This window comes from Actinocatenispora rupis, from assembly GCF_016861975.1.
Classification (GTDB): Bacteria; Actinomycetota; Actinomycetes; order Mycobacteriales; family Micromonosporaceae; genus Actinocatenispora; species Actinocatenispora rupis.
The window spans coordinates 1-42,787 of the sequence record NZ_BOMB01000053.1 but is presented as its reverse complement, the minus strand read 5'-3'; the positions used below and the strand labels follow the sequence as shown (position 1 = coordinate 42,787).

Sequence of the window (42,787 nt, the reverse complement as noted above, 5' to 3'; positions counted from 1 at the left end):
GCCGCCGCTAGGGCGTGCCCGCACCGCTTGCCGGCCGGCTGCGCCGGGCCCCTTCGCCGCGTTGTCTTGCGCGAGCGCAGACCACACCGGTGTGCACTCGTACCTCCGCCTTGCGAGACGACGAACGGACTCCGGCTCGCTCGGCCGAACCTGTGAAGACGCGCCCTGGCGGCGCGTCAGAGCCCGCGCCGGTGCCCGTACGGGCAGGTGCCCAGGAAGCCGTACGAGCCCTCGGCGAGCCGCCAGTGGCTCCCGCAGTACGACCGCTCGCAGGTGGGGCACCAGAACGGCGCCCACGCCGGATCCCGGTCGTACAGCGTGGCGGAGAGGTCGACGGTGGCGGCACGGACCGCGTCGGCCAGCGACGGGTCGGACAGCGCCTGCGCGACCTCCGTGCCGGGGCGGAAGCCGTCGACGGTGAGCGTGCCGTCCGGGCCGGGCCCGGGCACCAGGGTGATCATCGCCGCCGCGTTGACACAGCCGTGGTACTCGCAGGCGACAGCGCACCGGGTTCGCGTGGACGGATGGGACACGGCGGCCAGTCTGCCGAAACCACGCAACCCAGTGCTATTCGCAAGATCACTTTGCCGTCCCCTTGACATCACCCGGTGGCAAATAAGGCGACGCGTGGCGTTCCGGTCGTTACCGGGCGCTGCACCGGGTCCGCGCCGGCCCCGGCGAGCGACCGTCGCCGCCCCACGCGCCGCACACCGGCCGTCGCTGGCGAGTACCCGGGTGGGTCAGGGGGTGCCGTCGGTGGACTTGACCGCGGTCAGCAGGCCGTCGGCGATCGGCAGCAGCGCGGGCAGCCACTCGTCCGCGTCCCGGATCGACTTGGTCAGCTCCCGCAGCGTGACGGTCTCGGGGTCACGGGCCGCTGGATCCGGCACCCGGCCGTTGCCGAGCGCGCCGGCCGCGACGACGACGCCACCCGGCCGCAGCAGCCGGTACGCCTCCGCCACGTACTGCGGGTACTCGGAGCGGTCGCCGTCCACGAAGACCAGGTCGTACGCCCGGTCGGCGAGGCGCGGGAGCACGTCGAGGGCGCGGCCGGCGATGAGCCGGGTCTTCGAGGGCGGGAATCCGCCGTCCCGGAACGCCTGTCGCGCCTGTCGCTGATGTTCCGGTTCGAGGTCGATCGTCGTCAGTACGCCGTCGGGACGCATTCCGCGCAGCATCCACACGCTGCTCACCCCGGTACCGGTGCCGACCTCGACGACCGCCCGCGCACCGGTCGCGGCGGCGAGCAGCCGCAGCATCGTGCCGGCGGCGGTACCGACCGGGTGCAGTCCGATCTCCGCCGCACGCGCACGCGCCGCGGCGATGACGTGATCCTCCGCGACGAACGACTCGGCGAACGCGTGGCTCTGTGGTCCCAGGGTGGCCATGGCGTAGAGCCTAGGGAATGATCCCTGCGAGTCGGGGATGCCATGGCGTGTAATCCTGGAATACGGCGGAGGCCGACGCGGTGCGGGTGGCGCTGCGATCGCTGGGGAGAGGTGGACCGAGGGTGACCGACGGCGGCAGGACCAACGGCGCACCCGGCATGGCGGGCCAGGGACCGGGGGGTCCACAGCAGCCGTCCGCGTGGTGGTCGAGTGCCGGCGGGTCCGACCCGTGGCGCAACCCGACCGCCCCCGCCGTACTGATCCAGCAGCCGACCGGCCCGGTGGGCCCACCGCTGGACCCGGTACCCCCGCCGCAGCCCGCGGGTGGTGCGGCGCCCCGCCGGCAGACCGGTCTCGTCCTGACGATCATCGTCGCCCTGCTGGCCGGCGCGCTCGGCGGCGCCCTGGGATACCTGGGGGCCTCGCGCGGCGGTGCCGGCGGCGGCGTACTCGGACCGTCCGCGACGGACAAGCCGAAGGCCGCGGACCGCGCGCCACAGTCGATCTCCGGCGTCGTCAAGCAGGTACTGCCGAGCGTCGTGACGATCCTGATCCACACCGACCAGGTGGAGGGCAACGGTTCCGGCTTCATCATCTCGTCGTCCGGCTACATCCTGACGAACAACCACGTGGCGGCGGCCGGCAAGGGCGGCCAGCTCAAGGTCTCCTTCTCCGACGGCACGACCGCGGACGCCACGGTGAAGGGCACCGACCCGCAGTCCGACCTCGCCGTACTCAAGGTCGACAAGCCGGGGCTGAACCCGATCAAGTTCGGTGACTCGGACCGGATTGCGGTCGGCGACCCCGTGATCGCGATCGGCGCGCCGCTGGGCCTGTCGAACACCGTGACCGCCGGCATCGTGAGCGACATCGACCGACCGGTACTCACCGGCAAGGACGAGGGCAGCGAGTCGTACATGGCGGCCATCCAGACGGACGCCGCGATCAACCCGGGCAACTCGGGCGGGCCGCTACTGGACGGCGCCGGCCGCGTCATCGGCGTGAACTCCGCGATCCTGACCCTCGGGGACGGATCCGGCGGCGAGAGCAGCAAGAGCGGCAACATCGGCCTCGGCTTCTCGATCCCGATCAACCAGGCCAAGCGGATCGCCGACGACATCATCCAGACCGGCAAGGCCCGCCGCACCGTCATCGGCGCCACCCTCGACAGCTCGTACCAGAGCGCGAACGGCGGGGTGCGGATCTCGAAGGTGACGTCGGGCGGACCGGCCGACAAGGCGGGGCTGAAGGCGGGCGACGTCATCACCCGGTTCGACAACCACCTGCTCGCGCAGTCGACCGATCTGATCGCGTTCATCCGGAAGGACGCGCCGGGATCGGTGGCGCCGGTCGAGTACGAGCGGGACGGCGGGAAACACACCACGAACCTCACGCTGGCCGCGACGAGCTCGAACTGACGCTCACGGCCTCTTGCCCGCCGGCGGCGGGTGCGTAAGGTTGGACCGGTTGACCGGTGCCGGAACGCGGTCCACGGGATGAGGAGCTGGAGATGTTCGACAGTCTCGGCTGGCCGGAGATCATGGTCATCGTGCTGATCGGGCTGTTCATCTTCGGTCCGGACAAGCTGCCGAAGCTGATCTCCGACGGCGTGAACATGATCCGGCAGCTCCGCAAGATGGCCACCAACGCCACCAGCGACCTGTCCAAGGAGCTGGGCACCGACATCTCGATCGAGGACCTGCACCCGAAGACGTTCGTGCGCAAGCACATCCTGTCCGAGGACGACCAGAACCTGCTGACCAAGCCGTTCCAGGAGATCTACTCGGACGCCACCAGCGCGGCCGAGTCGTTCGACCTGACCGGCTCGGGAACCAGCTCGTCCGCGACCAGCGAGTCGCCGCGGCAGCGTCCGCGGTTCGACGTCGACGCCACCTGACGGCCGCATTCCACCGACGGCCCGGCGCCGCGCGGTGGTCCGGCGCGGCGCGAGGCCCGGTTCCTGGTACCCGGCTCAGCGGTGCGTACGGCGGAACAGTGCCGCGGTGGTGTCCCGGCGGGCCCACGCGAGCAGCGCGAACACGACCGCGAGTACCAGGGGGAAGATCGCCGAGGCGGGCCCGGCGAGGACGAACGTCTGGGTGGCGGCCGCGCCGATCGTCAGCAGCATCAGCCCGATGGCCGCCAGCCCGGTGAGCCGCGGTACCAGCAGGCCGATGGCGCCGGCGAGCTCCAGCACGCCCACGACGTACCGGAACCACTGGCCGGCGCCGATCTGGGCGAACGTCTCCACCGCGGTCCGCTCGCCGACGAGTTTCGGCGCCGCCGACGCGAACGCGAAGAACGCGGCGAGCAGGATCTGCACCGTCCACAGCACGACGGTGTACGCGCGGCGCCGGGTGGGCGTCGCGCTGGAGGCTGCGGTGGTCCTGGTGTCGGACATGGCGGGGGATCCTTCCGTACGCGATGACGGGGTCACCGGAACAGACGACCCCCCGCCCTCGTACTCATCGGCCGTGGGCGGTGGGCGGCGGATCAGAGGTGGTCCGGCAGGCCGAACAGCGGGAACAGCCGGTCGGTGTCGAGGAAGCTGTTCAGCCCGACGATGCGGTCGCCGGCGATCTCGATGACCTGCAGCGCCCACGGCGCGTGCCCGCCCGCCGGATCCGGCCGGTACTGACCGAACGCGGCCATTCCGTTGGCCTGTACGGGAACCAGCCGGGAGCCGCGGCAGCCGCAGCCGGTGCCGAGCATCCAGGCGGTGATCTCGTCCGGCCCGCGCAGCCACAGCGGGATCGGCGGCATGGACAGCGTCGCGTCCTCACGGAGCAGCGCGGTCAGCGCGGCCAGGTCGTAGCTCTCGAAGGCCGCCACGTACCGCGTGAGGAGGTCGCGCTGCTGGTCGGTGAGCGGCTCGACGGAGGCGGAGTCGTGCTTGGCGGCGAGGGTGGCGCGGGCCCGCTGCAGCGCGCTGTTGACGCTGGCGACGGACGTGTCGAGCAGCTCGGCGACCTCGGCCGCGGACCAGGCCAGCACCTCGCGCAGGATCAGCACGGCGCGCTGCCGGGGCGCCAGGTGCTGGAGCGCCGCGACGAACGCCAGCCGTACCGAATCGCGGTGTGCGGCCAGCTCGGCCGGGTCGCCGGACTCGGGCAGCACCCGGCCGTCCGGCGCGGGACCGATCCAGGCGGTGTCGGGCAGGTTGTCGGGCAGCGGCGACGACGCCGACCAGCCGGACGACAGGTCCATCGGCCGGGCCCGGCGCTGCGCGCCCTTCGCCATGTCGAGGCACACGTTCGTCGCGATGCGGTAGAGCCAGGTGCGCACGGAGGCGCGGCCCTCGAACGCGTCGAAGCCCTTCCAGGCCCGCACCAGCGTCTCCTGCACCGCGTCCTCCGCCTCGAACGCGGAGCCCAACATGCGGTAGCAGTATCCGGTCAACTCGGTCCGGTGCGGCTCCAGCCGCTCCGCCACAACGACGTCTGTCGTCACGGTCCACACCCCCATGGAATCGGAACCCGAGCGTACGACGGGGGTGGGACAGTTCCTACCGGCGTTGGTCACCTGTCCGGCACACGGTCGACGCTCATTTCCCGCGTACCGGACGAAACGGTCCGGCCGTCGGGAGCGGCGGCCGGACCGGGTGGTGCGGTGGCTCAGGCGGGGGACAGGCCGAGCGAACGCCCGGCGAGACTCTCCCGCCGTACGGCGAGCTTGTCGGCGACCGCGGACAGCGCCGCGGCGGCCGGCGAACCGGGGTCGGACAGTACGACGGGCGAACCGGCGTCACCGGCCTCACGTACCCGGGTGTCGAGGGGGATCTGGCCGAGCAGCGGGACGTTCGCGCCGATCGTGGTGGACAGCCGCTCCGCGACCCGGGCACCGCCGCCCGCGCCGAAGACCTCCATCCGCTCGCCGGTCGGCAGCTCCAGCCAGGACATGTTCTCCACGACGCCGACCAGCCGCTGGTGCGTCTGCAGCGAGATCGCGCCGGCCCGCTCGGCGACCTCGGCCGCGGCCAGCTGCGGCGTGGTCACGACGAGGATCTCGGCGGTGGGCAGCAGCTGGGCGATGGAGATCGCCATGTCGCCGGTGCCGGGCGGCAGGTCGAGCAGCAGTACGTCGAGGTCGCCCCAGTACACGTCGGCGAGGAACTGGGTGAGCGCCCGGTGCAGCATCGGGCCGCGCCACACGACGGCGGCGTTGCCGGAGGTGAACATGCCGATGGAGATGACCTTCAGGCCGTGCGCCTGCGGCGGCATGATCATGTCCTCGACCCGGGTGGGCCGGTCGGTCACCCCGAGCATCCGCGGTACGGAGTGGCCGTAGATGTCGGCGTCGACCACGCCGACGGACAGGCCCCGGTCGGCGAGCGCCGCGGCCAGGTTGACCGTGACGCTGGACTTGCCGACGCCACCCTTGCCGGAGGCCACCGCGTACACCCGGGTGCGGGAGCCGGGCTGGGCGAACGGGATGACCGGCTCGCCGCCGGACCCGCCGCGCAGCTTGCTCTGCAGGTCGCGGCGCTGCTCCTCGGACATCACGCCGAAGTCGACGTGCACCGAGCTGACCCCGGCGACCGCGCCGACGGCCTCGGCGATGTCGGACTGGAGTTTGTCCCGCAGCGGACAGCCGGCGACGGTGAGCAGCAGGCCGACCGTGACCGCGCCGTCCGGCGTGATGTCGACCGACTTGACCATGTCGAGGTCGGTGATGGGCCGGCGGATCTCCGGATCCTGTACGCGCGCCAGCGCGGCGCGGATCTGCGGTTCGAGCTCGGCAATCGCAGGGGCGGACATGACACCCATGCTACGAGCCCGCTGGCGTAGCGCCCGCCGCCGCCCACCGTGACCCGCGTCGCCCGCCGTCACGGCCCGGACGACCGGCGGCAGAACCGGGCGTGCGGGCACGTACCGGTCGCCGATTGATGTCAAGGGCTTTCCTGTACTGGATGGTTGGTGCAGGATTCCTTCGTCACGTCAGGACGGAGGCGACGATGTCCGAGATCTCCCGACGATCCCTGCTGCTCGGTGCCACGGCGGGCGCCGCGGTCGCCGCGGTCGGCCCCGGGCTCACCGGCGCGGCGCAGGCCGCACCGCGCGGCGGCGCACCCACCGTCGGCCCCGGCGACCTGCGCTTCACCCCCGGTCGTACGCTCCGGCCCGGGTCCGCCGCACAGGTCGGCCTGCGTACCGAGGTGGTGTCGGCGATGGTGCCGGACACCGCGCGGTACCTGGCGACGACCGCCGAGAACCCCCAGCACCCGATGTACGCGGGGGCCACGGTGATCGCCGCGAAGGACGGCGTGGTCGTCGAGTACGCCGCGGTCGGGGACGCGGTGCGGTACGCGCTGTCCGGCGACTCGGTGGTGGAACTGCCTGCGGCGCAACGGATCCCGGCGCGTACCGACACGATGTGGGACCTGGCGTCGATGTCGAAGCTGTTCACGGCGACGTCCGTCGCGCAGTTCATCGAACGGGGCCGGGTCGAGCTGACCGCGCCGGTCGTCCGCTACCTGCCGGACTTCGCGGCGAACGGCAAGTCCGACATCACCGTGCGGCACCTGCTCACGCACACCAGCGGCCTGATCCCGGACCCGGTGCCGTCGCTGTGGGCCGGCTACACCACGTACGCCGAGCGGGTCGCGGCGATCCTCGCGACCACGCCCTCCGCCCCGCCCGACACCGCCTACGTGTACTCGGATCTCAACTTCCTGACCCTCGGGCTGCTCGTCGAGGCGGTCAGCGGCCAGCGCCTCGACGCGTACGTCCGCGAGCACGTCACCGCGCCGCTCGGCCTCACCGACACCATGTACACGCCGCCGGCCAGCCTGAAACCGCGGATCGCGGCGCAGGAGTACGAGCCGTGGGCCGGGCGGGGGCTCGTCTGGGGCGAGGTGCACGACGAGAACGCGTGGGCGCTCGGCGGGGTCGCCGGACACGCCGGCGTCTTCTCCACCGCCCGCGACATCGCCGTCTTCGCCCAGACGTACCTGAACGGCGGCCGGTACGGGAAGGCGCGCATCCTCGCCGAGGACACCGTACGGCTGATGCTGCACGACCACACCAGCGCGCTGTTCCCCGACGACCCGCACGGACTCGGTTGGGAACTCGGCCTCAACTGGTACATGGGCGCGCTGGCGTCGCCGGTCACGTTCGGCCACACCGGGTACACCGGCACCAGCATCGTCGTCGACCCGCTGGCCGGGTCGTTCGTGGTGCTGCTGACCAACCGGGTGCACCCGAGCCGCGACTGGGGCAGCAACAACATCGCCCGCCGCGCCGTCGCCGACGACCTCGGCCTGGCCGTACCGGTCCGCCCGATCAGCCGGTCCGCCTGGTACACCCGCACCGACCACGCGACCAGCACCCTCACCGCACCGCTGGCCGCGCCCACCCGCACCGCCACCCTCGACTTCGCCCTCTGGTACGACACGGAACCGCGCGCCGACACCGTCGCGCTGTCCGTCTCCGCCGACGGGGACCTGTTCACGTCGCTGCCGTTCCGCCTCTCCGGCGGCGGGTACGACTGGACCACCGACGGCACCGTCACCGGGTACGGCGGGCGCCGGTGGCTTGCCGGACGCGCCGCCCTCCCGGCCGGTACCCGGGCGGTCCGCTGGACGTACCGGACCGACGTGAACTCGCAGGGCCGCGGGGTTTACGTCGACACCGTCCGGGTACGCGACGATCGTGGCGTCGTGTTCGACTCGACCCGTGACGGCGACGAGGCACGGATTTCGGCCATTGGCTGGACGCGGGCCGACGGCTGAGTCAGGATGACGGTCATCCGGCCGCGTGCCCTACCCACCCCTTGGGGCACGCGGCCGTCGACACGTCCGGACCTGTCGAGGGGTGTGGGCCGGTGACGTACCGGATCGTGCAGTGGGAGAGCGGTGCCGCGCTCGACCGCGCGGCACAGCTGACAGCGGTCTACCACGCGGCCTTCGAGCCGTACGGCGAGGACGACGGGACCGCCGAGACGTTCCGCGAACGCTCCCTCCCGAGCCACGCCGGCCGCACCGACTTCCGGTGCGTGGCCGCCGTCGAGGACGACGCGCTCCTCGGCTTCGGGTACGGCTACCAGGGCGCCCGCGGCCAGTACTGGACCGACCGGGTCGCCGGCCTCGCACCCGCCGACGTCGTCGACTCCTGGCTCGGCGGCCACTTCGAGGTCGTCGAACTGGCCGTACTGCCGCCGGAACAGGGCCGCGGCATCGGTACCGCCCTGCACGACGCGCTGCTCACCGACCTGCCGCACCCGGTCGCCCTGCTGTCCACCTGGCAGCACGACACCCCGGCCCGCCGGCTGTACCTGCGGCGCGGCTGGCAACCGCTGGCCGAACTGCCCGACGCGACCCTGATGGGCCTCCGCCTCCCGCTCGCCCCGCTCTGAGCGCCGCTCCGCGCAGGCTCCCGGGCGTTTGCGGGCTGGCGACCCGGCGCGCCCGGTTCGGCCCGCGCGCGCCGGCGCTACTCGCTGGCGGACGGCTGCGGGCTCGCCGGCTCCTCGCTGGCCGGCGGCTCGCTCGGCGTCGGCGACGTACTGTGCGTCGGCGATGGGCTGCCGGCGTGGCTCGGCGCCGGGCTCGACCCGTGGCCCGGCGTACCGGTCGGGTCGGGTGAACCGGTCGGCGTGGGCGAACCGGTGTCCGGCGCGGACCGGTCGGGCGTCGGCACCGTGGTGTCCGTACTGCTCCGGCCGCCGCCATGGTTGTCGAACAACGCCCCCGCCGTACTGCCCGAGTCGCCGTGGCCCCACAGCGACGAGAACGACGTGCCCATCAGCGCCTCGATGCCGGTCAGGACACCGAACGCCAGCACGAACACCAGCACCGTGCTCCCCACGAGCACCAGCGCCCGGCGCGGCACCCGGCGGCGCGTCGGCCCGCCGTACACGGTGCCCGGCGCGGCCCCACGTACCGGCCCGCCGCCGCGCACCACCGTCCGCTCCGAGTCGCCGCCGTATCGGACGGTCCGGTCGCCGTGCACCACGGTCCGGTCGGAGTCGGCGCCGTGCCGGACGGTCCGGTCGGGGTCGCCACGGTGTACCGCGGTCCGGTCGGAGTCGGCGCCGTGCATGACCGTGCGGTCGGAGTCGGAGCCGCGCACGGCGGTGCGGTCGGGGTCGGCATCGTGCGCGACGGTGCGATCGGAACCGGAGCCGGAGCCGTGCACGACCGTGCGGTCGGCGCCGTGTACCGCGGTGCGGTCGGGGTCGGCGGCGCGGCCGGCGGCGGACACCCGGGCGGTACCGGTGGCGGGGGCGGAACGGTCCGGTTGGGTGGGAATCCGCACCGTCGCGACGCCGGTGGTCGGGCCGGTCGGTTCGGCGAGCGCGGCGCGGACGCTGCCGAGCGCCTCGTACGCGTCGCCGGCCGCCGGCCGGGTCGCACCGGCACGCCGCAGTACCTTGATCTGCGCGCCTTTCAGCGTCTCCCGGGTACGCCGGAGCGAGGCGGTGTAGAGCGCGTTGCCGACGGTGGCGACGATGCTGACGACGGCGGTACCGACGATCGTGCCGGCCACGCCGAGCGCGGACGCGGCGACCGCGGCGGAGACCGCGGCGGCGACGGCGGCGATCACCTGCACCCAGTTGAGCTCGATGCGACGCCGCGGCTGGCGATCCTCGGGCCCGTCGGGGAGGGGCCGGGTCTCGTCGGACTGCACCGTCGTCCTTCCGTGCCGTAGAGGGGATTGGCCTCTCCAACATGGCGCCTGGCCGCGCGTTCGTTCAGTGCTTCGGGCGCGATGTGGGCGACGACACCGGTAGCCGGTAAGCCTTGTCACGGCGGCGATTGCGGAGCGCGCCGGCCCGGGTACGAGCGGTCAGGCGACGCTCAACGCGGGTCGGCGGTACGGCCGGTCGCCGGCTCGCTGGCGCGTACCGGATGGTGGCCGTCGCGGCGGTCCATCTCCTCGATCAGCCGGGACAGTTCGGACCGGACGAAGTCGCGGGTGGCGACCTCGCCGAGGGCGATACGCAGCGCGGCGATCTCCCGCGCCAGGTAGTCGGTGTCGGCCTTCTGCGCCGCGGCGCGCCGCCGGTCCTCGTCCATCGTCAACCGGTCGCGGTCGGCCTGCCGGTTCTGCGCCAGCAGGATCAGCGGCGCCGCGTACGACGCCTGGGTCGAGAAGAACAGGTTGAGCAGGATGAACGGGTACGGATCCCAGCGCAGTCCCCACAACCCGATCAGGTTGATCGCGACCCACACGACGACGATGACCGTCATCACCACGATGAACTGTGCGGTGCCCATGAACCGCGCCGCCGCCTCCGCGAACCTGCCGAACGTGTCCGCGTCCCACCGCGGCAGCCGGATCCGTCCCGGTACGCGCGGCTGCTCCAGCCTCGTCCGGGGTGCCCGCCGCTCGGCCCGCTCGCTGCGCAGCCGTTCCCGGCGCGTCGCCGCCGGCTCCGTACTCTCCGGCCTGCGTTCCTGTCGCATGGTGTGCTCCGACCTCCGGCCGTCGCGCGCCGGTGCCGCCTCACCCCGCCGGTCGCGGTCAGGCATGGTCCCGGTCCCGCCAGTCGGCCGGCAGCAGGTGGTCCAGTACGTCGTCGACCGTGACGACCCCGACGAGCCGGTTCATCTCGTCCACCACCGGCATCGCGACCAGGTCGTACGTCGCCATCCGGCGGGTCACGTCGGCGATCGGCATCTGCGGCGGTACCGGATCGAGGTCGCCCACGACGATCCCGCCGACCAGGTCCGACGGCGGCTCCCGGAGCAGCCGCTGGAAGTGCACCATGCCCAGGAACCGCCCGGTCGGGGTCGCCGCCGGCGCGCGGCTGACGAACACCTGGGCCGCGAGTACCGGGGAGAGTTTGGGTTCGCGGATCGCGGCGAGCGCCTCGGCGATCGTCACGTCGGGCAGCAGGATCACCGGGTCCGAGGTCATGATGCTGCCCGCGGTGCCCGGCTCGTAGTCCATCAGGCGGCGGACCGGCGCGGCCTCCTCCGGCTCCATCCGGGCCAGCAGCCGCTCCTTCTCCGGCTCGGGCAGCTCGGCGAGGACGTCGGCGGCGTCGTCCGGGTCCATCGCCTCCAGTACGTCCGCGGCGCGTTCCAGGTCGAGCGAGCCGAGGATCTCGACCTGGTCGTCCTCCGGCAACTCCTCCAGTACGTCGGCGAGCCGCTCGTCGTCGAGCGCGCCGGCGACCTCCAGCCGGCGCCGGCCGGAGAGTTCCTGCAGGGTGTTCGCCAGGTCGGCGGCGCGCATCGTCTCCAGCAGCGCCAGCAGGCTGTCGGTGCCCTGCTCGCCCGCGGCGGTCGCCAGGCCCGACACCTGGTCCCAGTCGACCTGGCGCAGGTGCCCGCGCCGGCCCAGCCGGTTCGCCGCCTCCCGTACGGCGACGCGCCGCAACGACCACTCCCCGGTACGTTCCTGCTCCATGCCCACGTCGACCACGGTCGCCGGCCGCGGGTCGGCGCCCGGCTCGGTCACCGTGACCCGCCGGTCCAGCAGCTCCTCCAGGACGAGTACCTCGCCCGGTTTCTTCTCGAACCGCTTCAGGTTCAGCGTGCCGGTGGACAGCAGCACCGCGTCCGGGTCGATCGAGGTGACCCGGCCGATCGGGATGAAGATGCGCCGGCGTACGCCGATCTCGACGAGCAGGCCGACCACCCGGGGCGGTGTCGTACCCGGACGCATCCGGGTCACCGCGTCGCGCACCCGGCCGACCTGGTCGCCGTTCGGGTCGTACACGGCGAGGCCGGCCAGCCGCGCCACGTACACCCGGCTCATGCCGGCACCGCCCGTCCGGCCGCGGCCGACGTGCCACCCGCCCGGTGTGGAGCCGGCCGGGGCGACACGTGCCGCCGGCGCGTCGCCGTCGTCACGCCGCCAGGGTAGTCGCCGGTACGCGGCAACCGGCGGACTTGCCGTACGTGGCGTGACGGCCGTCGCGTCCACCGTCCGCCCGGTGGCCGCCGCGTACCGGCCGGTCGGGGCCTAGATTCGGACCATGCTGCGGTACGAGATCGTCGACGTGTTCACCGACCGGCCCTTCGCCGGCAACCCGCTCGCCGTCGTGTTCGGCGCCGACGGGCTGGCCGACGCGCAGTTCCAGGCCGTCGCCCGCGAGTTCAACCTGTCCGAGACGGCGTTCGTGCTGCCGCCGGTCGCCGGCGGCGACTACCGGGTGCGGATCTTCACGCCCGCCGCCGAGCTGCCGTTCGCCGGCCACCCGAGCGTCGGCACCGCCACCACCCTCGTACGCCTCGGCCAGCTCGGCGCCGGTGACCTCGTCCAGGAGTGCGGCGCCGGCAACCTGCCCGTCGCCGCCACCGCCTCCGCCGCCCGCCTCACCGGCGGTACGCCGCGGATCGGCGCCGAACTCGACCCGGCGCCGCTGCTCGCCGCCGTCGGCCTCACCGCCGACGACCACACCGGCCCCGCGCCGCGTCTCGCCGGCTGCGGCATCGACTCCGTCCACCTCGCCGTACGCCCGGACGCGCTCGCCCGCGTCGACCTCGACGTGGCCGCCCTGCGCCGGACCGGCCACACGCTGTCCGTCAGCGCCTGGGATCCGGCCGGACGCAGCGCCCGTACCCGGGTCTTCGCCGCCGACCTCGGCGTACCGGAGGACCCGGCGACCGGCTCCGCGGCCCTCGCGTACGGGGTGTTCCTCGTCGCCACCGGACTGCTGCCGGCCACCGGCGACCACCGGTACACGGTGCGCCAGGGCGTCGAGATGGGCCGACCATCCACATTGGACTGTACGGTCACCGCCGCGGACGGCGCCGCCGTCGCCGCCACCGTCTCCGGTCAGGTGGCGCCGGTTGCCGTCGGCGAACTCCAGATCCCGCCCGCCTGACGCATCCATCACCCCACGCCCGGGTACTCACTTCACTTGCGGCGCAAGGAGAGTGTCGCTCACGCGGGCAGGGACGGCGGTCGTGCCCCGTGCCGCCGCCGTGCTGATTCGCTTGCGGTGCAAGGAGAGTGTCGCTCGCGCCGGTAGGGGCGGTGGTCGTGCCCGGAACCACCGCCGTGCCGCTTCGCTTGCAGCGTAAGGGAAGCACCGCGAGCGGGTCTGGACGCCTTGGTTGGGGCGCGGCCCGGTGGTGCCGTCGTGGCCGCTTCGACCGGGGCGCGAGCGATGCACCCCGAACGTGCACGACCGCGCCGCATCGCTTGCGGTACAAGGGAAGCGGTGGGTCAGCGGCGGCGTTTCGGGAGCCGGTGCAGCCGGAACGGCGTCGCCGTACGCCGGGCGGCCGGTGACCCCGGGGCCGGCGCGGCCAGCGAGTCGGCCGGCAGCGGAGTACGCGGGGATCCGGCGGGGGCGAGGCGGCTGACGGTGCAGTCGGCGGCCCAGCGCGCGGCGGTGTCGTCGTCGGCCGGCAGGTTGAGCCGCTTGCCGGCGAGCTGCGGCACGACGCGCTCCCACTCGTCGCCGCCCGGTACGACCCGGGTCACGTCGGCCGGCCAGGTGACGATGCGGCCGCCGCTGTCGCCGCGGGCCGTCACGGTGCACCGGGTCGCGCCGGCGAGGCCCGGCACCGCCTGCTCGCCCGGCCCGGACACCACGTAGAGCGCGTCGTCCAGCCACGCGCACCACACCGTGCACGTACGCCCGGGTGGTTGGTCGGGCAGCTCGCCCAGCCAGGCCACCGCGGCCTTGCGCATGGCCTCCACGATCAGCGGCGCGGTCTCGTCGGGTGTCTCGCTCACCGGCCCATCCTCGCACCGCTCAGCCGGTACCGAGTGGCGCGCGGGGCGCCCGGTCGTGGAACTCGACCGACCGGTACCGGCTGACGGTCAGGTCGTCGGGCCAGCCGCCCGGTTGCCAGCCGCCCTTCGCGAGCAGGTGGTCGAGGAAGCGGGCCGGCTCGCCCAGCTTCTCCCACACCGCGGGCAGGAACGTGGCGCGCCGGTGCCCGTCGGTCAGCAGCAGCCCGTCCACGCCCGGTCGCAGCGCCGCGAGCAGCGCCTCGCGGCCGTCGACGGCGAGCTGCTCGGGCGGCGTCAGTACGGCCACGGAGAGGTCCAGTTCCGGCCAGTCGTCGGCGGTGACCGGGGGGAGCCGCGGGTCGCGCATCGCCCGCGCCGCGTTGCGGGCCACGTCGAGGAACAGCGGCCGTACCGCCCGGAGCGTGCCGATGCAGCCCAGCAGCCGGCCGCCCCGCGTCAACGTCACGAACGACGCGCCCGGTGCCAGCAGCGGCGCCAGCGCGGGCGGCGGCGGCCCGCCCCCGGCGCCGCGCAGCCGGTCGGCGACCGTCGCCACGGCGAGCCTGGTCAGGGCGGCACCCTCGGCCGCCGTCAACGGATCGTCCGACACGATGCACTCCCTCCCGCTCAGCGTGCCGTGCAGACCAGCGCGGCGTCCGCCCAGTCGGCGTTGTCGTTGGCGTTCCCGTCGCCGCCGTCGGACACCACCAGGTCGAGCACCTGGACGCCCGTCACGTCGACCTGTACGGGCTTCGGCGGCGTCTGCCACGTCACCACACCGCTGTCGTACAGCGCCTTGCCGTCGCCGACCACCTGGAACGCGACCGTACCGCCCTGGACGCGGACGGCCGCGGCGTCGATCCCGATCGTCGCGGTGAACGACGTGCACGCGCCGGCCGGGTAGACCCGGACCTGGCTCGGCGAGTTCGTGCCCAACCCGTGCTGGTACGTGGTGGTGCCGAGGACGAGCGGACCGCCGTCGTCGGGCGCCTGGCCGCCGACCGAACGGTTCCGCTCCACCGGGCCCCACCCGTTCCCCACCTGCGTCGTCGGCAGATCCGTGACGTACCGGGAGATCGCGGTCGGGGCGGGCGTCGGCGACCCGTGCGGCGTGGGCGTGGGCGCCGGGCGCGCGGTGCCGTACCGCAGCGCGTACCCGCCGGCGGCGCCGAGCACCGCCACCAGCACCAACGCACCGATCCGCAGCGGCCACGACCGGCGCGGGCCCCGCGGTACCTCGATCAGCGGGTCGTCGTGCCGCAGGTGCGCCGGCATCGCGCTGGTCGGCGCCGCCGAGACCGGTACGACCGCGGTGTGCCGGGTCGGCGTGATCCACTCGCCGCGCAGCGCGGCCGCCAGTTCACCGGCCGTGGGTCGCTCGGCCGGGTCCAGCGACAGGCACGCCGACACGGTCCGCCACAGCTCGTCCGGGAGGTCCGCCGGCCGTTCCGGCGTCTCCGTCAACTGGCGGTGGATCACCGCCAGCGCATGCTCCCCGGCGAACGGCATCCGCCCCGTGACCAGCTCGTACGCCAGCACACCGCACGCGTACACGTCCGCGGCGGGCGTCGCCGTACCGCCCCGCGCGACCTCCGGCGCCAGGTACCCCGGCGTACCGATCACGGTGTGCGCGGCCGACTCCGCCGACCCGCCGGCCGCCAGCTCGGCGATGCCGAAGTCGGTCAGCAGCGGCACCGGCGCCGGGCCGTCCAGCCGCAGCAGTACGTTCTCCGGCTTGAGGTCCCGGTGGATCACCCCGGCATCGTGCGTGTGCGCCAGCGCGTCCGCCACCGCCGCCACCAGCGCCGTCGCCACCTCGACCGGCGGCGGCCCCTGCCGCTGCAGGTGTACGCGCAGGTCGGGCCCGTCGATCAGGTCCATCACCAGCGCGAGCAGGTCACTCTCCGCGACCAGGTCTCGTACGCTCACCAGGTTCGGATGGCGCAGGCGGAGCAGTACCGAACGTTCCCGCAGGAAGCCGTCGACCACCTCGGCGTCCGTCGCCAGATCGGGCCGCAGCAGCTTGATCGCCACCGGACCGGCCGGCCCCTCACCCCGGAACACCGTCCCGAACGCGCCGCGCCCGATCATGTCCGTCGCCACGTACCGGCTGCCGACACGAACCCCGACCGTCACGACGAGTACTCCCGGTGATGGAACGGCCGCCGGCCCGCCGTCGCGACCCGAGCGGCGACCCCGCGCCGGGGCCGCCCTGCGATCCTGCCACCGTCCCACCACCCCCGCCGCACCCCGATGCTCCCGGAACCGCCCGGTTCCGTGGTCAGTTGCCGAACAGTACCGAGAGCACAACCGCCACCACGATCAGCGCGAAATATCCCGTACTGATCCAGCCGATGACCGCGCCCGCCGTCGCGAACCCGCGGCCCGACTGGCCGGTCTCGTCGATCTGCCGGCGCGCCTTGTGCCCCAGTACGGCGCCGACCACGCCCGCGACGGGGATCCCGAACCCGTGGATCGACACCACCAGCGACGCGATCGCCATTCCGTTCGTACCCCGGCCGGGCGGCGGCGGGTAACCCTGCTGCGGGTACGCCGACGGCGGCACCGGCGGCACCTCGTACCCGGTCAGGGGCGGACCGTCGGACGGCGGTGCACCGTTCTGGTTACTCATGACCGAATCTCCTCCCGCTGCTCACCGGCCACCGTAGTTTCGGCTGCGAACGCGGGAGCCCTCCCCGTACGGGATGGCGCGAACGCGGGAGTCGGCCCCGTTGCGAGGGTGCCCGCGTACCAGGGAGGATCTTGGCATGACCGACCAGACGCTGCCGGACCTTCCACCGCCGGCCGGCGACGACCTCACCGGGCGGGTCGCGCTCGTCACCGGGGCGGGCAGCCCCAACGGCATCGGCTTCGCCACCGCGCGCCGGCTCGCGGCCATGGGCGCGACCGTCGCCATCGTGTCCACCACCCGGCGCATCCACGACCGGGCCAAGGAGATCGGCGGCACCGGCTTCGTCGCCGACCTGACCGACGAGTCCGAGGTCGGCGCGCTCGCCGACGCGGTACAGGACCAGCTCGGCGACGTCGACATCCTCGTCAACAACGCCGGCCTCGCCTCGCGTACCAGCCCCGAGGTCTTCCGGCCCGTCACCCAGCTCAGCCACGACGAATGGCGCGCCGAACTGGACCGCAACCTGACCAGCGCGTTCCTGGTCAGCCGGGCCGTCGTCGGCGCGATGTCCGAACGCGGCTGGGGTCGCGTCGTCAGCGTCTCCGCGACCGAGGGCCCCATCAACGCCATGCCCACCGAGTCCGCGTACGCCGCGGCCAAAGCCGGCGTACTCGGCCTCACCCGCGCCCTCGCCATGGAACTCATCGCCGACGGCGTCACCGTCAACGCGGTCGCGCCCGGCCTGATCCACACCGACGCCTCCACCCTCGGCGAACTCCGCCAGGGCCTCGACACCCCGATGGGCCGACCCGGCTCCGCGGACGAGGTCGCCGCGGTCATCGCGTTCCTGTGCACACCCTCTGCGTCGTACGTCACGGGCCAGCTGATCGTCGTCGACGGCGGCAACAGCGTCCGCGAAGCCCGCTACCGCGACTGACCCCGCTCGGCCGGCAGCACCAGCCCCACCGACGCTCCGGCGCGCGCAACCATCGGATCGCCCGTCCACCAACCCATCCGGTACGTGTCCGGCCGGCGTGACCGCCGCCCACCGCGCCGCTCCCCGCCGGCCGCCCCGCGCAGCGGGACAAGCCCCGCCAGGCTGTTGCGCAGAGCCCGCCCGGGCCGAACCGGCCCAGCGAACCCGGCTGAGCGAGTCAGACCGCCGGGGCGAACTCGACCAGGCACGGCCCACCCACCGGACCCGGCCCAGCGAACCCGCCGTGGCAGCCGGGTGAGGGCAGGCCACGGCGAAGCCGGGTCCGGTGAGGCCGGGGCAGGTACGGGGTGGGTCAGCCGATGCCGAAGGCGGAGAGCAGCGACGGCAGGATGAACGTGTAGCCGGAACTGCTGGAGCTGGACGCCGCTCCGGCGAGCCCAAACACGCCCATCACGAAGATGACGTAGCCGCAGCAGCCGAGCCCGTAGAGACCGGCGAAGATGTAGCCGATGACGAGGCCGGCCGTGGCCATGCCGTCGCCGCCCTCGCCGGACGTCTTCAGCTGCGACTTGGCGATGTGGCCGAAGATGATGCCGGCGATCGAGCCGAGCAGCGGCACGATGAAGATCCCGCCCAGCGAGCAGACGAGGGAGACGATCGCCATCGGGTTCGTCTTCGGCCGCGGCGGATACGCCGCGTACGGCTGGTAGCCGGGCTGGTAGCCGGCCGGGCCCGAGTACGGCTGGATCGCGTTGGACGGGGGCTGCTGCTGGCCGTAGGGGTCGTAGCCGCCGGGATGCTGCCCGTACGGATCCCCGGGGCCCTGTGGCCAGGTCATGGTCCTGCCTTTCCTGCGCCGCCGGCGCGGCATCGTCCGAGAGCCTGTCCCGCGCTGGCAGGCCGACGGAGCCGGCCGGACCGACTGGGGGGGAGCGCGATGTCGAGCCCCGAGGGTACAACCCGCCGCAACTGGAGTGCGCCCCTGATCGGACGGTACGTCAGAGCAGTCGGAGCTGGCCGGACACCGCCTGCCGACCACCCGTCGGGGGCACCGGCGAGGCACCGTCGGGCGGCTCGTCGCCGACCCGGCGGAAGCTGTCCGGGCCGGGGGCGCGCAGCCCGTGCCGGCGGGTCGCCGTCCGCACCCGTGCCGTGACCTCCCGCTGGTACGCCGACGGCGCGTAGCTCCCGTCCCGGTAGAGCCGGCGGTACGGCTCCAGCAGCCGCGGGTACTCGCGGCGCAGGAACCCCTGGTACCACTCGCGGGCGCCGGGGCGCAGGTGCAGGACGATCGGCGTGATGCTGCGGGCGCCGGCCGCCACCAGCGCCCCGACCGTACGGTCGAGGTGTTCCTCGGTGTCGGTCAGGCCCGGCAGGATCGGCGCCATCAGCACCGAGGGAGCCAGCCCGGCGTCCGCGAACCGACGTACCAGATCGAGTCGTCGGGACGGCGAGGGCGTGCCCGGCTCGACGTGCCGCCAGAGCGTCTCGTCGAGGAACCCGATGGAGAACGCGACGGACACGTCGGTGACCTCGGCGGCCTGGCAGAGCAGGTCCATGTCGCGCTGGATCAGCGTGCCCTTGGTGAGGATGGAGAACGGGTTCGCGTGGTCGCGCAGCGCGGACAGGATCTCGCGCATCAGCCGGTAGCGGCCCTCGACGCGTTGGTAGCAGTCGACGTTGGTGCCCATCGCGATGGGCTCGCCGTGCCAGCGCGGGCTGGCCAGCTCCCGCCGCAGCACGGGCCCGGCGTTCACCTTCACCACGATCTTCGAGTCGAAGTCGTGGCCCGCGTCGAGGTCGAGGTACGTATGGGTGTTGCGGGCGAAGCAGTAGACGCACGCGTGGGTGCAGCCGCGGTACGGGTTGATCGTCCACTGGAACGGCATGTCGGAGGTGGCCGGGACGCGGTTGATCAGCGACTTGGCCTGGATCTCGATGGCGACCGCGTCCTCGGTGCCGGCGATCACGGGGCCGGTCGGGGCGAGCGGCAGACCCGCCCGGCCGGACCCGCGACCGCGTGCCGCCGGCTCGGGCAGGTCCAGCGGCAGCATCCCCTCGGCGGGCCGGTCCGCCCGCAGCTCCTCCCAGCGCATGCATCTATTCGAACACGTGTTCGAGCTGTCGTCCACCGGTTCCGGCGTTTTCCGTCTCCCGGGCGGGTCGCCGCGCCGACCTGCGGAAGGGCCGCGCCGACCTGCGAAGGGAGGGAGCCGTCACGTCGCCACCGCGGCCCCCAGGGTGGACGATGGGGGCATGAGGCCGACCTTCCTGTACGACGGGGACTGCGCGTTCTGCACGACGTGCGCCGGGTTCCTGGAGCGGCACATCCCGACGAGCGCCGAGGTGCTGCCGTGGCAGTACGCCGACCTGGCCGCGCTCGGCGTCACGCAGGAGCAGGCCGAGGCCGCGGTGCAGTGGATCGGTGCCGGGCACGCGGCCGGCCCCGACGCCATCGCCCGCGTACTCCGCGACGCCGGGTCGTACTGGCGGCCCCTGGGGGCGGTGCTCGGTGCGCCGCCGGTGCGGTGGCTGGCGTGGCCGGTGTACCGGTGGATCGCGCGGCACCGCGACCGGATGCCCGGCGGCACCCCGGCGTGCGCGTTGCCGCAGGCCGAGCGCCCGACGCCGCGCCCGACGAACGATCCGGTGACCCGGTAGCCGGGCGGGTCAGTCGGCCGGGAGTGGGCGGTCGGCCCGGCGGCGCAGCAGGCGCCGCAGCCGTACGACCGGGCGCACCTTCTCCAGCGGCAGGAAGCTGGTCATCGCGACCAGGTGCGGGATGAAGCTGATCGTGACCGCGGCGTACACCATGACGTGGAAGGCGTACATCAGGGCGACCCAGAGCCAGTGCCAGCGGCCGCGCAGGACGAACACCAGCGGCGTGGACAGCTCGAACGCCACGATCAGGAACTGCACCACCACCAGCAGGTGCGGTACGTGCGTGGACCACTCGGCGAACACGGTGCCGCGGCGGAGTACGGCGCGGGTCATGGTTGCGCCGGTCAGCCAGTCGAGGCCGCCGAACCGCAACTTCGCCCACGTGGACAGGAAGTAGGTGGCGACGACGGCGAGCTGGGTGGCGCGCAACGCCCAGCCGGCGCGTTCGGACCGGGTGGGGTCGCCGTGCCGCGCGGCGCCGACGGTCGGCAGCACCGCGAGCGCCACCAGCAGGTCGAACCGGTCATGGTCGACCTTGCCGTAGCTCATCGCGACGACCATCCACTGCAGGTACAGCGCGAAGACGAGCCAGCCGAGCAGTCGCGGCGCGCGCCCGGTCGCCGCCGCCAGCGACAGCGCCAGCAACAGCCAGAACGTCACCGTGACCAGCACGTACCCGGGGGTGGGGAGCGGGAGCAGGCGGCCGATCAGCAGCGGCTGGTAGAGCGAACCGGGCACGTCGGCGTGCATCCGCACCCACGGCGTGAACACCACCAGGTCGGCTGCGACGAACAGGTAGACCAGCGTGCGGAACGCGGCGACCCGACCCAGCGGTACGGGTGCGGTGAACCACCGCGCGACCCGGTTCACCGGGCGCTCCACGACACGACCGTGCGCTGGGTGTACTTCCCGGTCGGTCGGCCGTCGCGCAACTCGATGAGCCGTACGACGACGTCGATGCGGACCAGGCGGGGCCGACCGGGCTGCCGTCGCGCGTACGCCGTGGCCAGGCCGGACAGCAGCTCGGGGTGCTTCTCGAACCGCGGCAGCTGCCCCTCCACCTCGGCCCGGCGGAACCCGGTGGCGTCGTCGGTCAGCGCGAACCGTCGCCCGCTGGCGTCGACCGCGCTGAGCCGGGTGTCGGTGACCGGCTCGTCGAGCCTGTCGGCCGTCGCGTACATCCGGAACGGGCCGAACGGGAAGTCGTCGTCCTGCCCGACCAGGGTGCCGGCCAGCAGCAGCGCGGCGCCGAGCACGGTGACCGCGATCCGTACCCACCGGCCGGTCCGGCCGAGGCGTAGCACCGGCGGATCGGCGCGCGCTGCGCTGTCGGTCGGCGTGACCGTCTCGGCGTGCATGGCGAGAAGTGTGGCACGGCACCGGCCCCGATCCGGGTACGGCAGACTGTCCGGTACCGCAGTGCCTGGTCAGTACCGGAGGGAGCGTCGCGTGCCGCTGTTTCGTCGCACCAAGCCGAGCTGGGAGCCCGACTGGCAGACGTTCCCGGGCCGGGTGGACTCGGAGGACGCGATGCTGCACGCGGACCTCGCCGCGGTACGCCTCGCCCCGGTCGAGGAGCTGCCCGTGCGCCTGACCGTACGGGTGGCGCTGGCGGCGACGCGGCCGGACGGCTCGCCCGACCGTGAGACCGCGCACCAGCTGTACGTGTTCGAGGACAAGCTCGCGGGTGAGGTCGCCAAGCGCACCGGTGGCCAGTACGTGGGGCGGGTGATCGCGGGCGGCGCGTGCACGTTCGTCTGCCAGCTGCCGGCCGAGCCGGGCGAGCTGAAGCTGCCCGGGCCGTTCACGCCCGAGCTGACCACCACCGACGACCCCGACTGGTCGTACGTGCGGGCGGTGTTCACGCCCGATCCGGCCGCCGAGCAGCGCAGCTACAACCTTCCGCTGGTACGGGCGCTGGTGTCGCGCGGGGACCGGGCCGAGCAGCCTCGGCCGGTCGAGCACTCCGCGCACTTCGCCGAGCAGAAGCAGGCCAGCGCCGCCGGGGCCGAGCTGGGCAAGCTCGGCTACCGGGTGACGGCGTCGGTCGACCCGGACGGCAGCGCCACCGTGACCGCGACCCGGGCCGTACCGCTGACCGAGATCGACGAGGCGACCGTCCAGGTCCTCACCGTCGTACGGGCGAACGGCGGCGACTACGACGGCTGGGGCTGCGACCTGGTCCGCTGACGCCCCGACTCCTGACTCTCCGACGTACTGCCGCGTACGCATCGTGGCGGCACCAGGTGAGAAAGCTCCCTCGGCCGGACATTCCGGCTCTATCCTGGGGGCGGAACCGCCGAGCGTGGGGAGGGCGACATGTCCAGCCAGGCAGAGGAACGGCCGACACGTACCACCGACTACACGCCGAGCGAGTGGCGGCTGCTCGTCGAGCTGCCCGAACTCGTCGTCATCGCGGCCACCTCGGCCGAGGCGGACGGCATGCGCCGTACCGTCGACGAGGGGATGGCCGGCGACCGCGGCATCGAGTCCGGCACGCACTCGGACAGCCCGCTCGTCCGCAAGGTGGCGGCCGAGCTGTGGACCGACGACGACACCGGTACGCCGCAGCCCACCGCGGTCGAGTTCAACGACCGGGCGAAGGGGCTGGCCGACACGCTCGCCAAGGCCCGCCGGGCCGCCACCGTACTGGCGGCGAAGGCCGCGCCGGCCGACGCGCGGGCGTACACGGAGTGGGTGTCCAGGATCGCCGAGGTGGTGTGCGGTGCCGCCAAGTCGGGCGGTTTCCTCGGTATCGGCGGCGAGTCGGTCAGCCCGGCGGAGCGCCGCTTCCTCACGAGCCTGTCGGATGCCCTCGCCGGGCGCTGACCGTGCGCCGGCGCGGTCACCGGGCCGCGCCGGTCGTCGTATCGTTCCCGCTGTGCACGACGAGCAGGATGCCGGCGTCGGGGTCGGCCCGTGGCAGGGGCCCTGGCCGACCGACCCGCGGTACGACCCGGAGCTGTTGGCGGGCGGCGACCGGCGCAACGTCGTCGACCGCTACCGGTACTGGCGGCGCGAGGCGATCGTCGCCGACCTCGACACCCGCCGGCACGACTTCCACGTCGCGGTGGAGAACTGGCAGCACGACCTCAACATCGGCACCGTCGTACGGACGGCGAACGCGTTCCTCGCCCGCGAGGTGCACATCGTCGGCCGTCGCCGGTGGAACCGCCGCGGCGCCATGGTCACGGACCGTTACCAGCACGTCCGGTACCACCCGACCGTCGACGACCTCCTCGCGTACGCCGCGGTCGAGGGTCTGGCCGTCGTCGGCATCGACAACCTGCCCGGTGCCGTACCGCTGGAGTCGGTGGAGCTGCCGCGGAAGTGCCTGCTGCTGTTCGGTCAGGAGGGCCCGGGCCTGTCCGCGCCGGCCCGCGCCGCCGCCTCCCTCGTCTGCTCGATCGCGCAGTACGGCTCGACCCGGTCCATCAACGCGGGCGTCGCGAGCGGTATCGCCATGCATGCCTGGATCAGGCGGTACGCGGCGCCCGTGGACTTGACGGGCCTCCCGAACGAGATCACGGTGACGTAGGTGAGCATCGCCGTGAGGTGTCCGCGGTGCGGCGGTCCGGTGCGACCGCCGGATCTGATGCACTCCGACTGGCGTTGTCCGGACCACGGCCCGATCGCCCCGCTCCACGTACCGCGGCACGTCGGGGCCGGCGTGGTCGACACCGCCGCGCGCCTCTCCCGGGTACCGCTGTGGTGCCCGTGGCCGTTGCTGCAGGGCTGGATGGTCACCGGCGTGGGCTGGGCGGGGGACGAGCGCACCGGCGCCGCCGCGACCGTACTGGCGTGTTCGGGTCCGGCGCCGCTGGGTGGACCGGCCGACGTCGTGCTCGTCGCGGAGGAGCCGGGGGTGGGGCTCGGGTGCTGGTTCGCCGGCTTCGAGGGCCCCGATCCGGGCCCGGTACTTGCCGCCGCGGTGTCCGGTGACGTTGCTCACGCGAAGATCATCGCGGCGGGCCATCCGACCCCGCTCTGGTCGGTGCCCTCCGCCGACGACCGCTGCGTCTACGTCGGTGAGGCGAAGGGACTCTGGCTGTACGCGGTGGCCTTTCCGGCCGCCGCCGGGTACGTCCTGGCCGAACACGTCGTGCTCCACGATCTGACCGACTCGCGCCCGCCGGAACTCGTGTACGGTGCCTTGTCGCCGTACCTTGTTGGTGAGGACTGAGTACGAGTGCCGGAATAGTGGCTGATTACCCTGGTGATTTCAGCTCGGGACATTCACAGGGTGGCGTCTGGCTGATACTCTCAGTAGTGGAACGTGACGTCGGGGAGGGACAATGATCAAGAAGATCCTCACCTGGGGTGGTCTCGCCTTTCTGATTTTCTTCATCGCCTACAAGCCAAACTCCGCAGCCACGGTCGCGAAGACCATCGGTGGCGGCATTGTCGACATTCTGACCGGCGTGGGGAACTTCTTCTCCAGCCTCGTGGGCTAGCTTGTCGGGATGCACCGCGACGAGTCAGACCGGTCAGGGGATGACGCTCGGCGCGACACCGAGCCGATTCCCGACCGGGACATCGACGCCGGCCCCGTAGCGGGCCGGGACACGGGACCGATCCCGGGCATGCGGTCCGGGCCCGACCCAGAGGCGCGTCCCTATGCGGGCGCGCCTTCGGAGTACGACGGGGAGACTCCCGGCGCCGCCCCGTCCGTCGCCTCGGCGGAGTACCCGGACCCCGAGGATCCGTACGACGGCAGCACCGGTCTGCCGACCGACGGGCCCCGGCGCGTACTGCCGGTCGAGCCCGAACCCAGTTCGTACGTGGCGCGTTACCTGTTCCCGACCGAGAAGTACCGGGGGGAGTGGCGGCGGCACTGGATCCACATCATCATCCCGATCGTCGTGGTGGTGCTCGCGACGTTCCTGATGGGGTTCGTCTCCAGCCTGCTCGCGCACTACAAGGCGGACATCGCGGTGACCGTCGTCGTGCTGATCTGGGTGCTGTCGCTGGTCTGGGTCGGTTGGCGGGTGCTGGACTGGTTCCAGGACCGCTTCATCCTCACCAACAAGCGGGTCATGCTGATCAACGGCCTGGTCACGCGCAAGGTGGCGATGATGCCGCTGGCCCGCGTCACCGACATGAAGTACCAGCAGTCGCCGCTCGGCCGGATGCTCAACTACGGCACGTTCGTGCTGGAGTCGGCCGGCCAGGACCAGGCGCTGCGCGAGGTGCCCCACCTGCCCAACCCGAACGAGCTGTACCTGCGCGTCGTCGAGGAGATGTACGAGCCGGAGGCCGTGGAGGCCCGGCTCGGTGAGAGCGACGGCGAGTCGGACGGGGCGTAGCCCTGGGAAGTACCGCGTGACGACGCCCCGCCGGACCGTACCGGCGGGGCGCCGTGGTGCTTGGGGCAAGGTGCGGCCGGTCGAGTGGGCAGAATGGCGGCATGCGGATCGACCTGCACGTCCACTCCACGGCCAGCGACGGGACCAACAGTCCCGCCGAACTCATGAAGCTCGCCGCGGACGTGGGGCTGTCGGTCGTCGCGCTGACCGACCACGACACCGTCGCGGGGTGGGCGGAGGCCGCGGCGGCCGTACCGGACGGGTTGACGCTGGTACCGGGGATCGAGGTGTCGGCCCGGTGGTTGGGCGTCTCGCCGGGGATCGGGCTGCACCTGCTGGCGTACCTGCCGGATCCGGACGAGCCGGAGCTGTCGGCCGCGCTGCGCCGGGTACGGGAGAACCGGGCGGGTCGGGCCCGGCGGATGGTCGACCTGCTGCGTGCCGGGGGGATCGACGTCACCTGGGACGAGGTACTGGCCGACGCGGCGGGCGCCCCGGTCGGCCGGCCGCACCTGGCGCACGCGCTGATCCGGCGGGGGCTGGTCGGGACGGTGTCCGAGGCGTTCGCGCCGCAGTGGCTGGGGCAGCGGTTCCGGCTGCCGAAGGAGGACATCGAGGTCTTCGAGGCGCTGCGGCTGATCACCGGCGCCGGCGGGGTACCGGTGTTCGCGCATCCGTTGGCGCACAAGCGTGGCCGGGTCGTACCGGACGGGGTGATCGCGGAGATGGCGGCGGCGGGGCTGGCCGGGCTGGAGGCCGACCACCCCGACCACGGGCCGGCCGAACGGGCGCACGCCCGGGACCTGGCCGCGGCGTACGGGCTGTTCGTGACCGGTTCCAGCGACTTCCACGGTACGAACAAGCCGACCGGACTGGCGGTCGAGACGACCACGCCCGCGTCGTACGAGCGGATCCTGGACCTCGCGACGGGGGCGTGCCCGGTCACTCCCGGCGCACCCGGGGCCGTACCGCCGGCACGGACATGATTCGGTGGGCGTCGGAGGGGGTGGCGGGTGGATACGAAGCTGTTCGGTGCGGCGCTGGTGACGCTGTTCGTGATCGTGGACCCGCCCGGCTCCGTGCCGATCTTCCTCGCGCTCACCCGTAGCCTCGACTTCCGGGCCCGTAACAAGGCGGCGTGGCAGGCGGTGGCGCTGTCGTTCGGCGTCATCGTGGGGTTCGCGGTGGCCGGCGGGCAGATCCTGTCGTACCTGGGGATCTCGCTGCCCGCGATGCAGGCGGCCGGCGGCCTGCTGCTGTTGCTCGTCGCGCTGGAACTGTTGACCGGCAAGCAGGACGACCCCGACAGCAGCGCCACGTCGAACGTCGCGCTCGTACCGCTCGGGACGCCGCTGCTGGCCGGGCCGGGCGCGATCGTCGCCACGATCGTGTTCGTCCGGCAGGCCGGCGGCTTCACCGACTACGTGGCGATCGGCGCGGCGATCATCGCCGTACACCTGATCATCTTCGCGTTCCTGCGCTTCTCGAACGTGATCGTCCGGGTGCTCAAGCAGGGCGGCATCGAGGTCGTGACCCGCATCTCCGGTCTGCTCGTGGCGGCCATCGCGGTCCAGCTCATCGCCGACGCGGTCGCGAGCTTCGTCCGCCAGTACTCCAGCTGACGCGGTTCAGGCGGTGGGCTCGGGGGTGTCGGCCGTGGGGCGGCGGCGGATGACGGCGACGCCGCGGTCCAGGTCGACGCCGGCGGGGGCACCGTTGGAGATGTCCTCCCGCTTGTTCTGCTGCTCCTGGATCAGCTCGGTCTGCTTGCGCTTCCCGGCCGACAGCACGCCGCTCAGCTCGCCGAGACCGGCCGCGAGCATGGCGGACGTCGGCGAGTCGCTGTCGCCGCGCATCCACTTGAGCAGGCCCATGTACACCTCCGGTGGGGATCGCCGCCACGATACCCCCGCCGACGCGGTGGCCGCCCGTGTCGAGTACGGATTGTCATAGGGCACTGGCAGGATCAGAGGGGTGTCCGATTCCACCGGCCAGTCGACGGGATGCGCGCGATGACCGAACAGGTACGGCGGGCCGTGGTGCCCGAACAGCTCACTCTCGGCGGGATGCCGGAGAAGCTGTTCGTGTGCACACCGAGCAAGCTCGGGGCGTACGAGGACTGTCCCCGGCGCTACCGCTACCAGTACGTGGATCGGCCGCAGCCGCCGAAGGGCCCGCCGTGGGCGCACAACTCGCTGGGTGCGAGCGTGCACACCGCCCTGAAGAACTGGCACGGCCTGCCGGCGGAGTCGCGCGACCCGGCGGCGCTGGCCCGGCTGCTGCGCGCGACCTGGGTGTCGGAGGGCTACCGCGACGCGGAGCAGGGCAAGGCCGCGTTCGCGCTGGCGTTACGCTGGCTGGAGGAGTACGTGGGGACGCTGGATCCGGACGAGGACCCGGTCGGCGTCGAGCGCGTGGTCGCGACCCGGACGGCGGTGCTGGCGTTCAACGGGCGGGTGGACCGCATCGACCGGCGCGGCGACGAGCTGGTCATCGTCGACTACAAGACCGGCCGTTCGCCGCTGACCTCGGACGACGCCCGTGGTTCCCGCGCCCTCGCGCTGTACGCGGTGGCCACCGCGCGCACGATGCACCGGGCGTGTCACCGGGTCGAGTTGCACCACCTGCCGACCGGGGAGGTGGCGGCGCACGACCACACCGACGAGTCGTTGCAGCGGCACCTGACCCGGGCGGAGGACACCGCGCGGGACATCGTGGCGGCCGAGCGGCGGGTCTCCGGCGGCGAGGACCCGGACGACGCGTTCCCGACGGCGCCGAGCATGCGGTGCGGCTGGTGCGATTTCCGGAAGGTCTGCCCGGTGGGGTCGGCGGCGCCGGAGCACGACGCGTGGGAGTCGGTGGCCCGGGCCCTGGACGGCTGACCGACCCCCAACGCGAGGAACTTTCGGATACGCTTCCCGGCACGTACGCGGACGGGAGGCGGCGATGACCGGGATCGCCGAGCACACCACCACCGGGTACCGGGACGGCCGCCGCCGAGTCGCGATCTCGGCGAGCTACTTCGTCCAGGGCCTGTGCTTCGCCGCGCTGTTGACCCAGGTGCCGGTGCTCCAGACCCGGTTCGGGTTCAGCGACCTGGGGCTGGCCGGACTGCTGCTCGCCGTACCGGTGGTGGCGGGGGTGGGCAGCCTGCTGGCGGGCCTGGTCGCCGAGCGGGTCGGCAGTGCCGCGGTGCTGCGGGTGGTGCAGCCGGTCGTCTGCCTGTCGGTGCTCGCCACCGGCCTGGTGCCCAACCGCCCCGGGCTGTACGTGGCGCTCGCGTTCTTCGGCGTCTGCGTCGGCGCGGTCGACGCCACGATGAACATGCAGGGCGTCGGCCTGGAGCGACGGTACGGGCGGAGCATCCTTGCCTCGTTCCATGCGGTGTGGAGCGCCGCGGGCATCCTCGGCGCGCTCATCTCGTCCGGTACGGAGCACTGGCGGCTGCCGCTGGGGGCCGGGTTCGGCGTGGTGGCCGTGCTGGGTGTCGGCCTGTCCGTGGGGTTCGGTCCGCGCCTGCTGTCGCGCGCCGAGGAGACCGCACCCGCCGATGCCGGGCCGGCAGGCACGCCCGCGCCGGCCGTACCGTGGCGGCCGATCGTCCTGATCGGTCTTGCCGTGGCGCTCATGTACATCGCGGACTCGGCGACCTCGAACTGGAGCGCCCTCTACCTGCGCAACGGTCTCGCCGCGTCCGCCGCGATCGCCTCCTGGGGGTACGCGGCGTACCAGGGGTGCATGCTGGTGGGGCGGGTCGGCGCGGACCGGGTGGTGCGGCGGTTCGGCCCGGTCGTGGCGGTCCGCGCGGGCGGTGTCGTCGCCGTGCTGGGGCTGGCGCTGGTGGTGGCGGCGCCGGGGTCGGCGGCCGCGATCGTCGGCTTCGGCGTACTGGGGCTGGGGTTGTGCGTGGTGGTGCCGCAGTCGTTCTCCGCCGCCGGTCAGTACGACCCGGGTGGCACCGGGCTGGCCGTGTCCCGGGTGAACCTGTTCAACTACGTCGGGTTCCTCGTGGGCGCGCCGCTGGTCGGTGCGATCGAGTCGGTGTCGACGTGGCGGGTCGGCTTCGCGGTCCCGCTGGTACTGGTCGCGGCGATCATTCCGCTGGCGGTGGCGTTCCGTCCGGTACGGCGGGCGGCGGTGCCGGCAGCGCAAGTCGCCGAATGACGCCGCGCAGCAGCTTCCCGTAGCGCTCGCGGAACTCGGGGCTGCCGGGCTCGGTACCGAACAGTTGCCGGGCCACGTGCGGCATGATCACCGGGGCCATCACCATGCCGCGGATCGCGAGCAGTACGGCGGCGGGGTCGACGTCGTCGGCGAGTTCGCCGCGCTGCTGCCAGGCGCGTACGCGGGGTTCGTCGTCCTCGTCGCCGAGTACGTCGGGGGAGCCGTCGTCGGCGAGGCCGCTCCAGGCGATCAGCCGGGCCGGGCACGGGTCGGTGAGCCCGGCGTCGAGGTAGCCGAGGATCGCCTCCTCCAGCGTCCTGTCCGGACCGGCGAACTCGTTCTCGCGCTCCTGCCAGTGCTCGTGCAGCGCCCGGTAGATCCCTTCCTTCCCGCCGAAGTAGTAGCTGATGAGCTGCTTGTTCACGCCGGCGCGGGCGGCGATGTCGGCGATCTTGGTCCCCGCGTACCCGTGGGCGGAGAACTCGCGGAGCGCGGCGTCGAGCAGCAGCCGGCGGGACCGCTCGGCGTCGCGTTGCCGTTCGTCGGGTGCCGGCGCGCGGCGGGGACCTGGTGCCATGCGCCTCATCCTAATCCGCCCCCCGGTCTAGTTAGTCAACCCAGAAGATGATTATGATGCCTCCGAAGTTGACTATCGAGGAGGTACATCATGATCGTCGTGACCGGAGCGACCGGCGGCGTCGGCCGCGAGGTCGTACGCCGGCTCGCCGCCGTGGGCCGGCCCGTCCGCGCCCTGTCCCGCCGCCCCGAGACCCTCGACGTACCCGCGGGAGTGGAGATCGGGCGCGGGGATCTCGCCGACCCGGCCACGCTGACCGACGCGTTCGCCGGCGCCGACGCCCTCTTCCTGTACGCGACGTTCGGCGATCCGCGGATCCCCGTCGAGGCGGCGAAGGCGGCCGGCGTGCGCCGGATCGTCCTGCTGTCGTCGATCGCGGTCGAGAGCGCCGGGCCCGACAACCCGATCGGCGACCACCACCGCGCCGTGGAGAGCGCGATCGAGGAGTCCGGGCTCGCGTGGACGCACCTGCGGCCCGGCGGGTTCGCCAGCAACGCCCTCTGGTGGGCCCCCGAGGTACGCGAGGGTGTCGTCCGCGGCGCGTACCCGTCGGCGTCGACCGCGCCGATCGACCCGGTCGACATCGCCGCGGTCGGCGTGCACGCGCTCACCGAGGACGGCCACGCCGGCACCGCGTACCCGCTGTCCGGGCCGGAATGGCTCAGCCAGGCCGATCAGGTCCGCATCATCGGCGAGGTGCTCGGCCGCCCCGTCCGGTACGAGCAGGTCTCGGTGGAGGAGGCGTTGGAGGTGATGGCGCGGAACATCGACGCCCGGTACGCGCGGGGCGCGCTGGAGATCCAGAAGAAGCTGCTGGACCAGCCGCCGGTCGTACTGCCGACCGTGGAGAAGGTCACGGGCCGGCCCGCGCGGACGTTCGCGGAGTGGGTCGCCGCGAACGCCGACGCGTTCCGCTAGATCGCCGTCACCCCACCGGTTCCGGTACTTCGGGGGCGGGGGCCGGGACGGTGGCGCGCCGGCCGGGCAGGGCGAGCGCGACGACGGCGATCAGCGCCGGGACCGCGACCAGTACCCAGAACGCCCGGGGGTACGGGCTGGTCGGTGTCCCGGTGCCGCCGAGCGCCAGCGTGGTGAGCGCGATCGCGAGCGCGCCGCCCACCTGGTTCAGCACGTACAGCGCGGTGGTGGCGCTCGCCGCCGACGCCGGCGGTACGGACCGGTAGACGGTGCCGGTGCTCGACGCGCCGACCGTACCGAGGGCGGCGCCGAGCAGGCCGGCGGCGACCGCGAGTACGGGTTGCGGTGCGGCGAGGGCGAACGGGGTGAGCGCGAGCACGGCGAGTACGGCGCCGGTCGGGGCCAGTAGCCGGGCGCCGATCCGGTCCGACAGCCGTCCGGCGAGCGGCATCGCGACCAGCGCGCCCAGTCCGAACGGTGCCAGCAGCAGCCCGGCGCCGAGCGGTCCGTGCCCACCGACCTGCTGGTGGTACTGCGGTACCAGGAAGTACGCGCCGAACAGGGTGCCGCCGACCAGCGTCATGAGCACGATCGCCACCGCGTACCCGCGGATGCGGAACAGCCGCAGGTCGACGAGCGGCGGCCGGCGCGTACGCAGGGCATGGACCACGTAGCCGGCGAGCAGTACGGCGCCGAGCGCGAAGCCGACGAGGACGCGCGGCGCGCCGAGGCCGGCCGACCCGGCCTGGGACAGCGCGTACACGAGGGCGGCGAAGCCGGGGGTCAGCAGCGACAGGCCGAGGACGTCGAGCGGCCGCTCGGTCCGCTCGTCCCCACCCGGTACGACCCGCAGCGACAGCGCGAGTACGACCAGCCCGACCGGGATGTTGATCAGGAACATCCACCGCCAGTCGAGGTGCGCGACGAGTACGCCGCCGAGGACGGGGCCGACCGCCGGGCCGAGCGTGATCGGCATCGAGACCAGCCCCATCGCCCGGCCGGCGCGGGACGGCCCGGCCGCACGGGCGAGCACGGTCAGCATGGTCGGTTCGAGCATGCCGCCGCCGAGACCCTGCACCACCCGGAACGCGATCAGGCTCGGCGCCGACCACGCCACGCTGGACAGCGCCGACCCGGCGGTGAACAGGACGACGCCGACGAGCCACATCCGGCGCCCTCCGTACCGGTCGACGGCCCAGCCGCTGACCGGCGTCGCCACCGACACGGCCAGCAGGTACCCGGTGGCGGCCCACTCGACGGTGTCGAGCCCGGCGTCCAGCCGTACCGCGAGGGTGGGCAGCCCGACGTTGACGATCGTCGCGTCGAGGGTGGCCATCATCGCGCCGAGCGCGAGCACGCCCAGCAGTTTCAGCAGCGCGGGTTCGAGCCGCGCGCCCCGTTCCGTCATCTCCGGCTCCTACTCGTCGATCAAACGAACAGAACCATAGAGTCAGAGAAAATGAACTGGCTAGTTCAACGTACCGTACGTCACGGTACTGATCGCTAGACTGAGCGGGTGAGCGTCGATCAGACACCGGTGCGCGGCCGGCTCGACAAACGGCAGGCCATCCTCGACGCGGCCTTCCGCGTCTTCGCCGAGCACGGGTACGAACGCGCCAGCATCGACGCCATCGCCGCCGCGGCCGGCGTCGCCAAACCGACCATCTACAACCATCTCGGCGGCAAGGAGAACCTGTTCCGCGCCGTCATGGTCAACTCCGCCGAACAGTTCAACGCGCGGACGCTCGCCGCGCTCGACGCGTTCCCCGCCGACCCCGGTGACCCCGACGCGCTCCGGGCCGCGCTCGTCGACGTCGGCGTACGGCTCGGTGGGTGCATCGCCGACGACCGCGCGCTCGCCATGCAACGCCTGCTACTGGCCGAAAGCCGGCGGTTCCCCGACCTGTTCGCCGCCGTACGCGGCAGCGGACGCGACCGGGTGCACGACGCGCTCGCCGGCCGCCTCGCCCGGCTCGCGCACGCCGGCCGGCTCGACATCGCCGACCCGGTCTGCGCCGCCGATCAGTTCGTCGCGCTCATCTCCGGCGACCTCCCGGTACTCGCGATGATGAGCGGCACCTCGGTGCGCGCCCAGGACCTGCGCCGCAGCGTCGAGTCCGGCGTCGACACGTTCCTCCGCGCCTTCGCCGCCTGACCCGGCCGTTCCGCCGTCCGCGGCGGTCACCGACCCCGGCGGCCCGCGGTCACTGCCGTTCGGCGGCGCGGGCGCGGGCCAGGCCGGCGCGGACCCGGGGGCTGTGCCGGACCCGTTCGGGCAGCACGGACAGCGTGCCGGCCAGCGACCGTACGGCGAGGGTGGCGGTGCGGTCGGCGACGGGCAGGCCGACCCCGCCGTACATCTGACGGGCCCAGGTGGGCAGCAGACCGAACGCCAGCCCGGTCACGCCCATCCAACCGGCCCGCGCCCCGGCCAACCCCACCCGCAGCGGCATCCGCGGCCAGAACAGGAACACCGCCGCCGCGGCCGCGTCCTTCGTCAACGCCAGCTTCGGCCGCATGTCCGCGTAGTAGTCGGCGATGTCGGCGGCCGACGACGGCACCGTGGCCGGGTCGAGGCCGACGAGTTCGGCGGCGCGGAGCTGCTCGGTGTAGTACCGGTCGACGTCGGCGTCGGTGAGCCGGACCCCGCCGCGCCGCGCCGTCGTGGCGAACGACTCCACCTCGCAGACGTGCGTCCAGCGCAGCAGCTCCGGGTCGTCCACCCGGAACTCCGCCCCCGTGTACGGGTCGCGCCCGCGCAGCCGGCGGTGGATGCCGCGGACCCGGGCCGCCGCCCGTCGCGCCTCCTGCGTCGTACCGAACGCGACGGTCGCGACGTAGTCGCCGGTGCGGTACAGCCGGCCCCACGGGTCGTCGCGGAAGTCGGAGTTCTGCGCGACGCCGGCCATCGCGCGCGGGTGCAGCGCCTGGAGGAACAGCGCCCGCAGCCCGCCGACCGCGAGCAGCAGAGTGCCGTGGATCCGCCAGGTCACGCTGTCCGGCCCGAACAGACCAAGGTCGTCGGCCGGCTCGTCGAGCGCAGTCACCCGTCCAGCCTGCCACGGCCCGCGTGCCGTGCCGTAGGCCGAAAAACGTGGCGGTACGCACCCGCCGGGCCGCGCGTCACCATGACCCGGCGGTACCCGCGTGGATCCATCGACGCACGCTGTGATCCGGTCGCCTTGCAGTACTGGACGGCGCCGGCCCGATGCCCGGCACCGTGGTCGCCGGCTCGAACGCGGCCCGCTCGATCCAGTGCGCGCGTCGTCGTCCCTCGCGACCGGTACGCCGGCGTCGGTGGCGTAGGCGCGGAAGCTGCCGACCCCCTCGGGTGCCGGTGCCCGTCTCAGTCCTGCGCGGACTGCTGGCAGTCCGGGCACAGTCCCCAGAACGTCACTTCCGCCTCGTCGATCACGTAGCCGTTCGCCGGGGACGCGGTGAGGCAGGGGGCGAGGCCGGTCGCGCAGTCCACGTCGGAAATGGCGCCGCACACCCGGCACACCACGTGGTGGTGGTTGTCGCCGGTACGGGCCTCGTACCGGGCGGGGCTGCCGGCGGGCTCGATCCGCCGGGCCAGACCGGCGCGCGACAGCGCACCGAGCACGTCGTACACCGCCTGGGTGGACACGGAGTCGAGCCGGACGCGGACCTGGCGGGTGATCTCGTCGACGTCCAGGTGGCCGCCGGTGGCGAGCACCTCCAGGACGGCGAGCCGGGGTCGCGTGACCCGCAACCCCGCCGTACGCAGTCGCTCCTCGCCGTGCATGTCGATCACTCCATCACGGTTTCTGGAACTGGTCAAGAAAAGAGTCTATCCGCTCCGACGGCACGACCGACCTGTCCGGTTAGCCACCCGTTAGGTCTCCGCTAAAACCGTTCCGGGTCGGACGCGTCGAGGCGTGTCGGCGTCGTCACGGAGGTAGCTTTGGCCTCGGAGCGAGCGATCAGCGCCTCCGACGTTCCGCCGGGGGCCGTGCGGGAAAGGGCGCGATGCCTCATGCTCACCGACCTCGCACACGGCGATCTGGCCAAGGCCGAGCACGTGTTCCTGACCACCAACGGACGCGTCTCCGGGCACCACCAGTGCACGCAGACCGTCGAGCTGTGGTTCGCCGCGCAGGGCGACACCGTCTACCTGCTGTCCGCCACCGGCGACCGTCCTGAGTGGGTACGGAACCTGGCCCGTGACCCCGAGGTCGAACTGCGGATCGACCGGTACACCCGGAGCGGACGCGCCCGGATCCTGGATGGTCCCGAGGCGAACCGGGCGCGACGGCTGATGGCCGCCAAGTACGCCCGGAACGCGCCGCCCGGCTGGGGCATGACCTGCCTCGCCGTGGCCGTCGACCTGCGTACGCCGGGCCTGCGCTAGCCCCGGTCGGCGCGCTCAGCCGACGAGCCGGGCGCACACCACCACGAGCAGTACCAGAACCACCGCCGCCGCCACCAGGCCGACGCCGTAGCTGACCGTCCGTGCGGCCTTCTCCTCGGCGTCCATCCGGTCACCGTCCTGCCGCGGCATCTCCCGCGGCGGCGTCACCGGTACGACGACCGGCGGCTGCCAGCCCGGCGGCGGCGGCACACTCGCCGGCGGCCCCTCGTACCGGGGGGCGGCCGGCTCTGCTGGGGCGGCCGGCGCGACGCGGTGAGGCGAGGCACCGCCGTCCGCCGGCCGCCGCCAGTACGCGTCGTCGGAGTCCGGACGGGGTGCGTTCGTCACGACCACGACGCTACCAACCCGCCGCCGTACCGCTCGCGCCGCCGAGCCCGTTCGGCCGCCGGCTGCCGAATCGCGCGAGTCGGGGCCGGCGGATCGTGTGCCGGCAGGCGGGAGGCTGCGTCGACCGGTACCGGGGGCGGACATGCCGCGACCCGGCACCGAGAAGTGCCGGGTCGTCTCGTGTCGCCGCACTGTCCGGGCCGCACCGCGTCACGGCACGGCCCGTGGTCGATCAGCCCTCGCCGGCCTCGGTCGACGGGTCGGCGTTGGCGCCGCGGGCACCCACCGACGGCTTGCGCCGGCGACGCCGGTTGCGCCGCTTGGCGGGCGCGTCGCCCGACTCGGCCGCCGGTGCCTGCTCGGACGCCGCGGGCGCGGACTCGGTCGCCCGTTCCTCGACCGCGTCACCGTCCAGCCGGCGACGACGGCGCCGCCGCGTACCGGTGGGCTCGCCGGCGGGCGTCTCCCCGCGGTGCCCGTCCGTACGGGGCTGGTCGGGTCGCTCGGACCGGCCGGCACGTCGGCGCGGCCGGCCACGGCGGGCGGCCGGCTTGTGGTGCGGCTCGATGTCCTCCTGCTCCTCGGCGGCCAACCCGGCCCGCGTACGCCGCTCGGGCGCCAGCGTGGCGGGTGCACCGGCCGGGATGTTGAGGTCCGCGTACAGGTGGTCGGAGGTGTGGTAGGTCTCCGGCGGGTCCGCGACCCCGGAGCCCAGCGCCTTGTGGATCAGCTTCCAGCGCGGCAGGTCCTCCCAGTCCACGAACGTCACCGCGACGCCCGACGCGCCGGCCCGGCCGGTACGCCCGATGCGGTGCGTGTACGTGTCCGGGTCCTCCGGGCAGTCGTAGTTGATCACGTGGGTGACGCCGGAGACGTCCAGCCCGCGGGCCGCGACGTCGGTGGCCACCAGCACGTCGATCTTCCCGGTACGGAACGCGCGAAGTGCCTGCTCGCGTGCCCCCTGCCCCAGGTCACCGTGTACGGCTGCGGCGGCGAAGCCCCGGAAGTCCAGGTCGTCGCTGAGCTTCTGGGCGGCCCGCTTGGTACGGCAGAACACCATCGTCAGGCCGCGGCCCTCCGCCTGCAGGATCCGCGCGACGACCTCCGCCTTGTTCAACGAGTGCGTCCGGTACACGAACTGCTCGGTGAGCGGGTTCGGCCCGGTCTCGGCGGTGTGCGTGGCGTGGATGGTCATCGGCCGCCGCAGGTACTTCCGGGCCAGCGCGACGATCGGGTCCGGCATGGTCGCCGAGAACAGCATCGTCTGCCGGTCCGCGGGAAGCATCCCGACGATCTTCTCGATGTCCTCCTGGAAGCCCAGGTCGAGCATCCGGTCCGCCTCGTCCAGGACCAGGATCCGTACGCCGGTGAACACCAGGTGCTTCGACTTGGCCAGGTCGAGCAGCCGCCCCGGCGTACCGACGACGACGTCGACACCGGACTTCAGCGCGTCGATCTGCGGCTCGTACGCCCGGCCGCCGTAGACCGGCAGGACCCGGATGCCGCGCAGCTTGCCGGCGGTCTCGATGTCCCGCGCGACCTGGAGGCCCAGCTCGCGGGTCGGCAGCACGACCAGGGCCTGCGGCCGGCCGTCGGCGCCCTCGGCGGGGCCCAGGACCCGCTCCAGGATCGGTACGCCGAAGCCGAGGGTCTTGCCGGTGCCGGTCGGCGCCTGGCCGATCACGTCCGACCCGCGCAGCGCGATCGGGATCGCGTCCTGCTGGATCGCGAACGCGTGCTCGATGCCGACGGCGGCGAGCGCCTCCACGGTCTCGTCCCGTACGCCCAGGGCGCGGAACGTGGGGCTGTCGGCCCGCACCGGGGCGCGGGCGGACAGCTCGTGCACCTCGGCGTCCTCGCCGGACTGCGGTGCTGATGATTCGGTCGTTTCGGCGACGGGATCCACGGCGGGGGTCCGCTCCGGCGTCTCGCCGGCGGCCACGTCCCGGTCCGGGTCCGCGTCGCTCTCGGTGTGCGTGCGCAGTGTGTGTCCCTCTCCCGCCACGGCGCTACGGCGGCCTGTCGCGGCACGCCGGTGCCGGCGGTGGTCCGTCGGCAATGACTGAGCAACCTGGCACCGCTGCTCGCGCGGCCGGTGCCGTGGGCCATCCCGGGCCGGCTGTCCGGCACCCGGGGCGGCGTCGCGGGTTCCCGTGGCGTCTACTGGTGGGTCCGTTGTCCCCACTTCAGAGGCCATGGTACGTGCTGATCGGCCGATCTGCCGAGCGGGCGTCCGCCGCGTCACCTGCGCCCGGTCGTGGACCGCTGACCGGCGGGAGCGACCGCGCCCGTCGGTGAGCGGTAACCTGCCGTCGGTACCCGTGCGTGGTCGTGGTGACCGGCACGGTGCGGTGCTAGGAGGTCCCGGTTGTCCAAGGGTACGAAGAACGAGTCGGCCGAGCCCGATTCGTCCGCAGGCGAGGGGTACGTCCCGCCGGTCGAGGCGGTGGTCGCACTGCTCGCTGTCCTCGCGTACGGGACGCTCGTGGCGTTCGACCGCATCGCCGCCGACGCGCGCATGGCGCCCGACCTGCGCCGCCGCGCGATGCACAGCGGCATGGCCGCGGTCGAGATCGGCAACTACGAGCGGCTCGCGACGCGACTGTCCGAACTGGGCGTCGACCCCGAGCGTGCGATGTCCCCGTTCGTCGAGCCGCTCGACGGGTACCACGACTCGACGCAGCCGGCCGACTGGCTGGAGGGCCTGGTCAAGGCGTACGTCGGAGACGGCATCGCGGACGACTTCTACCGCGAGGTCGCCAAGGTACTCGAACCGCGCGACCGCGACCTCGTGCTCGACGTACTGCACGACACCCGGTACGAGGACTTCGCCTCGCACGAGATCCGCGCCGCCATCGCCGCCGACCCCAAGCTCGCCAACCGGCTCGCCCTGTGGGCCCGCCGGCTGATGGGCGAGGCGCTCAGTCAGGCGCAGCGGGTCGCCGCCGAGCGCGACGAGCTGACCATGCTCGTACTCCACGGGTCCGGTGACCTGGCCGGCGTGATGGAGCTGATCAAGCGGCTGACCGCGGCGCACCAGGACCGGATGACCGGGCTCGGGCTCAACAACTGACACGCGGGAACGGCCGCCACCCGGCGTGGGTGGCGGCCGTTCCCGCGTCGTGCCCGTCGAAGGCCGCCCGGCGCGGACGCCGGCCCCGATCGGCGGAGAACCTCGACCGGCGGAGAACCTCGACCGGCGGAGAACCTCGACCGGCGGAGAGCCTCAGCCGGCGGAGAAGCCGATCGGGCGCGCGCCCGACTCCGCGATCTCCACGTATCCGATCTTGTCGACCGGGACGATCACCTTGCGGCCCTTCTCGTCCTCCAGGGAGAGCAGGGCGCCGGTCTTGCCGGCCAACGCGTCGGCGACGGCCTGTTCCACCTCGGCCGGTGTCTGGGTGCTCTCCAGCACGAGCTCACGGGGTGCGTACTGCACACCGATCTTGACCTCCACGGCCGCCTCCTCGCGTCGTCTCGCTGCGCTGAAAGCGTAGCCGACCGGCCACCCGCGCAAGGCCGTTGGGGACCTACGGCCCGGCGCCGGGTCCGGACCGCCGCTCAGTCGTCGGACCGCTGGTCGGCGAGCGGGAAGTTCGAGATGCCGCGCCAGGCGAGGGCGGCCACCAGGCCGATCGCGTCCTCCTTCGGCACCGTACGGCGGGAGGCGAGCCAGAAGCGGGCCGCGTTCTCCGCGGCGCCGGTGAGCGCGACGGCCAGCAGCTCGGCGCGGTCCCGGCTCACCCCGGTGTCCGACATGATCGTCTCGGTGACGGCCTCGATGCAGCCGCGCTCGGCCCGCTCCACCCGCTCCGCGACCGCCGGGTCGTTGCGCAGGTCCGACTCGAAGACCAGCCGGTACGCCTCGCCCTCGCCGTCCACGAAGTCGAAGTACGCCTGCATGGCGCCGGCGACGCGCAGCTTGTTGTCGGTGGTCGACTGCATCGCCTCGCGCACCCGGCTGACGAGCGAGTCGCAGTGCTTGTCCAGCAGCGCCAGGTACAGCTCCAGCTTGCCCGGGAAGTGCTGGTACAGAACGGGCTTGGAGACGCCCGCCCGTTCGGCGATGTCGTCCATCGCGGCCGCGTGGTAGCCCTGCGCGACGAAGACCTCCTGGGCCGCGGCGAGCAGCTGGGCGCGGCGCTGCGACCGCGGCATCCGTACCGGCTGGGCGCGCACCGACGCCGGCGCGCCGCCGGACTCGGCGGTCATGCCCGCCCCCGGGTCGGGACCGAACGGGTTGGCATGGACGGCTGCCTCGCGTCTGCCCGCATGACTGTCCTCGCTTCGCTCCGGCGGACCCGGCCCGTGGACCCACGACCGGCATGCCGGCGCGGTCCCACCGGGGTGCGCGGCTCACCGGGCGCCGACGACCCACGACCCCGTCCGGGTGTTCCCTGTGAGCCTATCGGAGCGTCGAGGCAGCCCACGCGTACCAGGTGGGCAGGTCCGTCCCACCCCTCGGCACGGCGAAACCGGACACCGGGCGCCATCGGGTACGTCCGGCCGGCCGCCCACGCACGGTACGTACGGGAAGCGTGACGTTCGCCATGTGGCCTCGGTGGCGGCCATTGCGGTGCGCCGGGCCTCGGCACGCATAATGTTCGCCGATCCGGCACAATCGGCGCGGCGGGGTCAGTCCGGGGTGGGGAGCGTGCTTTCGTGTACGAGCCGACGAGACCAGAGCCCACGGCGTCGGAGCCCTCCGGCACCCGGGGGTACCGGATCGGGCCGTGGCCTCCCGCGCCCCCCGAGCAGGGCTGGCACGCCGAGCAGCAGCAGCCGCCCGAGGAGCCCACCGCCCGGCTGTCCCGCCGGCACCTGGCCGCCGAGGCCGACGACGACCAACCCCGCTCCGGGTACGACACGGCGCAGCAGCCGGCGCGCCGGGCGGGTGGCCGGCACGGCCGGTCGGACACCACCGAGACCCCGACGCTGGGCCAGGTCCCGGGTCCGGTGCCGAGCCTGGGTGCCGAACCGTTCGCCGCGTGGTCGATGAGTGCGCCGCCGGAGCCGGAGTCGACCGTCATCCTCCCGGCCCGCGGTGACGCCGAGCCGCCCGCCGACCAGCCTCGTCGCCGCGCCCGGCACGCCCACCCGGACGCCGAGCCGCAGATCGAGCCGCCCCGGTTCGATCCGCCGCAGCCGCCACGGTCGCCGCGGTTCGAGCCGCAGCAGTTCGAGTCGGGCCCGTTCGAGCCGCCCCGGTTCGAGCCGACCCAGTTCGAGTCGGCACCGTTCGAGCCACCGCGGTTCGAGCTGCCGCACCAGGTGGGGGAGACCGAGCCCTGGCATCTCGGCGTGGGCCACGAGCCGGCCCCGGCCCCGCAGACTCCCGCCCAGCAGCCTCCCGCGCAGCAGGCTCCCGTACAGCACGGTGACGCCGGTGGGTGGCACCCGCAGAACGGTTCCGAGGCGACCGGCGAGCAGCTGTTCGTCGCCTCGCCCGAGCCGCCCCGGTACGCGGGGGAGCAGCTCTTCACCCCGGCCGGCGAGGCCGGCGCGCAACTCTTCCGGCCGGGTCCGCCCGCGCCGCCGCCCGCACAGGAGACGCCGTCCGGGCACGAACAGTCCGGCTTCGACCCGTCGGGCGGCTTCCCCCGCACCGGCCAGACCGAGCGGCCCGGGCACGAGCAGCAGCGCGCCGAGGAGCAGCCGCACCGGCACCCGGCGGTACCGGAGCCGGCCGGTCGGCGGCACTGGTGGCCGGCGCCCGACGAGCGACAGGCCGCGGACGTACGGCAGCCGACGGAGCGGCGGTCCCGGCACGCCGACGAGCCCACCGGGTTCGACGTACCGGCCGCGGCGGAGTCGGAGCAGGCGCCACCGTTCGCGGCGGCGCGGCGGTTCATCGAGGCGCGCGCCGTCCCCGTCACCGGTACGCGACCGGCCGCGGACGACGCGCCGCCGGTGGACGACCGTACGGCGGAGACGCCGGTGGTGGGCGGACCGGCCGAGCAGCCCGCGAAGCTCGACGCGGAGAGCGTGCTCGCCGCCGTCCGCGACGTGCCCGGCGTACGCGCCGCGGACCTGCGCACCGACGCCGGGGGCGGCCGTACGCTGCGGCTCGACGTGGCGGAGGGCGTGGACACCGACGAGATCACCGCCGCCGCCGGGCACGCGCTGCGCGACCGGCTCGGCGTCGACGCCCGGCTCGCCGTCGCCGCCGGCACCGGGTACGAGCTGGACGCGGTCGACGCCGACCAGGCCGAGGTCGAGCACCGCCCGTCGACGAACGGCGCGCTCGACACGGCGCGCGGCTCCGCGGACCGGCGCGCGATCATCGAACGGATCCAGATCGCCACCGCCGGCGCCGAGTGCGCGGTCGAGGTCTGCCTCACCGCCGACGGTGTCCGCGCGGTCGGTCGCGCCGGCGGCCCCGCGCTCGACCCGTACCTGCTGCGTGTCGCCGCGCTCGCCACCGCCGACGCGGTCGGAGTACTCGCCGGCGGCCGGGCCCGGTGCGCCGTCGAACACGTCGACGTGGTGACCGCCGGCCCGTGCCGGGTCGTCGTGGTCGTCCTCGTACTCATGGCCGACGAGCGCGCCGAACGCCTGGTCGGCTCCGCCGTCGCCGGCGGCGACGCGCGCCAGGCCACCGTCCGCGCCACCATGTCCGCACTCAACCGCCGGCTCGGCCCCCTGCTCGACTCCGTACTCGCCAGCTGACCCCGCACTGTCGGCCCGGGCTCGCCCGGCGCCCACACGCTGTCGGGCCACGGCTCAACCGGGCACCCCGCGCGCAGGATCGGCCGGGTGCATACAAACCGACCGCGCGCCGTGTCGCCAGCCTTGGGCCGGACGGGCGCCTGTCGCCGCAGAATGCCGTTCCCGCAACGCATTGCC

The 42,787-nt window shown here is 73.5% G+C and carries 47 protein-coding genes; 22 read left to right on the top strand and 25 right to left on the bottom strand.

Translation table 11 applies throughout. From position 1 onward, the window contains the following. Positions 1-176: 176 nt before the first annotated feature. Positions 177-602 carry a hypothetical protein gene (locus tag Aru02nite_RS35000; protein ID WP_505712021.1) on the bottom strand — a complete coding sequence of 142 codons (426 nt, stop codon included), beginning with the start codon at positions 600-602 and terminating at the stop codon, positions 177-179. Between the two features lie 138 nt (positions 603-740). Next, entirely contained in the window at positions 741-1,388 is a 648-nt protein-coding gene (locus Aru02nite_RS34995) for an O-methyltransferase (protein WP_203664790.1), read from the bottom strand. 158 nt (positions 1,389-1,546) lie between these two features. On the opposite strand from Aru02nite_RS34995, the gene Aru02nite_RS34990 reads away from it, so the two are divergent. Together Aru02nite_RS34990 and Aru02nite_RS34985 are read left to right on the top strand one after the other, a co-directional pair. Continuing rightward, positions 1,547-2,806 (top strand): S1C family serine protease, encoded by a 1,260-nt coding sequence (locus Aru02nite_RS34990; RefSeq protein ID WP_203664804.1) that lies wholly within the window; start codon positions 1,547-1,549, stop codon positions 2,804-2,806. A 92-nt stretch (positions 2,807-2,898) separates the two neighbouring features. After that, positions 2,899-3,285, top strand: a complete 387-nt coding sequence (locus tag Aru02nite_RS34985) for a Sec-independent protein translocase subunit TatB (RefSeq protein ID WP_203664788.1) — start codon at positions 2,899-2,901, stop codon at positions 3,283-3,285. 75 nt (positions 3,286-3,360) lie between these two features. On the opposite strand, the gene Aru02nite_RS34980 is transcribed toward Aru02nite_RS34985, so the two are convergent. The 3 genes from Aru02nite_RS34980 to Aru02nite_RS34970 all read right to left on the bottom strand — a co-directional run bounded on the left by Aru02nite_RS34980 (position 3,361) and on the right by Aru02nite_RS34970 (position 6,145). After that, complete coding sequence (locus Aru02nite_RS34980) at positions 3,361-3,789, bottom strand: DoxX family protein (protein WP_203664786.1); 429 nt, start codon at positions 3,787-3,789, stop codon at positions 3,361-3,363. Positions 3,790-3,881: 92 nt separating this feature from the next. Next, positions 3,882-4,853: a sigma-70 family RNA polymerase sigma factor gene (locus Aru02nite_RS34975; protein ID WP_203664784.1), complete on the bottom strand. Its 972-nt coding sequence runs from the start codon at positions 4,851-4,853 to the stop codon at positions 3,882-3,884. Positions 4,854-5,002: 149 nt separating this feature from the next. Next, positions 5,003-6,145 carry an Mrp/NBP35 family ATP-binding protein gene (locus Aru02nite_RS34970; protein WP_203664783.1) on the bottom strand — a complete coding sequence of 381 codons (1,143 nt, stop codon included), beginning with the start codon at positions 6,143-6,145 and terminating at the stop codon, positions 5,003-5,005. Positions 6,146-6,342: 197 nt separating this feature from the next. On the opposite strand from Aru02nite_RS34970, the gene Aru02nite_RS34965 reads away from it, so the two are divergent. Both Aru02nite_RS34965 and Aru02nite_RS34960 read left to right on the top strand, forming a co-directional pair. After that, a complete protein-coding gene (locus Aru02nite_RS34965) occupies positions 6,343-8,118 on the top strand; it encodes a serine hydrolase domain-containing protein (protein WP_203664782.1) in 1,776 nt (591 codons plus the stop codon). 92 nt (positions 8,119-8,210) lie between these two features. Beyond that, positions 8,211-8,741, top strand: a complete 531-nt coding sequence (locus Aru02nite_RS34960) for a GNAT family N-acetyltransferase (RefSeq protein WP_203664781.1) — start codon at positions 8,211-8,213, stop codon at positions 8,739-8,741. 77 nt (positions 8,742-8,818) lie between these two features. On the opposite strand, the gene Aru02nite_RS34955 is transcribed toward Aru02nite_RS34960, so the two are convergent. The 3 genes from Aru02nite_RS34955 to Aru02nite_RS34945 all read right to left on the bottom strand — a co-directional run bounded on the left by Aru02nite_RS34955 (position 8,819) and on the right by Aru02nite_RS34945 (position 12,094). Then, positions 8,819-10,015 (bottom strand): hypothetical protein, encoded by a 1,197-nt coding sequence (locus Aru02nite_RS34955; RefSeq protein WP_203664780.1) that lies wholly within the window; start codon positions 10,013-10,015, stop codon positions 8,819-8,821. Positions 10,016-10,185: 170 nt separating this feature from the next. Beyond that, on the bottom strand, positions 10,186-10,794 hold the full coding sequence (locus tag Aru02nite_RS34950; RefSeq protein ID WP_203664779.1) for a DUF1003 domain-containing protein: 609 nt from the start codon (positions 10,792-10,794) through the stop codon (positions 10,186-10,188). Positions 10,795-10,852: 58 nt separating this feature from the next. Continuing rightward, positions 10,853-12,094, bottom strand: a complete 1,242-nt coding sequence (locus Aru02nite_RS34945) for a magnesium transporter MgtE N-terminal domain-containing protein (protein ID WP_203664778.1) — start codon at positions 12,092-12,094, stop codon at positions 10,853-10,855. Positions 12,095-12,314: 220 nt separating this feature from the next. Here Aru02nite_RS34945 and Aru02nite_RS34940 point away from each other — a divergent pair, with 220 nt between their 5' ends. Beyond that, positions 12,315-13,166: a PhzF family phenazine biosynthesis protein gene (locus Aru02nite_RS34940; RefSeq protein WP_203664777.1), complete on the top strand. Its 852-nt coding sequence runs from the start codon at positions 12,315-12,317 to the stop codon at positions 13,164-13,166. A gap of 344 nt (positions 13,167-13,510) precedes the next feature. Here the strand turns inward: Aru02nite_RS34940 and Aru02nite_RS34935 are convergent, their stop codons facing one another. The 4 genes from Aru02nite_RS34935 to Aru02nite_RS34920 form a co-directional block, all read right to left on the bottom strand. Continuing rightward, positions 13,511-14,026 (bottom strand): hypothetical protein, encoded by a 516-nt coding sequence (locus Aru02nite_RS34935; protein ID WP_239077149.1) that lies wholly within the window; start codon positions 14,024-14,026, stop codon positions 13,511-13,513. Positions 14,027-14,045: 19 nt separating this feature from the next. Beyond that, entirely contained in the window at positions 14,046-14,636 is a 591-nt protein-coding gene (amrA, locus tag Aru02nite_RS34930) for an AmmeMemoRadiSam system protein A (protein WP_203664775.1), read from the bottom strand. A 17-nt stretch (positions 14,637-14,653) separates the two neighbouring features. Then, positions 14,654-16,162 (bottom strand): protein kinase domain-containing protein, encoded by a 1,509-nt coding sequence (locus tag Aru02nite_RS34925; protein ID WP_203664773.1) that lies wholly within the window; start codon positions 16,160-16,162, stop codon positions 14,654-14,656. Between the two features lie 145 nt (positions 16,163-16,307). After that, a complete protein-coding gene (locus Aru02nite_RS34920) occupies positions 16,308-16,658 on the bottom strand; it encodes a DUF4190 domain-containing protein (RefSeq protein WP_203664771.1) in 351 nt (116 codons plus the stop codon). Positions 16,659-16,794: 136 nt separating this feature from the next. Here Aru02nite_RS34920 and Aru02nite_RS34915 point away from each other — a divergent pair, with 136 nt between their 5' ends. Beyond that, positions 16,795-17,595: an SDR family NAD(P)-dependent oxidoreductase gene (locus Aru02nite_RS34915; protein WP_203664769.1), complete on the top strand. Its 801-nt coding sequence runs from the start codon at positions 16,795-16,797 to the stop codon at positions 17,593-17,595. 352 nt (positions 17,596-17,947) lie between these two features. On the opposite strand, the gene Aru02nite_RS34910 is transcribed toward Aru02nite_RS34915, so the two are convergent. After that, positions 17,948-18,433 (bottom strand): DUF4190 domain-containing protein, encoded by a 486-nt coding sequence (locus Aru02nite_RS34910; protein WP_203664767.1) that lies wholly within the window; start codon positions 18,431-18,433, stop codon positions 17,948-17,950. A 160-nt stretch (positions 18,434-18,593) separates the two neighbouring features. Continuing rightward, the gene (locus Aru02nite_RS34905; protein ID WP_203664765.1) at positions 18,594-19,691 is read right to left on the bottom strand and encodes an Rv2578c family radical SAM protein; all 1,098 of its coding nucleotides are present in this window, start codon (positions 19,689-19,691) and stop codon (positions 18,594-18,596) included. A gap of 160 nt (positions 19,692-19,851) precedes the next feature. Here Aru02nite_RS34905 and Aru02nite_RS34900 point away from each other — a divergent pair, with 160 nt between their 5' ends. Then, complete coding sequence (locus Aru02nite_RS34900) at positions 19,852-20,256, top strand: thiol-disulfide oxidoreductase DCC family protein (protein ID WP_203664763.1); 405 nt, start codon at positions 19,852-19,854, stop codon at positions 20,254-20,256. A gap of 9 nt (positions 20,257-20,265) precedes the next feature. Here Aru02nite_RS34900 and Aru02nite_RS34895 read toward each other — a convergent pair whose 3' ends face one another. Together Aru02nite_RS34895 and Aru02nite_RS34890 are read right to left on the bottom strand one after the other, a co-directional pair. Beyond that, positions 20,266-21,138, bottom strand: coding sequence for an MFS transporter permease (locus Aru02nite_RS34895; protein ID WP_203664761.1), 873 nt, complete (start codon positions 21,136-21,138; stop codon positions 20,266-20,268). Then, positions 21,123-21,614, bottom strand: coding sequence for a hypothetical protein (locus Aru02nite_RS34890; protein WP_239077148.1), 492 nt, complete (start codon positions 21,612-21,614; stop codon positions 21,123-21,125). Before Aru02nite_RS34890 ends, Aru02nite_RS34895 begins: the two co-directional genes overlap by 16 nt. Before the next feature lie 91 nt (positions 21,615-21,705). Here Aru02nite_RS34890 and Aru02nite_RS34885 point away from each other — a divergent pair, with 91 nt between their 5' ends. From Aru02nite_RS34885 to Aru02nite_RS34850, 8 genes are all read left to right on the top strand, one after another. Continuing rightward, positions 21,706-22,446, top strand: coding sequence for a DUF695 domain-containing protein (locus Aru02nite_RS34885; protein WP_203664759.1), 741 nt, complete (start codon positions 21,706-21,708; stop codon positions 22,444-22,446). A gap of 129 nt (positions 22,447-22,575) precedes the next feature. Continuing rightward, positions 22,576-23,085, top strand: a complete 510-nt coding sequence (locus Aru02nite_RS34880) for a hypothetical protein (RefSeq protein ID WP_203664757.1) — start codon at positions 22,576-22,578, stop codon at positions 23,083-23,085. Between the two features lie 52 nt (positions 23,086-23,137). Next, on the top strand, positions 23,138-23,794 hold the full coding sequence (locus tag Aru02nite_RS34875; RefSeq protein ID WP_239077147.1) for a TrmH family RNA methyltransferase: 657 nt from the start codon (positions 23,138-23,140) through the stop codon (positions 23,792-23,794). Next, entirely contained in the window at positions 23,795-24,439 is a 645-nt protein-coding gene (locus tag Aru02nite_RS34870) for a DUF6758 family protein (protein ID WP_308446295.1), read from the top strand. Positions 24,440-24,551: 112 nt separating this feature from the next. After that, positions 24,552-24,710 (top strand): hypothetical protein, encoded by a 159-nt coding sequence (locus Aru02nite_RS34865; RefSeq protein WP_203664755.1) that lies wholly within the window; start codon positions 24,552-24,554, stop codon positions 24,708-24,710. 9 nt (positions 24,711-24,719) lie between these two features. Beyond that, complete coding sequence (locus tag Aru02nite_RS34860) at positions 24,720-25,562, top strand: PH domain-containing protein (RefSeq protein WP_203664754.1); 843 nt, start codon at positions 24,720-24,722, stop codon at positions 25,560-25,562. 101 nt (positions 25,563-25,663) lie between these two features. Beyond that, entirely contained in the window at positions 25,664-26,548 is an 885-nt protein-coding gene (locus Aru02nite_RS34855; RefSeq protein ID WP_203664749.1) for a PHP domain-containing protein, read from the top strand. Between the two features lie 27 nt (positions 26,549-26,575). After that, on the top strand, positions 26,576-27,184 hold the full coding sequence (locus tag Aru02nite_RS34850) for a MarC family protein (protein WP_203664747.1): 609 nt from the start codon (positions 26,576-26,578) through the stop codon (positions 27,182-27,184). Positions 27,185-27,190: 6 nt separating this feature from the next. On the opposite strand, the gene Aru02nite_RS34845 is transcribed toward Aru02nite_RS34850, so the two are convergent. Beyond that, positions 27,191-27,436 (bottom strand): DUF6191 domain-containing protein, encoded by a 246-nt coding sequence (locus Aru02nite_RS34845; protein ID WP_203664745.1) that lies wholly within the window; start codon positions 27,434-27,436, stop codon positions 27,191-27,193. Positions 27,437-27,565: 129 nt separating this feature from the next. On the opposite strand from Aru02nite_RS34845, the gene Aru02nite_RS34840 reads away from it, so the two are divergent. Next, positions 27,566-28,444, top strand: coding sequence for a RecB family exonuclease (locus Aru02nite_RS34840; protein ID WP_203664743.1), 879 nt, complete (start codon positions 27,566-27,568; stop codon positions 28,442-28,444). A 64-nt stretch (positions 28,445-28,508) separates the two neighbouring features. Continuing rightward, on the top strand, positions 28,509-29,726 hold the full coding sequence (locus tag Aru02nite_RS34835) for an MFS transporter (protein ID WP_203664741.1): 1,218 nt from the start codon (positions 28,509-28,511) through the stop codon (positions 29,724-29,726). On the opposite strand, the gene Aru02nite_RS34830 is transcribed toward Aru02nite_RS34835, so the two are convergent. Beyond that, complete coding sequence (locus Aru02nite_RS34830; protein WP_203664739.1) at positions 29,656-30,303, bottom strand: TetR family transcriptional regulator; 648 nt, start codon at positions 30,301-30,303, stop codon at positions 29,656-29,658. The genes Aru02nite_RS34835 and Aru02nite_RS34830 overlap by 71 nt on opposite strands. Positions 30,304-30,393: 90 nt before the next feature. On the opposite strand from Aru02nite_RS34830, the gene Aru02nite_RS34825 reads away from it, so the two are divergent. After that, complete coding sequence (locus Aru02nite_RS34825) at positions 30,394-31,221, top strand: NAD(P)H-binding protein (protein WP_239077145.1); 828 nt, start codon at positions 30,394-30,396, stop codon at positions 31,219-31,221. A gap of 7 nt (positions 31,222-31,228) precedes the next feature. On the opposite strand, the gene Aru02nite_RS34820 is transcribed toward Aru02nite_RS34825, so the two are convergent. After that, entirely contained in the window at positions 31,229-32,629 is a 1,401-nt protein-coding gene (locus tag Aru02nite_RS34820) for a DHA2 family efflux MFS transporter permease subunit (protein WP_203664737.1), read from the bottom strand. 108 nt (positions 32,630-32,737) lie between these two features. Here Aru02nite_RS34820 and Aru02nite_RS34815 point away from each other — a divergent pair, with 108 nt between their 5' ends. Beyond that, on the top strand, positions 32,738-33,376 hold the full coding sequence (locus tag Aru02nite_RS34815) for a TetR/AcrR family transcriptional regulator (protein ID WP_203664736.1): 639 nt from the start codon (positions 32,738-32,740) through the stop codon (positions 33,374-33,376). A 49-nt stretch (positions 33,377-33,425) separates the two neighbouring features. On the opposite strand, the gene Aru02nite_RS34810 is transcribed toward Aru02nite_RS34815, so the two are convergent. Continuing rightward, positions 33,426-34,268, bottom strand: a complete 843-nt coding sequence (locus Aru02nite_RS34810; protein ID WP_203664735.1) for an oxygenase MpaB family protein — start codon at positions 34,266-34,268, stop codon at positions 33,426-33,428. A 299-nt stretch (positions 34,269-34,567) separates the two neighbouring features. Continuing rightward, positions 34,568-34,987, bottom strand: a complete 420-nt coding sequence (locus Aru02nite_RS34805) for a Fur family transcriptional regulator (RefSeq protein WP_203664794.1) — start codon at positions 34,985-34,987, stop codon at positions 34,568-34,570. Positions 34,988-35,218: 231 nt separating this feature from the next. Between Aru02nite_RS34805 and Aru02nite_RS34800 the strand changes: the two genes are divergently transcribed. Continuing rightward, positions 35,219-35,593, top strand: coding sequence for a nitroreductase/quinone reductase family protein (locus tag Aru02nite_RS34800; protein ID WP_203664734.1), 375 nt, complete (start codon positions 35,219-35,221; stop codon positions 35,591-35,593). Positions 35,594-35,608: 15 nt separating this feature from the next. Here the strand turns inward: Aru02nite_RS34800 and Aru02nite_RS34795 are convergent, their stop codons facing one another. Beyond that, positions 35,609-35,941 (bottom strand): translation initiation factor 2, encoded by a 333-nt coding sequence (locus tag Aru02nite_RS34795; RefSeq protein ID WP_203664733.1) that lies wholly within the window; start codon positions 35,939-35,941, stop codon positions 35,609-35,611. Between the two features lie 232 nt (positions 35,942-36,173). Beyond that, positions 36,174-37,787: a DEAD/DEAH box helicase gene (locus Aru02nite_RS34790; protein WP_239077152.1), complete on the bottom strand. Its 1,614-nt coding sequence runs from the start codon at positions 37,785-37,787 to the stop codon at positions 36,174-36,176. Positions 37,788-38,309: 522 nt separating this feature from the next. On the opposite strand from Aru02nite_RS34790, the gene Aru02nite_RS34785 reads away from it, so the two are divergent. Next, a complete protein-coding gene (locus Aru02nite_RS34785) occupies positions 38,310-39,014 on the top strand; it encodes a ferritin-like fold-containing protein (RefSeq protein ID WP_203664731.1) in 705 nt (234 codons plus the stop codon). A gap of 153 nt (positions 39,015-39,167) precedes the next feature. Here Aru02nite_RS34785 and Aru02nite_RS34780 read toward each other — a convergent pair whose 3' ends face one another. Then, positions 39,168-39,398 carry a DUF3107 domain-containing protein gene (locus Aru02nite_RS34780; protein WP_203664730.1) on the bottom strand — a complete coding sequence of 77 codons (231 nt, stop codon included), beginning with the start codon at positions 39,396-39,398 and terminating at the stop codon, positions 39,168-39,170. 104 nt (positions 39,399-39,502) lie between these two features. Next, positions 39,503-40,153, bottom strand: a complete 651-nt coding sequence (locus tag Aru02nite_RS34775) for a TetR/AcrR family transcriptional regulator (RefSeq protein ID WP_203664728.1) — start codon at positions 40,151-40,153, stop codon at positions 39,503-39,505. Between the two features lie 450 nt (positions 40,154-40,603). Between Aru02nite_RS34775 and Aru02nite_RS34770 the strand changes: the two genes are divergently transcribed. Continuing rightward, on the top strand, positions 40,604-42,610 hold the full coding sequence (locus Aru02nite_RS34770; protein ID WP_203664726.1) for a hypothetical protein: 2,007 nt from the start codon (positions 40,604-40,606) through the stop codon (positions 42,608-42,610). Positions 42,611-42,787: the final 177 nt, after the last annotated feature.

What these genes read in the sequence shown, in the direction of transcription:
- Aru02nite_RS35000 (WP_505712021.1), bottom strand. Translation starts at nt 602, where the DNA reads ATGTCAAGGGGACGGCAAAGTGATCTTGCGAATAGCACTGGGTTGCGT.
- Aru02nite_RS34995 (WP_203664790.1), bottom strand. Translation starts at nt 1,388, where the DNA reads ATGGCCACCCTGGGACCACAGAGCCACGCGTTCGCCGAGTCGTTCGTC.
- Aru02nite_RS34990 (WP_203664804.1), top strand. Translation starts at nt 1,547, where the DNA reads ATGGCGGGCCAGGGACCGGGGGGTCCACAGCAGCCGTCCGCGTGGTGG.
- Aru02nite_RS34985 (WP_203664788.1), top strand. Translation starts at nt 2,899, where the DNA reads ATGTTCGACAGTCTCGGCTGGCCGGAGATCATGGTCATCGTGCTGATC.
- Aru02nite_RS34980 (WP_203664786.1), bottom strand. Translation starts at nt 3,789, where the DNA reads ATGTCCGACACCAGGACCACCGCAGCCTCCAGCGCGACGCCCACCCGG.
- Aru02nite_RS34975 (WP_203664784.1), bottom strand. Translation starts at nt 4,853, where the DNA reads ATGGGGGTGTGGACCGTGACGACAGACGTCGTTGTGGCGGAGCGGCTG.
- Aru02nite_RS34970 (WP_203664783.1), bottom strand. Translation starts at nt 6,145, where the DNA reads ATGTCCGCCCCTGCGATTGCCGAGCTCGAACCGCAGATCCGCGCCGCG.
- Aru02nite_RS34965 (WP_203664782.1), top strand. Translation starts at nt 6,343, where the DNA reads ATGTCCGAGATCTCCCGACGATCCCTGCTGCTCGGTGCCACGGCGGGC.
- Aru02nite_RS34950 (WP_203664779.1), bottom strand. Translation starts at nt 10,794, where the DNA reads ATGCGACAGGAACGCAGGCCGGAGAGTACGGAGCCGGCGGCGACGCGC.
- Aru02nite_RS34945 (WP_203664778.1), bottom strand. Translation starts at nt 12,094, where the DNA reads ATGAGCCGGGTGTACGTGGCGCGGCTGGCCGGCCTCGCCGTGTACGAC.
- Aru02nite_RS34940 (WP_203664777.1), top strand. Translation starts at nt 12,315, where the DNA reads ATGCTGCGGTACGAGATCGTCGACGTGTTCACCGACCGGCCCTTCGCC.
- Aru02nite_RS34920 (WP_203664771.1), bottom strand. Translation starts at nt 16,658, where the DNA reads ATGAGTAACCAGAACGGTGCACCGCCGTCCGACGGTCCGCCCCTGACC.
- Aru02nite_RS34915 (WP_203664769.1), top strand. Translation starts at nt 16,795, where the DNA reads ATGACCGACCAGACGCTGCCGGACCTTCCACCGCCGGCCGGCGACGAC.
- Aru02nite_RS34910 (WP_203664767.1), bottom strand. Translation starts at nt 18,433, where the DNA reads ATGACCTGGCCACAGGGCCCCGGGGATCCGTACGGGCAGCATCCCGGC.
- Aru02nite_RS34905 (WP_203664765.1), bottom strand. Translation starts at nt 19,691, where the DNA reads ATGCGCTGGGAGGAGCTGCGGGCGGACCGGCCCGCCGAGGGGATGCTG.
- Aru02nite_RS34900 (WP_203664763.1), top strand. Translation starts at nt 19,852, where the DNA reads ATGAGGCCGACCTTCCTGTACGACGGGGACTGCGCGTTCTGCACGACG.
- Aru02nite_RS34890 (WP_239077148.1), bottom strand. Translation starts at nt 21,614, where the DNA reads ATGCACGCCGAGACGGTCACGCCGACCGACAGCGCAGCGCGCGCCGAT.
- Aru02nite_RS34880 (WP_203664757.1), top strand. Translation starts at nt 22,576, where the DNA reads ATGTCCAGCCAGGCAGAGGAACGGCCGACACGTACCACCGACTACACG.
- Aru02nite_RS34865 (WP_203664755.1), top strand. Translation starts at nt 24,552, where the DNA reads ATGATCAAGAAGATCCTCACCTGGGGTGGTCTCGCCTTTCTGATTTTC.
- Aru02nite_RS34860 (WP_203664754.1), top strand. Translation starts at nt 24,720, where the DNA reads ATGCACCGCGACGAGTCAGACCGGTCAGGGGATGACGCTCGGCGCGAC.
- Aru02nite_RS34855 (WP_203664749.1), top strand. Translation starts at nt 25,664, where the DNA reads ATGCGGATCGACCTGCACGTCCACTCCACGGCCAGCGACGGGACCAAC.
- Aru02nite_RS34845 (WP_203664745.1), bottom strand. Translation starts at nt 27,436, where the DNA reads ATGGGCCTGCTCAAGTGGATGCGCGGCGACAGCGACTCGCCGACGTCC.
- Aru02nite_RS34840 (WP_203664743.1), top strand. Translation starts at nt 27,566, where the DNA reads ATGCGCGCGATGACCGAACAGGTACGGCGGGCCGTGGTGCCCGAACAG.
- Aru02nite_RS34835 (WP_203664741.1), top strand. Translation starts at nt 28,509, where the DNA reads ATGACCGGGATCGCCGAGCACACCACCACCGGGTACCGGGACGGCCGC.
- Aru02nite_RS34830 (WP_203664739.1), bottom strand. Translation starts at nt 30,303, where the DNA reads ATGGCACCAGGTCCCCGCCGCGCGCCGGCACCCGACGAACGGCAACGC.
- Aru02nite_RS34825 (WP_239077145.1), top strand. Translation starts at nt 30,394, where the DNA reads ATGATCGTCGTGACCGGAGCGACCGGCGGCGTCGGCCGCGAGGTCGTA.
- Aru02nite_RS34820 (WP_203664737.1), bottom strand. Translation starts at nt 32,629, where the DNA reads ATGACGGAACGGGGCGCGCGGCTCGAACCCGCGCTGCTGAAACTGCTG.
- Aru02nite_RS34805 (WP_203664794.1), bottom strand. Translation starts at nt 34,987, where the DNA reads ATGCACGGCGAGGAGCGACTGCGTACGGCGGGGTTGCGGGTCACGCGA.
- Aru02nite_RS34800 (WP_203664734.1), top strand. Translation starts at nt 35,219, where the DNA reads ATGCTCACCGACCTCGCACACGGCGATCTGGCCAAGGCCGAGCACGTG.
- Aru02nite_RS34775 (WP_203664728.1), bottom strand. Translation starts at nt 40,153, where the DNA reads ATGACCGCCGAGTCCGGCGGCGCGCCGGCGTCGGTGCGCGCCCAGCCG.